General features: G+C 52.7%; 41 protein-coding genes and 3 tRNA genes. 3 read left to right on the forward strand and 41 right to left on the reverse strand.

Translation table 11 applies throughout. The annotated features are described in order from the left end of the window. Position 1 precedes the first annotated feature (1 nt). The 6 genes from GF409_08280 to GF409_08305 form a co-directional block, all read right to left on the reverse strand. Positions 2 to 77, reverse strand: a tRNA-Lys gene (locus tag GF409_08280). Position 78: 1 nt separating this feature from the next. Then, the gene (locus tag GF409_08285) at positions 79 to 645 is read right to left on the reverse strand and encodes a ribosome recycling factor (protein ID MBD3427201.1); all 567 of its coding nucleotides are present in this window, start codon (positions 643 to 645) and stop codon (positions 79 to 81) included. An 11-nt stretch (positions 646 to 656) separates the two neighbouring features. Next, positions 657 to 1,373 (reverse strand): UMP kinase, encoded by a 717-nt coding sequence (locus GF409_08290; protein ID MBD3427202.1) that lies wholly within the window; start codon positions 1,371 to 1,373, stop codon positions 657 to 659. Positions 1,374 to 1,402: 29 nt separating this feature from the next. Then, complete coding sequence (gene tsf, locus GF409_08295) at positions 1,403 to 1,993, reverse strand: translation elongation factor Ts (protein ID MBD3427203.1); 591 nt, start codon at positions 1,991 to 1,993, stop codon at positions 1,403 to 1,405. 16 nt (positions 1,994 to 2,009) lie between these two features. Beyond that, positions 2,010 to 2,942 carry a 30S ribosomal protein S2 gene (gene rpsB / locus GF409_08300; protein ID MBD3427204.1) on the reverse strand — a complete coding sequence of 311 codons (933 nt, stop codon included), beginning with the start codon at positions 2,940 to 2,942 and terminating at the stop codon, positions 2,010 to 2,012. A gap of 228 nt (positions 2,943 to 3,170) precedes the next feature. Next, complete coding sequence (locus tag GF409_08305; protein ID MBD3427205.1) at positions 3,171 to 4,997, reverse strand: ATP-binding cassette domain-containing protein; 1,827 nt, start codon at positions 4,995 to 4,997, stop codon at positions 3,171 to 3,173. A 174-nt stretch (positions 4,998 to 5,171) separates the two neighbouring features. Between GF409_08305 and GF409_08310 the strand changes: the two genes are divergently transcribed. Further along, positions 5,172 to 6,119, forward strand: coding sequence for a gfo/Idh/MocA family oxidoreductase (locus tag GF409_08310; GenBank protein ID MBD3427206.1), 948 nt, complete (start codon positions 5,172 to 5,174; stop codon positions 6,117 to 6,119). Positions 6,120 to 6,126: 7 nt separating this feature from the next. Here GF409_08310 and lpxB read toward each other — a convergent pair whose 3' ends face one another. The 25 genes from lpxB to GF409_08435 all read right to left on the reverse strand — a co-directional run bounded on the left by lpxB (position 6,127) and on the right by GF409_08435 (position 28,388). Continuing rightward, on the reverse strand, positions 6,127 to 7,248 hold the full coding sequence (gene lpxB, locus GF409_08315) for a lipid-A-disaccharide synthase (GenBank protein ID MBD3427207.1): 1,122 nt from the start codon (positions 7,246 to 7,248) through the stop codon (positions 6,127 to 6,129). A gap of 23 nt (positions 7,249 to 7,271) precedes the next feature. Beyond that, complete coding sequence (locus GF409_08320; protein ID MBD3427208.1) at positions 7,272 to 8,072, reverse strand: DUF1009 domain-containing protein; 801 nt, start codon at positions 8,070 to 8,072, stop codon at positions 7,272 to 7,274. Then, positions 8,069 to 8,527: a 3-hydroxyacyl-ACP dehydratase FabZ gene (gene fabZ / locus GF409_08325; GenBank protein MBD3427209.1), complete on the reverse strand. Its 459-nt coding sequence runs from the start codon at positions 8,525 to 8,527 to the stop codon at positions 8,069 to 8,071. Before fabZ ends, GF409_08320 begins: the two co-directional genes overlap by 4 nt. Positions 8,528 to 8,542: 15 nt before the next feature. Beyond that, on the reverse strand, positions 8,543 to 9,388 hold the full coding sequence (gene lpxC / locus GF409_08330) for a UDP-3-O-[3-hydroxymyristoyl] N-acetylglucosamine deacetylase (GenBank protein MBD3427210.1): 846 nt from the start codon (positions 9,386 to 9,388) through the stop codon (positions 8,543 to 8,545). Positions 9,389 to 9,469: 81 nt separating this feature from the next. Further along, a complete protein-coding gene (locus GF409_08335) occupies positions 9,470 to 9,970 on the reverse strand; it encodes a hypothetical protein (GenBank protein ID MBD3427211.1) in 501 nt (166 codons plus the stop codon). Positions 9,971 to 9,987: 17 nt separating this feature from the next. Then, positions 9,988 to 12,300: an outer membrane protein assembly factor BamA gene (bamA, locus tag GF409_08340; protein ID MBD3427212.1), complete on the reverse strand. Its 2,313-nt coding sequence runs from the start codon at positions 12,298 to 12,300 to the stop codon at positions 9,988 to 9,990. Beyond that, the gene (gene dnaB / locus GF409_08345) at positions 12,300 to 13,655 is read right to left on the reverse strand and encodes a replicative DNA helicase (protein MBD3427213.1); all 1,356 of its coding nucleotides are present in this window, start codon (positions 13,653 to 13,655) and stop codon (positions 12,300 to 12,302) included. The genes bamA and dnaB overlap by 1 nt, the downstream gene beginning before the upstream one ends. A gap of 26 nt (positions 13,656 to 13,681) precedes the next feature. Continuing rightward, on the reverse strand, positions 13,682 to 14,125 hold the full coding sequence (locus GF409_08350) for a 50S ribosomal protein L9 (GenBank protein MBD3427214.1): 444 nt from the start codon (positions 14,123 to 14,125) through the stop codon (positions 13,682 to 13,684). 2 nt (positions 14,126 to 14,127) lie between these two features. After that, positions 14,128 to 14,388 (reverse strand): 30S ribosomal protein S18, encoded by a 261-nt coding sequence (gene rpsR / locus GF409_08355; protein ID MBD3427215.1) that lies wholly within the window; start codon positions 14,386 to 14,388, stop codon positions 14,128 to 14,130. Positions 14,389 to 14,426: 38 nt separating this feature from the next. Beyond that, positions 14,427 to 14,876 (reverse strand): single-stranded DNA-binding protein, encoded by a 450-nt coding sequence (ssb, locus tag GF409_08360; protein ID MBD3427216.1) that lies wholly within the window; start codon positions 14,874 to 14,876, stop codon positions 14,427 to 14,429. 51 nt (positions 14,877 to 14,927) lie between these two features. Beyond that, complete coding sequence (rpsF, locus tag GF409_08365; protein MBD3427217.1) at positions 14,928 to 15,218, reverse strand: 30S ribosomal protein S6; 291 nt, start codon at positions 15,216 to 15,218, stop codon at positions 14,928 to 14,930. Between the two features lie 125 nt (positions 15,219 to 15,343). Continuing rightward, the gene (locus GF409_08370; GenBank protein MBD3427218.1) at positions 15,344 to 15,907 is read right to left on the reverse strand and encodes an aminoacyl-tRNA hydrolase; all 564 of its coding nucleotides are present in this window, start codon (positions 15,905 to 15,907) and stop codon (positions 15,344 to 15,346) included. A gap of 50 nt (positions 15,908 to 15,957) precedes the next feature. Beyond that, positions 15,958 to 16,671 (reverse strand): 50S ribosomal protein L25, encoded by a 714-nt coding sequence (locus tag GF409_08375; protein ID MBD3427219.1) that lies wholly within the window; start codon positions 16,669 to 16,671, stop codon positions 15,958 to 15,960. 32 nt (positions 16,672 to 16,703) lie between these two features. Beyond that, positions 16,704 to 17,639: a ribose-phosphate diphosphokinase gene (prs, locus tag GF409_08380; protein MBD3427220.1), complete on the reverse strand. Its 936-nt coding sequence runs from the start codon at positions 17,637 to 17,639 to the stop codon at positions 16,704 to 16,706. Positions 17,640 to 17,644: 5 nt separating this feature from the next. Beyond that, entirely contained in the window at positions 17,645 to 18,904 is a 1,260-nt protein-coding gene (locus GF409_08385; GenBank protein MBD3427221.1) for an NTP transferase domain-containing protein, read from the reverse strand. Between the two features lie 57 nt (positions 18,905 to 18,961). Continuing rightward, positions 18,962 to 19,035 (reverse strand) — tRNA-Gln (locus GF409_08390). Between the two features lie 35 nt (positions 19,036 to 19,070). Continuing rightward, a complete protein-coding gene (locus tag GF409_08395; protein ID MBD3427222.1) occupies positions 19,071 to 19,667 on the reverse strand; it encodes a hypothetical protein in 597 nt (198 codons plus the stop codon). Continuing rightward, complete coding sequence (gene ispE, locus GF409_08400; GenBank protein MBD3427223.1) at positions 19,637 to 20,494, reverse strand: 4-(cytidine 5'-diphospho)-2-C-methyl-D-erythritol kinase; 858 nt, start codon at positions 20,492 to 20,494, stop codon at positions 19,637 to 19,639. The genes GF409_08395 and ispE overlap by 31 nt, the downstream gene beginning before the upstream one ends. 24 nt (positions 20,495 to 20,518) lie before the next feature. Then, a complete protein-coding gene (locus tag GF409_08405; GenBank protein ID MBD3427224.1) occupies positions 20,519 to 21,469 on the reverse strand; it encodes a transketolase family protein in 951 nt (316 codons plus the stop codon). Between the two features lie 27 nt (positions 21,470 to 21,496). Continuing rightward, positions 21,497 to 22,525, reverse strand: coding sequence for a hypothetical protein (locus tag GF409_08410; GenBank protein MBD3427225.1), 1,029 nt, complete (start codon positions 22,523 to 22,525; stop codon positions 21,497 to 21,499). Beyond that, the gene (locus GF409_08415) at positions 22,506 to 24,158 is read right to left on the reverse strand and encodes an AAA family ATPase (protein ID MBD3427226.1); all 1,653 of its coding nucleotides are present in this window, start codon (positions 24,156 to 24,158) and stop codon (positions 22,506 to 22,508) included. Before GF409_08415 ends, GF409_08410 begins: the two co-directional genes overlap by 20 nt. 42 nt (positions 24,159 to 24,200) lie before the next feature. Further along, entirely contained in the window at positions 24,201 to 25,040 is an 840-nt protein-coding gene (locus tag GF409_08420) for a transketolase (GenBank protein MBD3427227.1), read from the reverse strand. A gap of 20 nt (positions 25,041 to 25,060) precedes the next feature. Next, on the reverse strand, positions 25,061 to 26,602 hold the full coding sequence (locus GF409_08425) for a tetratricopeptide repeat protein (protein MBD3427228.1): 1,542 nt from the start codon (positions 26,600 to 26,602) through the stop codon (positions 25,061 to 25,063). 126 nt (positions 26,603 to 26,728) lie between these two features. Beyond that, positions 26,729 to 27,607 carry an ATP phosphoribosyltransferase gene (locus tag GF409_08430; protein ID MBD3427229.1) on the reverse strand — a complete coding sequence of 293 codons (879 nt, stop codon included), beginning with the start codon at positions 27,605 to 27,607 and terminating at the stop codon, positions 26,729 to 26,731. 202 nt (positions 27,608 to 27,809) lie between these two features. Next, positions 27,810 to 28,388, reverse strand: coding sequence for a hypothetical protein (locus tag GF409_08435; GenBank protein ID MBD3427230.1), 579 nt, complete (start codon positions 28,386 to 28,388; stop codon positions 27,810 to 27,812). Positions 28,389 to 28,504: 116 nt separating this feature from the next. Here GF409_08435 and GF409_08440 point away from each other — a divergent pair, with 116 nt between their 5' ends. Further along, complete coding sequence (locus tag GF409_08440) at positions 28,505 to 29,995, forward strand: hypothetical protein (GenBank protein ID MBD3427231.1); 1,491 nt, start codon at positions 28,505 to 28,507, stop codon at positions 29,993 to 29,995. Between the two features lie 72 nt (positions 29,996 to 30,067). Here the strand turns inward: GF409_08440 and nrdR are convergent, their stop codons facing one another. Genes nrdR through GF409_08485 form a run of 9 tightly spaced genes read right to left on the reverse strand, consistent with a single transcriptional unit; the run spans position 30,068 to position 37,316 of the window. Further along, positions 30,068 to 30,517 carry a transcriptional repressor NrdR gene (nrdR, locus tag GF409_08445; GenBank protein ID MBD3427232.1) on the reverse strand — a complete coding sequence of 150 codons (450 nt, stop codon included), beginning with the start codon at positions 30,515 to 30,517 and terminating at the stop codon, positions 30,068 to 30,070. Then, the gene (locus tag GF409_08450; GenBank protein MBD3427233.1) at positions 30,514 to 30,993 is read right to left on the reverse strand and encodes a cytidine deaminase; all 480 of its coding nucleotides are present in this window, start codon (positions 30,991 to 30,993) and stop codon (positions 30,514 to 30,516) included. Before GF409_08450 ends, nrdR begins: the two co-directional genes overlap by 4 nt. A 1-nt stretch (position 30,994) precedes the next feature. Further along, positions 30,995 to 32,266 carry a serine hydroxymethyltransferase gene (locus GF409_08455; GenBank protein MBD3427234.1) on the reverse strand — a complete coding sequence of 424 codons (1,272 nt, stop codon included), beginning with the start codon at positions 32,264 to 32,266 and terminating at the stop codon, positions 30,995 to 30,997. A gap of 23 nt (positions 32,267 to 32,289) precedes the next feature. After that, on the reverse strand, positions 32,290 to 32,751 hold the full coding sequence (rpiB, locus tag GF409_08460; GenBank protein ID MBD3427235.1) for a ribose 5-phosphate isomerase B: 462 nt from the start codon (positions 32,749 to 32,751) through the stop codon (positions 32,290 to 32,292). After that, entirely contained in the window at positions 32,736 to 33,197 is a 462-nt protein-coding gene (locus GF409_08465) for a low molecular weight protein arginine phosphatase (GenBank protein ID MBD3427236.1), read from the reverse strand. Before GF409_08465 ends, rpiB begins: the two co-directional genes overlap by 16 nt. Further along, positions 33,197 to 33,691 carry a 5-(carboxyamino)imidazole ribonucleotide mutase gene (gene purE / locus GF409_08470; GenBank protein MBD3427237.1) on the reverse strand — a complete coding sequence of 165 codons (495 nt, stop codon included), beginning with the start codon at positions 33,689 to 33,691 and terminating at the stop codon, positions 33,197 to 33,199. The genes GF409_08465 and purE overlap by 1 nt, the downstream gene beginning before the upstream one ends. A 22-nt stretch (positions 33,692 to 33,713) precedes the next feature. Further along, on the reverse strand, positions 33,714 to 34,991 hold the full coding sequence (purD, locus tag GF409_08475; protein MBD3427238.1) for a phosphoribosylamine--glycine ligase: 1,278 nt from the start codon (positions 34,989 to 34,991) through the stop codon (positions 33,714 to 33,716). A 20-nt stretch (positions 34,992 to 35,011) separates the two neighbouring features. Next, positions 35,012 to 36,019, reverse strand: coding sequence for a phosphoribosylformylglycinamidine cyclo-ligase (locus tag GF409_08480; protein ID MBD3427239.1), 1,008 nt, complete (start codon positions 36,017 to 36,019; stop codon positions 35,012 to 35,014). A 4-nt stretch (positions 36,020 to 36,023) separates the two neighbouring features. Then, complete coding sequence (locus GF409_08485) at positions 36,024 to 37,316, reverse strand: adenylosuccinate lyase (GenBank protein ID MBD3427240.1); 1,293 nt, start codon at positions 37,314 to 37,316, stop codon at positions 36,024 to 36,026. 202 nt (positions 37,317 to 37,518) lie between these two features. Between GF409_08485 and GF409_08490 the strand changes: the two genes are divergently transcribed. Then, positions 37,519 to 37,593 (forward strand) — tRNA-Met (locus tag GF409_08490). Positions 37,594 to 37,640: 47 nt separating this feature from the next. On the opposite strand, the gene GF409_08495 is transcribed toward GF409_08490, so the two are convergent. Continuing rightward, the coding region (locus GF409_08495) for a GNAT family N-acetyltransferase (GenBank protein MBD3427241.1) at positions 37,641 to 49,242 on the reverse strand (11,602 nt) is incomplete at its 5' end.

Here is a 49,242-nt window from a genome sequence, read left to right on the forward strand (position 1 = left end):
ATGGTGACCCGCCTTGGACTCGAACCAAGCGCCCACGGCTTAAAAGGCCGTTGCTCTACCGGATGAGCTAGCGGGTCATTAGCCTTTTATTTCGGACTCTTTTTCTTTAAGAGCGGTATCTATCTTTTTGATGTATTCGTCGGTCAGTTTCTGGACCTTGTCCTTGGTGTCGAACTTGTCATCCTCGGTCATCTTATTCTGTTTCTCGAGTTTAACCGCCTCGTCTATCGCCTGATGCCTTGAATTCCTTATCGATATCTTTCCTTCTTCAGCGATCTTGTGCAGAACCTTCGCCAGCTCTTCCCTTCTTTCGTGGGTCAGCTGGGGCATGGAAAGACGAATGACCTTCCCGTCATTGACCGGGGTTATACCTACATCCGAGGACATTATCGCTTTCTCTATCATGTCCATGGAATTTTTGTCCCACGGCTGTATTACTATAAGCCGCGGTTCGGGCGTCGTGATATTAGCAAGCTGCTTGAGCGGGGTCTTCGTGCCGTAATAATCCACTCGTATCGCTTCCACTAAACGAGGATGCGCTCTTCCCGTACGTATGGTCGAGAACTGTTTCTGTACGGCTTCCACCGTGGTATCCATCCTTGATCTGGTCTCTTTCAATATTCTGCCAAGTTCAGTGTCATGCATAAGTTCACCTCTCAACTTATTGTGGTGCCTATCTTCTTGCCTTCAATGGCTTTCTTGATATTACCCTTTTTCTTTATGTTAAAGACAACTATTGGCATATCGTTATCCATGCAAAGGCTTACAGCAGTGGCATCCATCACTTTAAGCTTCTTGCGAAGAACCTCCATGTAGGAAAGTTCATCGAACCTCTTTGCTTTCTTGTGCTTTACGGGATCTTTTGAATAGACCCCGTCGACCTTGGTCGCCTTGAGTATCATGTCCGCGCCTATCTCGGTGGCCCTGAGGGCCGCGGCTGTATCGGTCGTAAAATACGGATTTCCCGTGCCGCAAACGAATATTACCACTCTTCCTCTTTCAAGATGGCGCACCGCTCGGCGCCTTATGTAAGGCTCGGCAAGTTCCCTCATCTCGATGGCGGTCATGACCCTTGTTTCGACCCCTATCCTTTCAAGGGCGTCCTGCAAGGCGAGACCGTTCAGCATGGTGGCAAGCATACCCATGTAATCGGCGTTGGACCTGTCCATCCCGCTGCTGGCCGCGGCAAGACCCCGGAAGATGTTCCCTCCTCCTATTACAAGAGCTATCTCGACACCCTGCCTGCGGATCTCCTTGATCTGGGCGGCTATGGAATTATTGACATCCGGGTCTATACCGAAACCCAGGTCTCCCATGAGCGCTTCACCGCTTATCTTGAGAACAACTCTTTTGGCTTGTTTCTTTTTTGCCATTAAAGCTCCTGCCCTTCGTTCAATAAAAACTAGCTCTCTTCGCCAACCTCGAACCTGACAAAGCGTTTGACCTTTATGTTCTCGCCCAGGGTCGCGATGCTCTGGGTAAGAAGGTCCTTGATCCTGATGTTCGGGTCCTTAATGAAAGGCTGTTCGAGAAGGCATACTTCGGAAAAATATTTCTCCATCTTCCCGTCAACTATCTTCTCGACCACGTTATCCGGTTTATCCTTGACCTGGGTACGGAAGATCTCCCGTTCTTTTTCTTTGGCTTCTTCGGGGACTTCTTCCTTCGAAACGTAAATGGGATTGGCCGCCGCGATCTGCATAGAGAGATCCTTGGTCATTTTCCTGAAATCATGGTTCCTGGCCACGAAATCGGTCTCGCAGTTGACTTCGATGAGAACGCCTATCTTGTCACCCATGTGCACATAGCTTTCAATGACACCCTGCTCGGCAGTCCGGGTGGATTTTTTAGCGGCCTTTGCTATGCCTTTTTTTCTGAGTATTTCAACGGCTTTGTCGATATCACCGTTGGCTTCCTTAAGGGCGGTCTTGCATTCCATCATACCCGCCGATGTCTTGAACCTCAATTTTTTAACAGCATCCATCAAGTTCATTTATGTTCTCCTCCGTTTATTCGTCGTTAAGTTTAATGTCCCCTTCTATGGTATCCTCTATCCCGGTGGTCTGCTTTTCTTTTTCCTTCTCTTCTTCTTCATAGTCCGCAGGTTCTTCTTCGGAAGGCGCCTCTTCTTCCTCGCCGGAAGAGGATGTCTCCTCTTCAGCCTTTTCGGTTATGGTCTTTTCCGCTTCGGGCTTTTCTTCACCGACAGGTTCTTCCTGTTCGATTTTCTGCTCGCCCACGGGAGTGCCCATGAACTCGCTGCGCCCCTTCGCGGCCGCGTCAGCTAACGTCGTGACGATATACCTTATCGACCTTATGGCGTCATCATTGCCGGGTATGGGCAAATCGATCAGGTCAGGGTCGCAGTTGGTGTCTATAAGGCCTATGACGGGAATCCCTATCTTCCTGGCCTCGGCCACGGCGATATGCTCGGCCTCGGCATCGATTATCACCAGGCAATCGGGAAGCTCTTTCATCTCCCGTATCCCCTCCAGGTTCTTGAGAAGCTTGTGCTCCTCCCTGTCCATCTGCGCTTTTTCCTTTTTGGTAAGGGCGGAATAGGTCTCGCTTTCCTTCATCTGCTGGAGGTTATCAAGCTTTTTCACGCTCTTCATGACGGTGCTGAAGTTGGTAAGACATCCCCCCAGCCAACGCTCATCGACGAAAAACATATCACACCTCTGGGCCTGTTCCCTTATGATGTGTTTTGCCTGTTTTTTCGTGCCCGCGAAAAGTATCCTCTTACCTGATGCGGCAAGTTCGTAGACGAAATCAGCGGCTTTTTTAAGGGCCTGTTCCGTCTTGGTGAGATCAATTATATAGATACCGCTTTTGGCCCCGAAAATGTATTTCTCCATTTTCGGGTTCCATTTGTTGGTCTGGTGCCCGAAATGCACACCGTTCTCGAGAAGTTCTCTGATAACTTTGGATCCGACTGGCATTGTTCTTTCTCCTTCTGTTTCCCGGCCAAACCGTGCTTTGCGCAATTTAAGAACCTTCCAAAGGTCATTACGCGCATCGCGTTTAACCTCGTTTAAATAAAATACATACTGAACGATTATTATATAGAAATCATATATAAATTCAAGTGTTTTATGATATTTTTTGCAAAATCTTTAAAAAAGGGGCTTTTCCCGGGGAAAATGCTCACTTGAAGGGACCGGGCAGACTCAGGTCTGGCTTATGAACTGCATTTCATAAAGCCTTTTATACAAGGGACTTATCTCGAGAAGTTCCTCGTGCCTGCCGGTTTCGACGATCTTTCCCTTATCGATCACAACTATCTTGTCGGCGTGGGTTATGGTGCTGAGCCTGTGGGCTATAACCACAACTGTACGCCCTTTCATGAGGTTGTTAATGGCCTCCTGAACGAGTTTTTCACTTTCAGTATCAAGCTGGGAGGTAGCCTCATCGAAGATAAGTATGGGCGGGTTCTTGTATACCGCTCTTGCTATGGCTATCCTCTGCCTCTGACCTCCGGATATCTTAAGCCCCCTTTCACCGATAACGGTATCATATCCCCTGGGGAAATCCTTGATGAACCTGTGGGCGTTGGCGGCTTTGGCCACTCGAACGAGTTTCTGCTCGTCTACATCTTCATGTCCGTAGCAGATATTGTTCTTGACCGTATCGTTGAATAGCAGCGTCTCCTGCGTTACCAAGCCTATCTGCCTTCTGAGCGAACGTATCTTCACCTGCCTGAGGTCCTTGCCATCTATTTCCACGCTGCCCTCAACCGGGTCATAGAATCTGGGGATCAGGTTGGCGAGGGTGCTTTTTCCGCCGCCGGAAGGCCCGACCAGGGCGACGACCTGGCCTTTTTCGATGGTAAGATCTATCCCTTTAAGGACCTCTTCCTCGGCTTCCTTGTCATACTTGAAGTGGACGTTATCGAACCTTATCCTGCTATTGAAAGGCTCCAGCTCGACCGCTCCGGGAGAGTCTTTTATCGATACCGGCTCATCCAATAGATCGAATATCCTGTCCGCCGCGGCCAGCGCCTGCTGGTTGATGCCGTAAACGTTGCTGAGTTTCTTCATGGGTTTCATCATGCTGAATATAGCCGCAAGGAACGCCGTAAAAACGCCCGCTGAAAGCTCGCCGGTTATTATGCTCTTACCGGCTATCCACATGATAACGGCGACGCATAGAACCCCCATCGCCTCGGTGAGAGGGCTGACCACCTTCATGCGTTTTATGGATTTCATGTTGAGCTTATAGAAACCCCTGTTATGCTCCTTGAACCTGTTCCATTCATAATCCTGCATGCAGAAGGACTTGACCAGTTTCATGCCCACTATGGTCTCAAGCAGCATGTTGTTTATATCGCCTATCTTCTCCTGCGAGCTCTGGCTGATCTTGCGAAGCCTTTTGCCGATCTTCACCACCGGGAACAGTATCAGCGGGAAAATTATAAGGCTGACCAGTATAAGGCTCCAGGGAATACCGAAATATACCTTGATGCTGATAAGAAGAGCCGCGTACACCGTAAGCTGTATGGGCTGGTAAAAAGTATCCGCTATACCGCTGCTTATCGCGTCGCGTATCACGGCCGCGTCATAGGTTATGCGCGACATGAGATGCCCGGTGGGGTTCTTGCTGTAAAAATCCATCGAAAGGTCCTGCAGTTTCCTGTAGATGGTATTCTTGAGGTCTCTTATCACTCTCTGGCTGACCGCGCTCATCAGGTATGTCTGGAGGAACTCGAAGAGGCCTTTGAACAGGAAGAAAATGACCACCAGTACCGTCATGATGTTAAGAAGCTTTAAGCTTGGAAGTGAATTCACCTTATTAACGGTCTGAACGAGTATATCGGGAGCGTTTATCCCGGGGGGCATGACTATGTCCTTGCCGCTTATTATCTTATCTACAAGCGGTATGATCAGCCCCAGGGGAGAGGCGCTGAACGCCGTAGCCAGGACCATGCAGACCACCGCCAGGGCAAAAATACCCCCGTGCGGCAGCATGATCTTGATAAATCTGAAGTAATTTTTCATTAATTTAAGCCTTTCTTAGCCATTCATAAATGATGATTTTAACACATGTTACCCCCTTTGTCGAGGTATTCAGTCTGCCCGGAAGCTCCCGAAATACTTGCTCTCGAGGCACGATAGTGTTATAATTTCCAGAAGAATTTACTGGCGAATAAACTGTTAGCACCTTTAGATACTATGGAAAAACTGCGAGTAGCTGTTGTAGGAACGGGCCACCTCGGCTCTTTTCACGCCAAAGTTTATTCGACGATCTCCAGAAGGTCGCCGATAGAACTTGTTGGAGTATGCGACAAGAATAAAAAAGCCGCCAAAGAGGTCGGCAAAAGGTATAACGTTCCTTATTGCACCGATTACCACGAGCTCCTGGATAAAACGGACGCCGTCAGTATAGTCGTCCCCACCACTCTGCATTACCAGGTGGCAAAGGATTTCCTGAAAGCGGGCAAACACGTCCTTATAGAAAAACCCATTACCAAGACGCTTGAGGAAGCGGATGAGCTTATAAAGCTCGCCGAAGAAAAGAACCTGGTCCTCCAGGTGGGGCACATCGAAAGGTTCAATTCAGCGGTGCGGGCGATAGAACCGCTGATCCTGCAGCCCAAATTCATCGAATGCCAGAGACTGGGGTCCATCAAAAGAAAAAAACGCATAAAGGATGTCGGCGTGGTTCTGGACTTGATGATACACGATATTGACATCATACTCGGTCTGGTAAACTCAAAGGTCAAGGATATCGAAGCGGTCGGGATAAGCACTGTTTCCGATCACGAGGACCTGGCCAACGTGCGTCTTACCTTCCAGAACAACATGATAGCCGACATCACCGCAAGCCGCGTGACCAAGGAAGAGACCCGCAAGATACGCATCTTCCAGGAACAATCCTACATCCTCCTGGATTTCAAGCACCAGGAAGCGTTCCTTTTCTTGAAATCGGACGAAGAGCTGGAAAAGCAGAAGATCCGCATAAGGAAAAAGGACGCGCTCAAAGTCGAACTGAAATCCTTTATAGACTGCGTGCGCAAGGACAAAAAACCGGTGGTCTCCGGCCAGGAAGGCCGCCAGGCCCTGCAGGTGGCGCTGGATATACTCGAGAAGATAAACAGCAACCAGGCCTCACTGCTATAAACCCCGGTCAACTTATATTTTCGTCGATAAACCGCTTGATCTCTTCGGCGGCGCGGCGCGAAGCGCCTTTTTCTCCGAGATGGCGCTTGACTTCGGCGAGGTCTTTTCTGATACTTTCCATCCTAGTATTATCTGATAGTATCTCAAGTGTCTTCGCGGAAAGATTACCGGCAGTGGCCTCTGCCTGAAGCAATTCCGGCACGACCTGGCGCCCTGCGATTATGTTGACCAGCCCCAGAAACGGGACCCGCCTGAGGATCTTGTAGAATAGCTCTGTTATGACGGAAGCTTTATAAGTTATGATCATGGGTTTTTCCATGATCGCCGTCTCCAGCGTGGCGGTTCCGGAAGTTACGATCGCGAAGTCGCTCCTCGCCAGGCACCCGAAAGTATCGTTCCTCACCCTTTCCAAGTCCAGCGAACCGTGAACTGAGGTCATCTCACTGTATGTACTTTCGGGGATATTCGCGCTTTCGGCCAGGATGAACCTTGTATCATCGCACGATGAATTTATCTTTTCCGCCGCATCAAGCATAACGGGCAGCATGCTGTGGACCTCGTTCTCCCTGGACCCGGGAAGAAGAGCGACAGTTTTGCCTTTGCTCTCACCAGATCCTTCTCTGGGAGCCTCGTCCACCAGTGGGTGCCCCACAAAAACCGCGTCTATCCCGTTATCCTCAAGAAGTTTCTGCTCGAAATCGAACAGGACAAGTGCTTTCGATACATGTTCTTTGATAGCACCAAGCCGCCAGGCTCCCCAGGCCCATACTTGGGGTATTATGTAATAGATGACAGGTATCCCTTGGCGGTGCAAGAATTTCGCTGTTTTCAGGTTGAACCCGGGATAGTCTATGAGTATGGCAAGGTCCGGCTTCCTTTCAAGGACCTGCGTGGTGATCTTGCGGTAATGGGCGTGCACGCTCGGCAGCTTCCTGAGAACCTCCACGAGGCCTACCATGGAAAGGTCCCGGACATGTTCGATGATCTCGACCCCGCACGCGGACATATTATCCCCGCCAAACCCCCAGAAACGCGCCTTCTCCAGAAGAGGCCCAAGTTCAGATAGAAGCTCCCCTCCTCTTACGTCACCGGAAGCTTCTCCGGCTATTATCAAGATGTTCTTTTCCATGGATCTAAAAGCAAACAGGCCCGTCAAAGGGCCTGGATGGTTATTCCGGAGGCATCCGCCGTTTCTATGAATTCATCCCTGTCCAACAGGTACATACGAGCGCTTTCTATGGCCAGCGCGGTGTAGCCGTTCTCGGCAAGCATTTCAGCGGTGCGGATGCCGACGGTGGGGACGTCCCATCTCATGTCCTGCTGGGGCCGGCTGACCTTGACCATAACGCAACCCTTGCCGGCGATACTGCTGGCTCTTTCTATGGTGGCATCCGTACCTTCCATGGCCTCGACGGCTACCACGGCTCCGTCTTTGACGATAACCGTCTGTCCTATGTCCGCCTCGGCCAGTTTTTTTGCCATGCCGAAGCCAAACTCTATATCCTTCTGGACGTTTCCAGCCGGAGTCACCGCGCCCAGAACGCCTTTACCCGGCAGCAGATGCGAAAGGTACCTCTTGCAGTCTATAACTTCAACCCCTACTTGAGCGAGGCGCCTGGTGGCTTCCTCCAGGATGGAATAATCGCTCCTGTCTCCCAGTGACTCTAGACCCTCCCTTGAATCATTGTCAAGCTGACCGTCCTTATATATAACGCTTTTATCGACCTTCCCGACCAGAGCGATCTGTCGCAGCCTCTCTTTTACCAGCAGGAACATGAATTTGGCATACTGCCCGAAATCAAGCCAGTATATCCTGTCGGCCTCTCTCTCGACCTCTGGCAGCGCCATCTGGTTCAGGGCGAACACCACCACCTGGTCCCCCTGTTTTTTCGCGGACTTGATGAATTCAAGGGGCAATGTTCCCCCTCCAGCTATGAGACCTACCTTGTTCATTTCTGCGATTTTCCCTTGTCCACCAGACTGAACATGAGGTCCGCTTCGCAGACGAGGTCGCCGTCGACCCTGGCTTCCCCATGAGTCTGGACAATGCTCTTTCTGGATATTTTCTCGACCCTGACATCAAAGACCAGCTGATCCCCCGGCTGAACGGGTTTGCGGAATTTGGCGTTGTTAATGGTCATGAAGAAAGCGAGTTTGTCGCCGGCCTCTTCTCCCATCATAGCGAGTATCCCCCCGGCCTGGGCCAGAGCTTCTATCTGCAGCACGCCGGGCATGATCGGTTCTCCCGGGAAATGCCCCTGAAAGAATAATTCGTTCATGGTGACGTTCTTGATGGCCTTTATCCACTCCTTTTCCTTGTAATCGATGACCCGGTCTACCAGAAGAAAAGGATACCTGTGTGGCAGATACTCCATAATTTTTTTGATGTCGATCGTTTTCCCGCCCATTACTCTTCCTTTCTTTTATACTGCCTTTATGTAGCTTTCGTATATCCTTTTGACAAGGCGCCCGTTAAGGCTGTGGCCTGACTTTTTGGCGACGACCTTGCCGATAACGGGTACACCCATCATGTAAAGGTCCCCTACCAGGTCCAGCACCTTGTGCCTGACAGGCTCATTGGGGAACCTGAACTCGGTCCAGAGGGGGCCTCTGTTGCCCAGGACCAGGGTATTGTTCAGGTTGGCTCCCCGCCCCATCCCGGAGAACAAAAGAAAAAACGCCTCACGCTTAAGGCAGAAGGTCCTTGCCGGAGCTATTTCCTTTTCGAACGAATCCGCGTCAAGCTCTATCTCGAAATTCTCCCGTTCTATGCAGGGAACATCATAATCAATGAGATACGAAACACTTAACTTGTCTGCGGGCGATATCTCAAGTGAGCTTTCGCCTTCCTCCACGCTGATGGTCCTGTCGATCTTGATTTCCCTGCGCAGTTCGGTCTGTTCGATGACACCGGCTTCCTTAAGCGGAGAAAGAAACCCCAGAGCGCTGCCGTCCATAACCGGAAGTTCCGGACCCTTGACCTCTATCTCCATATTATCAATGCCCAGAGCCCATAACGAAGCAAGAAAATGTTCGACCGTCTGAAGGGCGAAAGCACCTTTGCCGAGGGTCGTTCTTCTTTTGGCTCCGTCCTTGAGAATGTCGTCCTTAAGGCGCAGCCTCGACCCTTCGGGCGCGTCTTTTCTGCTGAAAGCAACGCCGTTACCGATATCGGCCGGTATACAGACCATCTCGACCGGCCGCCCGGTCTGAAGACCCTTACCCAGGAAGCGCACCCTTTCCTTGATAGTTCTCTGGTTAGACACCATTTTGCGTTTCCTTTAACGCTTGCAGGCCGGGATATGACCCGGCCTACAAGTTTTCGGCGATCGCGACTTACCGATCAGATATCAGTCGTTAAGCTGTTCTATTACCTTATCGGTAAGGTCGTAATCGGGCTTCGCGTACATTATGTTCCTGGAATCGAGTATATAATCATACCCCTGCTGGTCCCCTATAGAGGTAACGACCGTTTGAATGTCCTCGATGACCTCGCGGAACATGTCATTCTTCTTGTTGAGCAGCGTCTGCCTTGTCTGCCTGTCGAACTCCTGCAGCTCGGCGAGCTCGCTGTCTATCTCCGCCTGCTTGGCGGTCTTGGCCTTGCCGCTCAAAAGTTCCGCCTCGTCGCGAAGCTTGTTTATTTTTTCTATTATCTGCGTGCGCTCTTGCTGCCTGCTTTCTGTCTCGTCGTTAAGCTGTTCCTCCATGGTCTTTGTCTTCTCGTATTCGTAAAAAGCCTTTCTGAGGTCGACATAACCCAGCTTTGCTTCCTGAGAATAGGCCGCCGGCACTGAAATCGCAACCGCGACAAAAAGCGCTGCTATGACCATAACTGTTCTTTTAAGCATGTTAGCTCCCTTCCTTTTTAGAACCCGTGGCTCACGCTGAAATAGAACTGGCCTTCCTTCTTATCGTCATAGTTGTCGCTCAGAGGAAAACCGTAATCGAGCTTAACCGGTCCGATGGGGGTCTTTACCCTTACACCCACACCTGTACCGGACTTGAACCCCGTGTCATCCTTTGTTCCTGAAAAATCGAACTTTTCCCAGACGTTACCTATATCGTAGAAAACGGCTCCCTTGACAAGGTTCTTCCATATCGGGAAAGTGACCTCGGCGTTACCTATAAGAAGCGCCCTGCCGCCGAGGGCCGCATTGGTTCCCTTATCCCTCGGGCCGACTCCCCTCTGCTTGTATCCGCGTATCGTCGTGGCGCCGCCGGCGAAGAACCTCTCGTAGATCGGCACTTCATCGGAATCGCCGTAAGGCTCGACCCCGCCCCCGCGTAGTCTGAGTTCCAGGACCACCTGCTCAATTATGCTGTGGTACCAGCTAATGCTGCCGTATCCCTTAACGAAATCCTTGTCGCCTCCGAGGAAACCTCCTGCGTTCTCCAGTGAAAGCGTGGCTACCAAACCTTTCGTGGGAGAATACTTATTGTCCCTGATGTCGTAGGAAGTATTCCAGGTAAGTCTGCTCAGCCAGTTCTCCCCAAGCTCTCTCCTCAGGGCGTTGGTGGCGTTGCTGTCAACATTGGATATCTTGACCTCCTCAAGATTGTAAATAAGCCCCGTGCTGAGCTCATCGGTTATCTCCTTGCCCAGCCGGAGAGAGCCGCCCATCCTTCTTTCGTCATAACCCCAGCCGGTCTTGTTATACCTGTCGCGCTCCTCCCTGTAAACATCGAACCCGAACAGATACGGCATGTCAAAGATCCAGGGATCCGTCCAGCTGAGGAAATAATTGGTCCGGGCGCTTCCCATCTCAGCTCTTATTACGAGGTCCTGTCCTCCGCCGGTGAATGTGGGAAAATTAAGAAGATCGAAGTTCCTCTGCCTGATCTGGGCGAAGCCTAGGAAGGCGTCCACGGAACTGTACCCGCCGCCGAAGGAAAGCTCCCCGGTCTTGGTCTCCTTGACCGTCACGTTGAGGTTCTTGACATCCTGTTCTTTTGTCTGGAGGGTGTCGAAATACACGTCCTCAAAGAACCCGAGGTTGTATATCCTCTCTTTACTCTTTTTGAGCTTCTTCCCGTCATATTTCTCGCCGGGGTAGACCCTGAGCTCCCTGCGTATGACCTTGTCCTTGGTGCGGGTATTGCCGATTATGTTTATCCTGCCGACAAAAACCTCATCGTGGGCGATTATCCTGTATTTAAGGTCCATCCTCCCCGTGGAAGGGTTGAACCTGTGCTGCAGGTCCACTTCGGCGTTCATGTAACCCCTGTCGTAATAAAAGGAGCGGATGCGTTCTATGTCCTCTTTTATCCTTTCATAATCGAACGGATCGCCGGGTCTTACCTTTACCCGCTCGTTTATCTCCATCTCCGGGAAGGCGAGCTGGCCGTCTACGGAGACATCCCCCACCATGTACTGTTTGCCTTCCTCAATGACCACTGTCAGGTACAGGTCCTTGCCGTCCTCCGACAGGGTCTGTTTGTACGTGACCCGTGCGTCCAGAAACCCCTTGTTCCTGTAGATTGCCCTGATGCGATCGAGGTCCGCCTCGAACTTCTGCTGGTCAAAGGCACCTTTGCGTATGAACCACCATGCCGTCTTGGTGGCCATGTACTTCTGGAGCTCGCCGGAAGGTATGCTTTTATTGCCTTCGAAATAGATCGCCTTTATCCTCTGCGCCATGCCCTCGTTAATGGTGAAGACAACAACGGCCTTGCCCGTTTTGGGGTCTTTTTCGATCTTGTAATCGACGGACACGCGGCTATACCCCTGTTCTATGTAATATTTCTGTATGTCGGCAACGTCCTGCGAAAGAAGGTTGAAGTCAAGAAGGACCCCTTCCTTGGTGGCTATCTCCTTGCTGAGGCGTCTGGTGCTTATCTTTGAATTTCCCCTGAACTCTATTTTCTCGACCACCGGTTTTTCGACAACGGTAAAGATGACCACCATTCCTTCCGGACGCTCTTCGGTCTCCACGAAAACATCACTGAAATAACCCGTCGCGTAAAGGCGCTTGAGCTCCTTGTTCAGCGCGGTCTCGTCGAAAACGTCCCCGGGCTTGATCTTAAGTCTGTTGATTATAGTGGCCTTGCTGATGGCATAGTTACCCCTGACCTTGATATCACTTATGCGCTTGGATCCGGATTGCGCCCACGTGGACACGCAGCCCAGACTGAAAGCAAAGGTAATAATAAGCAGTGTCACGAGTATTTTTCTTTTCATCAGAACCCTTCTTCCTCTTCTATTCTGGATAAATTGCTGAATTTGGTGAACTCCGATATGAACGCGAGTTTTATGCTGCCCACGGGACCGTGGCGCTGCTTGGCCACGATGACTTCCGCCTGCCCCTTGTTCTCCTCGGTGGGATTATAGTATTCCTCGCGCAGGAGCAGTACGACCAGGTCCGCGTCCTGTTCTATGGCACCCGACTCCCTGAGGTCCGAAAGCTGGGGCCTGTGGTCCTGCCGCTGCTCGACCGCCCTGGAAAGCTGGCTTATCCCTATAACCGGCACATCCAGCTCCCTGGCCAGCGCCTTCATCGATCTTGAGATCTCCGATATCTCCTGCTGGCGGTTCTCCGATTTGAAAGAGCCCCGCATGAGCTGCATGTAGTCTATGATGAGCATCTTAATATCGTGCTTGGACTTGAGCCTCCTGGCCTTGGCGCGGAGCTCAAGAGCGCTTATCCCGGGAGTATCGTCGATGTAGATGGGCGCCTCGGAGAGTTTCTGGGCGGCCTTGACCAGTTCCGGCCAGTCGTTCTGCGAAAGGAACCCGGTTCTCACCTTGTGGGCGTTGACCCCGGCTATCGAACAGAGCATCCTCTGAGCCAGCTGATCCTTGGACATCTCCAGGCTGAAATACGCGCAGGGGATCTTCTCGACCACGCCCGCGTATTCCATCATGGATATCGCCAGAGCGCTTTTACCCATGGAGGGGCGTCCCGCAAGTACGATGAAATCGGATCTCTGCAGGCCCGCCGTCATCACGTCAAAATCATGGAAACCGGTAGGGATACCGGTAATGTTCTCTTTTCTCTGGTAGAGGTGATCTATCGTCTCGATGCTCTCCTTGACGATATCCTTCATCGCCGAGACATGCATCTCGCGCTTCCTGCTGCTGGTTATGTCGAAGATAAGCCTCTCGGCCCTGTCAAGAAGCTCCTCCGCCTCGCAGGAGGACTCATACCCTTCGGAAACTATCTTCGTGGCGGTGTTTATAAGGGACCTGAGCAGGAATTTTTCCCGTACTATCTTTGCGTAATGTTCTATGTTGGCGGCGGTAGGTATGCTATTGGCTAGTTCAGCGACATAAGAAGGCCCACCCACCTCATCGAGAAGATCCTGTTTCTTAAGCTGCTCGATGAGCGTGACCATATCGACCGCTTCGTTATTGTCGTAAAGAGCTACTATGGACGAGAATATCTTCCTGTTGGCTTGCGAATAGAACGCCGCTTCTTCAAGAAGCTCGATGCCCCTTGCGATAGCCTCGCTGTCCAGGAGCATTGAGCCCAGAACAGCGCTTTCGGCCTCCGCGTTCTGAGGAGGTACTTTTTCGATAAGGGACTTAGGAATCATATCAAAAACACAGGAGAATACAGTGCTTACTTCTTAACCACCCATACCCTTGCCTGGGCGGTGACTTCGGGATGTAAACGCACGTCGACGTTATATACACCCAGAGCTTTAAGGGGCTGGTCCAGGAGTATCTGTTTCTTGTCCACCTCAACGCCTTCGGACCTGAGGGTCTCGGCGATCATATCGGAAGTGACAGCTCCGAAAAGCTTGTCTTCCTCCCCCGCTTCCATCGATATGGTGCAGGAGAGGGATTTGATCTTCTCGGCCATCTGCTCGCTCTCCTGCCTGAGGCGCTCCTGCCTGAGAGCCTTTTCCTTCTTCTTTTTTTCGATCACCTGCAAGGCGCCCTTGCTGGACTCCATGGCGATCTTTCTGGGGATAAGGTAGTTGCGGGCGTATCCGTCCTTGACCTGTACTTCGTCACCGACCTCGCCGAGCTTATCCATGTCTTTGAGCAGTATTACTTTCACGATTATCTCCTTCTTCGTCCTCTCGCAAGACCTTCCTTGACCTTAACGAAGGGCAGAAGAGCCGCCAGGCGCGCTTTTTTGATGGCATTTGATATCATCCGCTGGTGTTTCGCGCAACTGCCGGTCAGTCTTGGGGGTATTATCTTGCCTCTGTCGGAAATGAACTTCTTTAAAAGTTCCACGTCCTTGTAATCGAGCTTCTCGACCTTGTCCTTGCATAACCTGCAGGGCTTCTTCTTGAAAACCCTTCTGGTTTTTTTCACTATTCTCTTTTTACCCATGTCTTTATCTCACCTGTTCTTTAAAATGGAGCCTCGTCGGCTCCCGGTTCATCAACGTCTATCGATTCTATGTTGTTATCATGCCTTCCGGAGGTTTCAGCCTGCTGGGGAGCGCCTTCATTTCTCTGGGCGCCGCTTCTGGAACCCAGGAACTGAACGTTCACGGCGACAACATCCAGCGCGCTTCTCTTCTGCCCCGACTGGTCCTCCCATGAACGGGACTTGAGCCTGCCCTCCACCAGGACCGGCCTGCCTTTGCTGAGATATTCACCGCATATCTCGGCCATCTTGCCCCAGACCACGACGCGAATAAAGGAGACATCCTCCTTCTTCTCTCCGGAACTATCCTTGTAAGGGCGGTTTACCGCCACTGTGAAGTTCGCAACAGCCGTGCCGCTGGGTACGTAACGAAGTTCGGGATCCCTTGTAAGGTTCCCCATAAGAAATACCTTGTTCAAGCTAGCAGCCATATCCAATGCTCCCGGTTTTTTAGCGGAAAAGCTCTATTTCCCGCCGCTTAATTAAGTGTTCTTGTCTATCAGCGTCCTGAGGATATCGGTATTTATCCTGAACAGTTTCATCATCTGTGCGATGGATTCAGGAGCGGCATCGAATGTTACCTCGTAATATATGCCTTCCTCTTTCTTCTTGATAGGATAGGCCAAGGTTCTCTTGCCCATCATGTTCTCTTTTACGATATTGCCGGCGTTCTCCGTGATGACGGAATTGATCACCTGCTTCATTTCGTCCAGAGAATCCTGTTTTTCGGGGATGATTATGAACAATCCCGAATAAGATCTAGTGTTTTCCATTGATTATCACCGGATTTCCTTGCATTTTAATTTTGAGTTGATAGATACTAACATATATACTAAGTAATTTCAATCTTTATTAGGTGTCTCACGGGACCGGAAAGATGCCATTTGTCTAACTCGACCTACGAAGGGGAGTTATGCCTATTCATGGTCTCAGTTATGTCCTTCTCCACCCATGTTTCCACAGCATCGGCCGCCTTCTCGATAAGCTCGGCAAGTTGCTGCCTTTTTTTTCGGGGAAAAGGTGACAGAACATATTGAGCCAGATCCTCGACTTCTTCCTCCGGGGCTATACCTATCCTCAGCCTGGCGAAATCCGCGCCGATGTGCTCTATTACCGACCGAAGCCCGTTATGCCCTCCGGCGGAACCCTTGCCTCTTATGCGAATTGTCCCGAAGGGTATATTGACATCGTCACTCAACACAAGAAGGTCTTCCTTCTCCTCAAGATGAGCGGAGCATACCGATTTCACCGCTTCGCCGGAGCGGTTCATTAACGTTAACGGCTCAAAGAGCATGACCTGGCGTCCCTTGATACGGCCAGTGCCGTAAACCCCGCCAAATCCTTTTTTGCGCACGGGCAGCCGGTGTCGTTTCGCCAGGGTCTTCACCACCATGAAACCGGCGTTATGCCTGGTGTTCCTGTAGCGTAATCCCGGATTGCCTAGTCCTGCGATTATTTTCATTGCATCCTGGCCCGTTTTGCCGGTATTGCCGGATAACGGGCGGCAAAAACCTATTCTTCGCCTTCGGAGGGCTTCTCTTCGGGCTCTGCGCCTTCGGCTTCCTCGGCTTCTTCCTCTTCCTTCTTACCCTTCTTGATGACCTCGGGCTCCTCGGCGCCTTCTTCGGCCAGGGCCTCTTCTTCTTCAAGTTCCTCTTCGGCCATCGGCGGGTTGACCGTCACAACGACATCCTCGGGCTCACCGAGTATCTTAACTCCCTGAGGAGGCGTTATATCCTTCAGGTATATCGCATCGCCGATATTGAGTTCGCCTACATGGACTTCTATGTTCTCGGGTATGTCCGTGGGAAGGCACTCCACTTCCATTTCCCAGAGCACCTGGCTGAGTATACCCTCTTCTTCGGTAACCCCCGGCGCTTCGCCCTTTAAGTGAACGGGCACATTGACCTTGAGGACCTCCTTGAGGGATATCTCGTGAAAATCCACATGCAGGAAATTATCGTTTATCGGATCCTGCTGGGTCTCTTTCACGATAACCGTCTTCTTCTTGGCTTTATCTCCGGATATATCCATTGTAATAATGGCGTTTTCGCCGGCATCGGTGTGCAGAGCATGCCACAGGTCGTTACCGTCCACCTTCACGCTGAGAGCCTTCTTGCCCTCCTTGTAGACCACTGCCGGGATCAGGCCTTCACGCCTTAAATGCTTGCAGGCGGCCTTTCCCAGCCCGTCCCTCATCTGCGCTTTAAGTATTATCTTTTCCATTTATCGTGCTCCTTTTCCTGTTGTTTTAACCTTTATTCGAAGAGCGCGCTCACCGTCTCTTCATTGTGTATGCGCCTTATGGCCTCGCCCAATAGGGGCGCGACCGAAAGCTGTACTATTTTCTCGTTCTGTTTCTGCTTATCAAGGGGTATCGTGTCGGTGACCACAAGCTCTTTGATCTGCGAGTTCTCCAGCCTCTCGATCGCGGGCCCGCAAAGGACCGGGTGGGTTATCGCCGCGTAAATATCGCGCGCGCCGTGTTTTTTCAGTGCCGATGCCGCCTCGGTGAGGCTGCCGGCCGTGGCGACCATGTCATCAACTATAATCACGTTCTTGCCCTTGACATCTCCCAAAAGATGCACGGCCTCGGCCTTGACGTCGCTTATGCGCCTTTTGTCGACTATGGCCAGCCCCGCACCGAACCTTTTCGCATAGGCCCTGGCCATCTTTATGCCACCCACGTCCGGGGATACAATGGCGATATCCTCCAGGCTGATCCTCTTGAAATAATCTATGAATATGTTCACCGCGAACAGATGATCCAGCGGGATATCGAAAAATCCCTGTATCTGTCCCGCGTGCAGGTCGATCGTGAGTACCCTGTTGGACCCGGCCCGGGTAAGCAGGTTCGCCACCAGCTTTGCGGTTATCGGAACCCTGGGCTGGTCTTTTCTGTCCTGCCGGGCGTAACCGTAGTAGGGCAATACAGCGGTTATCCTTTTCGCCGAGGACCTTTTCAGGGCGTCTATCATGATCAAAAGCTCCATGAGGTTCTCGTTTGCCGGATGCGATGTGGACTGTATCACGAAAACGTCCTTGCCCCTTACGTTCTGCTGGATCTTGGCGCGCACCTCGCCGTCGCTGAACCTTGTAACGTCGCATTCTCCCAGGGGCACCCCGAGGGTTTCACATATGTTCTCGGCAAGAGCCCTGTTACTGTTACCGCTGAATATGGTCAACTTGTCCATGTATCTTACCCTTTCCTTTTAGGTTCGAAAGGTCTGGCCGGAACTCCCACGACCGTTCCGCCGGCGGGGACATCCCTGTTCTTTGTGACTACGCTGCCCGCGCCGACCCTGGCCCCTTTACCTATAGTGACCGGCGCTATTAAAACCGCGCCCACGCCTATAAAAGCCTCATCCTCTATGATCGTACGGTACTTGTCCTTCCCGTCGTAATTCGCCGTAATGGTCCCGGCACCGATGTTCGCGTTCTCCCCGACCACCGTATCTCCCAGATACGTGTGGTGTTTGACTTTGGTGTTCCTTCCCACTTCTGTCCGGCAGAGTTCAACGAAATTGCCTATTTCAGCGTGCTCTCTGATGCTGGTTCCCGGACGCAGTCTGGCAAAAGGCCCTATTCGGCAATCACCTGCTATCTTAACGTCGTTCTCGATGACCGTGTTGGGGAAAATAACGGTATCCGGTCCGACTTCGGCGCTCTCATCGACATAAGTGTTCGCCGGGTCCACCACCGTCACTCCCGAGTCCATAAGTTCCTGGATCTTTCTGCTGTTAGCCACCATGTACGCCTCCGCCAGGTCTTTCCTGGTATTTATCCCGATAGCTTCCTCGGCGGGGCAGCTGACAGAGATCACCTCCTCGCCGCTTTCAGCGAGTATCTCAACGATATCGGTAAGATAGAACTCCTTTTTCTTGGGGTTCATTCCTATCGTTCCGATATGGTCGGCGATCTTGCGCCTGGAAAAACAATAGGTCCCGACGTTTATCTCGTCAATCCTCTTCTCATCATCCGAAGCGTCTTTTTCTTCGACTATCCGGATAACGTTACCCCCGCTGCCCCTGACGATCCTGCCGTAGGAGGCCGGTTCGGGCATCCTGCAGGTAAGAAGCCCGCAGGCGGCTTTTCTTTTCCGTTTCTCATCAAAGATCTTTCTGTAGGTCTCGCTCTCTATAAGAGGCGTGTCCCCACAGGTCACCAAAAGGTCCCCGTCCCCGTCTCCGGCTACTTTAAGAGCGCATTTAACCGCGTCAGCGCTTCCCAACAGTTCCTTCTGCTCAGCGAACCTGATGCGGCCGCGGAACTCTTCCTTCACCTGATCCGCGCCGTGCCCGACCACGGCGACCACATCTTTTACTCCGGCCTTCTCCAGCCGGTCGATGACCCTGGCAAGTATCGTCCGGTTGCCGAGTCGGTGCAGGACCTTGGGGACTTTCGACTTCATCCTGGTCCCCAGACCCGCAGCAAGGATCACCGCTGTAACTTTTTCCATTTCTCCGTTCCCGGGCCGCGACAGGATCGTATTCGCTGAAGCGGCGCTCTCTTAAGCTGGCTGGCGGACAAGGATTCGAACCTTGACAAGCAGCTCCAAAAGCTGCGGTGCTACCATTACACTATCCGCCAACTGCTGCTCATCCCAAAAAACAACCAAACGACTATCAGAGTTCTATGTCCTTCGCATCATCGACATCGGCGACCTGAGCCTGCTCCGAAGAACCCGTCTGGCCCGGAACGTTACCGGAGCTCATACCGATCTCATCATCAGAAACTGTCCCGTAAGAAGCGCTATCGTCTCCCTGCTTTCCCTTTTCCTGTTTATACGCCGTAAGGATGCTGTCCTGTATATATACCCGGCACTCCTGCGTTATTGGGTGCGCGATATCCATATGACCCCCGGAGATCTTGCCTGCTTGAAAATCGGCCTCTGCCGGCTGTGAAAGTTTCGTTCCGCACTGGTTGCAGTAATTCGATCCCCTTACGTTCTTGAAATTACACTTGGGGCAAGCGTCCATGGCCTTCCTGGAAGGCATGGCAACGAAAAGCCCGTTGTTACCCTGTATGACTTTGACGTTGCGGACCACGAACCAGTCGTCAAAGGTCATTGTAGCAAAAGCTTTAAGCTTTCCATCCTTGCTTTCCGTTGGAAAGATCCTGACTTCCGTGATTTTCATTTTTATTGCTCCTTTCTGTGGGCGCGTCTCTCCCCCCGTATAATGCCGCGCATTTAATACGTTCGGGCGGTTTGGATCCGCCATTTATCTTCCGGGAACTCTCCCCGGATATACCGGGCGGCATCATCCGCCTTTTCCCGGTCAAATATACCAAAAACAGTAGGTCCGCTTCCGGACAAAAGCACCCCTCTGGCGCCCGCGGACCGTAATGCCGTAAACACCCTTTTTAATGAAGGAAATTCCCGTAATACTATATCCTGTAAATCGTTACGAAAATTTTCCGGGATTCCTTTTATATTATTACTTCTTAAAAAAGCGGTGAACATTTTATCAACGAGCCTATTTTTTGTCAAGGTAAAAGCGGGTATCTTGCCGTATACCTCCTTTGTGGATACACCGAACGGCGGGGTCACCACGACATGCCATAACTGCCGGTCATCCTCCACCTTTTCGATCACGTCCCCGCGTCCGGTCCCTCTTGCATAGCTGTATCCCGATAAAAAGAAAGGGATATCCGCCCCGAGAGACGCGCCTATTTCAGCAAGTTCCAGCGCGCCAAGGGGAGCGCCCGCCAGCTGGTTGAGAAGAATAAGAACGGCAGCGGCATCACTGGAACCCCCGCCCATGCCTGCACTTACGGGAATATTCTTCTCGATATGCACACGAAAATCTTCCTGAAGGGAAGCCCTCTGCCGGAAAGATCTTACGGTCCTGCCCAGAAGGCTTTCCTCACCCGTGGGTATATTTTCATCACTGCAGCTGATCGATGTCCCGGAAGAGGAAAGCTCTGCCTTCACCCGGTCAAGTATGGATATCCTCTCGAAAATGGTCTCTATCTGGTGATATCCGTCTTCGAGTTTTTTTATAACTCTCAGATAAAGGTTTATCTTGGCAGGTGCAGCTATCTCCATGATGTCCGTTCCTGGCGCGGCAAGTTACCGCTTCCTCGCGATCAAAGCTTCCGCTTCCCGCTCTATATCGTCCTCGGTAAGGCCGAAAAGCTCGAAAAGCTTCGCGGGTTCTCCGCTGACACCGAAAACCCCTTTTATGCCCATCATTTTCATCAATACCGGGCATTCCTCGACGAGGACCTCGGCCACGGCGCTGCCCATACCCCCGTATACGGTATGTTCTTCAACGGTAAGCACCGCTCCGGTCTCGTGGGCCGCCTTGACCAGGGTTCCCCTGTCTATTGGGTTGGGCGTATGAAGGTTGATGACCCTCGCCTGGATGTTCTTGTTCCTAAGGCGGTAAGCCGCTTCCAGGGCCTTGAACACCATGTGCCCGCAGGCTACGATGGTGATATCATCTCCCTCCGTGAGAACAGGCGCTTCGCCTATTTTGAAGGGTACTGTCTTTTCCAGGAAGGGTACTTTCTCCCTGCCCAGTCTGATATATACCGGCCCGGGCACATCAACCGCCTGTACCGTCGCCTGATAGGCTTCTTCCGAATCGGCGGGTACGACCACCGTCATGTTGGGTATGATCCGCATAAGGGCTATCTCTTCCAGAGCCTGGTGTGTCGCCCCGTCCCCTCCAACGGATATACCTCCGTGGCTTCCTGCAATGTTCACGTTAAGGTTCATGTAAGCTACCGATACCCTCACCTGGTCCCAGGCCCTTCCGCTCGCGAAAGCGCCGAACGTACAGGCGAAAGGCACTTTGCCCGAAAGGGCAAGACCCGCGGCGGCACTTATCATGTCCTGTTCGGCGACACCATGACTTACGAACCTTTCAGGATACTTGTCCCTGAACCAGTGAGCCCTGCAGGATTCTGTCAAGTCCGCAGACAACACGACAATGTCCTTGTTCTTCTCCGCCAGGTCCATTAAAGCCTTACCGAAACCGTCCCTGGTAGCCTCTCTTTTCACTTTCTCTTCTGCCATGGATCTTTCCCTTTCTGGTATTCTGTGTTAATTAACGGCGTTGAAATATCCCGCGGGTGCGTTCACCAGTTCTTCTATAGGAACCCTCTTTCTGTTAAGGTTGTATATATCTTCCTCGCTTATGCTGAGATTGGCGTTCTCCAACTGGTCTTCCAGCACAAGAGTGTCGAAATCCTGGAACTTGTAGCCGTAGAAGACCCTGTTGGCTATTTTCAATATCTCCTCGATCTTCTTGACGCGGGGGTTCATGATCCTGTCACCGGGGGTCTGGTCGGCGATCTTGAACTTGACAAGAAAGGACCGTCTCTGCTCCCCGGCCACGTAAAGGCCTTCGGAAGCCTTGAAGCTGAATAGTTCCGCCAGTTTCTCATCCTGCCTGAAATCTATCTTGATCCTGTTCGCTATCTGGCTGGCCAGAAACTCCTCAAGAGTTATATCCTTCAGGTAAAAATTATCCCGCCAGTAACCTATGTCGCTCAGCCTGGTGGGCGGGCTCCTGAAGAACTCCTCAAGAACCTTCTGACGCGTATCCTCTCCCACGCCCAGCTTGTTGAAGACCTTCTCTATGGACCTTTCCTTTTTGGCCTGGGGGGTAAGATTTATACTGAAAAGTGTCCTCTTGAACGATTCGCTCCTTGAGATATTCCTTACCATGCCGCGCTTTACGTCCTCCACGTACTTGATTATGACGACCTGCAGTTCCGGCAGGCGCACGTCCTGGGTTATAACGCAATAGAATTTGACGTCCGCGTCGGTACTGAGAACGACTCTGGAAGCGATGAGGATGAGATTGCTTATGTTGTCCCAGGCATCCTCGCTTATCCCCATGCCCGCGTCAAGAAGACCCTTCATGGGATAGTATATACCCATGGTGGAGCCCTTGAGGGTAACGTCCACGTCCATGTCGTACTCCTGCTTGCAGACGGATTTGACCGCCTGGGGCAGTTTTTCTTTCGGATAAGTGGGTGTGCAGGCCGGTACCGCCACTAAAAACGCCGCCAGAACGAACACCGCCGATGCCGGAATAAGAGCCTTTTTAAAGGTTGCCTTTGTCATCGGGTCCCCACGTCCCTTCTTCGGTGCCTACCTGTCCTTCCTTGTAGCCATACTCTTCAAGTATGGCTATGATCTCATCGTACTCCAGCTCTTCCCTTTCAAGGAGCTCCTTGGCGAACCTGTCCAGGATCTCCTTTTTTTCGGTAAGTATGTCTTGTACCTGTTTCAGGCAGGACTTCATTATTGACTGAGTATCCTTGTTGAGCTTGAGCCTTAAGTCCTCGGAAAGCTGCTCTTTAGGAATGACCGTAAAATCGCCTATGAGACCCGTTTCACCCATCCCCAGGTTCCACACCATGCTGTGAGCTATACCCATGGCTTTCTGGAAATCACTGCTCACGCCGCTGGTCGTCGTACCGTACTTGATCTTTTCGGCTACATAACCGCCTATCGAGGTCATGATCTCGGACATAAGGTGTTCGCGGCTCCTGGAATGAAGCTCTTCCTTTTCCGGGGACCAGACGACTCCCAGCGCGCCCTTGCGCGGTATAATGCTCGCCTTGAAGATGCTTTTGGACGGGGCCTTGAAGAACGTCGTCAGAAGGTGGCCGGATTCATGGTAGGCGGTCATCTCCTTCTCCTTGGGAGTCACGGTAAGCCTGTACTTTATTCCCAGATCCACGCGCTCGAAAGCTTCGCTTATCTCCTTGAGGCCGATCTCGGTCTTCTTGTTCCTGGTGGCTATAAGGGCCGACTCCTTGACGATATTGGCTATGTCGGCGGGGCTTTTACCCACCGCGCGGCGCGCCAGACGCCCCAGGTCGAGGTCCTCCTCGGCCCTCACCTTGTTCAGGTAGAACTTGAAAAGGTCTTCCCTGTCGTCCTGGGAGGGCTTGGTTATCATTATCTTCCTGTCGAACCTCCCCGGACGCAAAAGCGCCTGGTCGAGATGACCTTCCATGGCGTTGGTCGCGCCTATCACGACGATGTTCTCTTCCTTGCCCTTAAGGCCATCCATTTCGGCCAGGACCTGGTTAAGCGTGCTGTTGGTCTCCTGTCCGCCCATGAAGCTGAAGGTCCTGGACCGGCCGATGGCATCGATCTCGTCTATGAATATTATGCAGCCCCCGTAACCGAAGGCGAGGTCCCTCGCCTTCTTGAAAAGCTTCCGGACACGGGAAGCGCCGACCCCCACAAAGACCTCGACAAACTCACTTCCTGACATGGAAATAAAAGGCATGTCGGCTTCAGTGGCTATAGCCTTGGCCAGATAGGTCTTACCGCATCCCGGGGGTCCCAGCATAAGCAGTCCCTTCACGACGCTGCCGCCCATTTTCTGGACGCTCGCTCGGTCCTTGATAAGCTGGACCACCTCGGAAGCCTCCTGCTTGGCGTCCTGCATGCCTATAACGTCATTCCACTTGATGGAAACGTCACGGCCTTTTATCGGAGCCTTGTCGAGCTTGGCGAACCCGCCCCTCATGAACGTGAGATACATGAACACGAAGATACCCGCGTGTATGCCGGCCATGATGAACTGCACCGGCATGGTCGCCAGGGTCATCTTCCTGTAGAACGACTCCAGCGACATCAGGCCGATTATCGAAAGTATTACAAGAATGATCACTACAGCGGCAAGGATTATCTTGACCTTGTGCTGCCTGATCAGCATTATCAGTTTTCTGTTTAACATATTCCTCCCTCAAAGCTTAAGCGAAATACCGGTATTGATCTGTCAAGAAAGTGCTTTTTCCGCTTCGTTCAGTTCGGCAAGTGCTTTTTCCAGTTCTTCCGGTTTGGGCGCGATACCGTGCCATGCGACCTTGTTCTCTATGAAGGATACTCCTTTACCCTTCACAGTGTGGGCGATCACAAGCTGGGGCTTACCTTTCACCTGGGAGACTTCCTCGAACGCCTTTTGCAGCTGACCGAAATCATGCCCGTCTATCTCCACGGTATACCACCCGAAATGCTCCCATTTATTCCTGTACTCGACCATGTCCTTGACCTCGCAGCAGAGACCGTCGATCTGAAGCTTGTTGTAATCGACTATGCCGCACAGGTTATCAAGCTTGTAGTGCGCCGCCGTCATCGCGGCCTCCCAGACCTGACCCTCGTTGGTCTCGCCGTCACCCATGAGGCAGTATACCTTGGCGTCTATGCCGTCCATCCTGTCACCGAGCGCTATCCCCATGGCCACTGAAAGCCCCTGCCCCAGAGAGCCGCTCGATATCTCAAGACCCGGCAGACCGAACTGCGGGTGGCCCTGAAGCCGGGAACCTATCTGCCTGAGGGTCGCAAGTTCCTGCTTCGGGAAAAATCCCCGGTCGGCGAGGACAGCGTAAAGGGCCGGGCATCCATGCCCCTTTGAAAGAACGAACTTGTCCCGGTCCCTGTTCTTCGGTCGTTTAGGGTCAATGTTCATCCTGCAGTAATACAGATAGACCAGTATCTCGACTATGGACAATGACCCCCCCGTGTGTCCGCTTCCGGCTTTCTCGAGCATTATGAGCACGTCGCGCCTGATATCAATGGCCTTTTTCTGGAGCTCTCTGGTATCTTCGATCCTTTCCATCTACTTTTTTTCCTCTCTGTTTACTTGCCTCTTTCTATTTTTCTTTCAAGCGCCCTTATCTTGTTCAAAAGCTTGAGGTCTGCCGGGTACAGTTCGTACGAAAGCTTCCACTGGACCAGGGCCTTTTCCCACTCTCCCAACCTGTAATACACTTCACCGAGATGATTCCTTATGACCGGGTCCTCCGGAAGATAGTGCGCGGCCTGCTGCAGCTTCTCGAGGGCCTTGCCCAGCTCGTCCTTCTTATAATAGGCCCATCCAAGGCTGTCAAGGTAAGCGCCGTTCTCCGGGTCCTTGCTGATAGCCTTTTCAATGAGGGCTATCGCGCGGTCAAGCCGCTTTCCCTTCTCGGCGTACATGTACCCGAGGTAATTATATATCTCCGGAAGGTCCGCCCCTTCGGCTATGCTTCTCTCCAGAAGGCGCTCAGCTTCCTTGGTGTCGCCCGAACGGTCCAGGGCTACAGCCAGGTAGAACTTGTAACTGTAATTGGCCGGGTCCTTCTCCGCCGCCACCTCGTAGTAATCCACCGCCTTGCGGTACTCGCCCTGTTCGGTGGCAAGATAGCCCAGACTGGCGTAGATCACCGGATCGGAAATACCGTTCCTCAGAGCCTCCCTCAGGACCCCCTCGGCTTTGCCGAATTTCTTTTCCGCCAGATAAATACTGAAATTGCGCAGGTACGGCTCCGGCGAATAGATATCTATTCGCATGAGCACCCGGTTCTGCTCTACGGCTTTCTCTGTCTGGCCCATCCTGTAATAAAGCTGGCTGAGGCGGGCGTATGCTTCCCTGTTCAGCGAATCTATGCTGGTTACCTTCTTGTACTGCTCGATGGCCTCTGAATACTTCCCCTCGATCTCATAGACAAAACCGAGCACCATCTGAGCCTCAAGATAGTTCTGGTCGACCTCTATGGCCTTTTTAAGGTTCTCCTCCGCCTTTTCCAGAAGACTGAGCTTGCTGTAGATGATACCCAGGTTGAAATAAATAAAAGCATCATCCTGTTTTATCTGGAGTATCTTCTCATAGACCCCGGCAGCTTTCTCGAGCTTCTGCTGAACTATGTAAAGGTCCGAAAGAAAGGTGAGGACCTTCAGGTTCTCCGGGTCGTATTTGAGAGCGCGCATGTACTGCTCTTCGGCGGCGTCATATTCACCTCTGGCGGTATATATTATCGCCATGAGCATGTACGCCTTGACCTCTTCCGGGGCCATCTCAATGGCCTTTTCCAGGTTACTGACAGCCTGTTCAAGTTTTCCAAGGAGCAGATAGTTCGAGCCGAGTTTAAGATAAATATCGCTTACGTCACCCTTGCTCCGGAGCGCCTGGCCGTATTCTCCGACAGCCGTCTCCAGATCACCGTAATTGTCGTATATCGCCCCCATTATATAATGGGCCAGGGCGCCGGAAAGTTCCTGTATCTCGGGATCGGCGGAACGGGATTCGTCCACGGGCGCTTCAACCGCAGCACCGTGTGCGTCTTCTCCCGTCAAAAGTACGGAAATAGCGATAAAAGATATATATATAAGGGTAAGGACGAACAACCGTATGGACGTCATACCTTCCTCTTTTTATGCCTGTCCCTTCTCATCCTCTTTTTTCTCTTGTGCCGCTTTACTTTTTTAAGCTTTCTTTTTCTGCCGCAGGGCATATTCTCTTTTCACCTCCATCTATGATCTAATGGTTCAGTATATCACCTTGTTGAGCGGGTATTCGATTATCCCGGTAGCTCCCGCATTCCTCAGGTCAGGGATAAGTCTTTTGACCTCTTCTTCATCTATCACCGTATCTATGTCCACCCAGTCCTTGTCAAAAAGCTGGGAGACCGTCGGCGTGTTTATCGCCGGAAGTATGGCGATTATCTTGTCCACTGATTCTTTTTTTGCGTTCATCTTGAGACCTACCTTGCCTTCGGCGAGTATGGCCCCCTCGAGCAGCATGGCGATCCGTCCCATTTTCTCTTTTTTCCAGCTATCCTGCCAGGCCTTGCGGTTGGCGATGAACTGGGTGGTCGATTCGCAGACAGTATCTATTATCTTGAGGTCGTTCGCGCGCAGGCTTGAACCGGTCTCGGTAACCTCGACTATGGCATCTATGCCCATCTTGCATTTGACCTCGGTAGCGCCCCAGCTGAACTCGACTTCGGCGCTTACACCGTTCTCATTGAGGTATTTCTCGGTTACGCTGACAAGTTCGGTTGCCACTTTCCTGCCTTGCAGGTCCTTCACCCCGGCGATGTCGGAAGAGTTCGGTACGGCCAGAACCCATCTGACAGGTCTCATGCTTGCCTTGGCGTAAACGAGTTCAGCGACCCTCTCCACGCTGGAAGAATTCTCTTCGATCCAGTCGTTCCCGGTTATCCCGCAATCGATTATCCCGTCCTCCACGTAACGCGACATCTCCTGCGCGCGGAAAAGCACCACTTCGATCTCATCGTCGTCTATACTGGGGAAATAAGATCTGGTGGAGACCTTTATCTTGTATCCCGCTTTTTCGAAAAGCCTCAACGTTGTCTCCTGAAGGCTTCCCTTGGGAATACCGAGTTTCAGTTTCTTTTCAGCCATTATCTACCTCTCCAAGAATTGCTCTTTAAAAAAAAATACCCCCCTCTTAGCGCTTGTTTTAACGCAAGATCAAACCCCGCATATGTTTAGCCGCAAGCGGAACATTTCATATAGTAGCGAGTTATTATAATATATGGTATATATCGTGTCAATTATATATTCGGTATCCTGCCGCGGATCGCCTTGGCGGGGTATCTAATGGCTAACTGTTGAGGTAGGTTATGGAAGCCCTCTCAAGGGCCAGCACCCGGAGAAATGCTTCCTCCAGGCAAGCCCCCACCGCAATGGCTCCGTGCTTTCTGAGCATTACCGCCCCGGCCCCTTTTGCCAGCTCACCGGCCACCGCCCTGGCCAGTTCAAGCGAACCGGGCTCAAGGTAGCCTATAACGGGCACTTCTCCGCCGAGAATACATTCGAATTCGTAGGAGATATCCTGCAAAGAGCTCATTTTACCCGCCACCGCTATGGTGTAGGGAGGGTGGACATGCACGACGGCGCCGGTATCCCCGCTCTGGCTGTAACAGGCCGCGTGAAGCGGCACTTCCGAACTGAGCCCGGGAAAAGCTTCTTTGTTTTTTCCGCCCTCCCGGAGATATGCCTCCAGTTCGGTAAACGGCACCCTAACGTAATCAGACCCCGAGGCGCGAGACATGTCGGCGCCTTTTTTCTTGATGAAGAGGTGTTCACCTTCACGACAGCTGATATTTCCTCCGGCGCCTATTACAAGGCCGTGCTCATGGCATAACCTGCCGTATCTTATCAAGTCTTCGGTATGGTCCATTGCTCACCCTGAGGCCAGTTTAACACAGCGCAACTGGGTAGTCAACGCGCAAAACACGCTTCTATAATTTACTTTTTTTATTTCCTGATTTCCCTTATAATATATGTTCCCATGACATGTTAACCACCAAAACAAGGAGCCGGTTTACCATGGTAATGCAGATACTCAGAAGCAGAAAATTCGCGAAAAGGGTCCTTATCGGGCTGCTCATCCTCATAATCCCGGCCTTCGTCCTCTGGGGTGTGGGCAACCTCTCCAAAAGACCGGGGCCCGTGGGCAAGATAGAAGGCAGAAAGATCTCCCTCGAGGAATTCGCTAAAAGCCGCCAGGGGATAAAGGTGCAGATCCTTTTCTCGTATTTCGGGGACATGGAAGCTCTGGGCAACATACTGCAGAACAGGCCCCTGATGAACTTCATGGCCTGGGAGAGACTCATGCTCCTTAATGAGGCGCGCGAGAAAGACATAAAAATAACCAATGACCAGCTCCTTGCCTTCATAACGCGCCATCCTCTCTTCCAGAGAAAAGGCGTCTTTGACAAGAACATATACGCTTACGTGCTGAAGAACAACCTTTCGATGGACCCCCGCCAGTTCGAAGAGCTGGTCCGCCAGAACCTCAGGATACAGGCTTTGCGCCAGGACCTGCTCCAGGATGTCACGGTTTCCGAGGACGAACTTCTGCGGGTCTACAAAAAACGTAACGACAAGGTAAGATTATCCTATATCTTCCTGGACAAGGATTCTTTCGGGGAAGATGTCACCGTCACAGAAGAAGAGATCCTCTCAAGCTACCAGGAGAACAAAGGCAACTTCCTTGAACCGGCGAAGACGGTAGTCGAATACATTGAATTCCCTTACGAGGATACCTCTGAAAGGGATTCGGCCATGCGCAAGATAGAAAAGGTCTATGAGGAACTTGCAAGGGACCCGGAGGGCCTTCGCCGTGTCGCGGGAAAATACGGCCTTGAATACGGCAAGACGCCTCCTTTCTCGAGAGAGGAGGTCGTTCCGGGGGTAGTTTTTTTCACGGGTTTCAGCGAAATGGCCTTTTCCCTGAAAGAAGGCGAGATAAGCACTCCCGTTTTCTCCTCGCCGGATAAAGGTGCCGGGTACATACTGCGGAAAACCGATCAGATCCCGCCCCGGCCGATGAAGTTCGAAGAGGTCCGCGGGAAAATACGGCAGCAGCTTGTTGACGAAAAAAAGATACAGGCGGCGGAAAACGTCGCAGACAGGCTCTATCTGGAACTCGCATCGGGAGAAGCGACCCTGACCGAAGAAGCCAAGGCCATGAACACCGAGGTCAGGACCACAGGCGATATCGCGATAAACGATTACATCGAGAACATAGGCCCGGCGAAGAAAATAGTCGCGATCGCGCTTGAGACCCCTGAAGGAAAAGTGATGCAGCCGGTAACGGTCAAAAAAGGCATCTTCCTCGGACGCGTGGAGAAGGTCATCCCCGCGGACGAGAAAACTTTCGAGAAGGAAAAGAAGCAGCTCAGACGGGAACTGCGGACGACCAAACAGATGCAGGCCATGGACGACTGGTTCAAAAAAGAGCGACGCAAGACCAGGCTTTACGAACAGTTGGACCAGCTCTGAGCGCCCACCACTTGATAAGAAAAGCCGGGGATCGATCCCCGGCTTTTCTTTTTTCGGACATTAAAGAATCCGTCATTCAAGGAATTTTTCCAGCTCCTCCTTGAAATGCGAGATATCCTTGAACCTCCTGTAGACGGAAGCGAACCTTACATAAGCCACCTCATCAAGCTGATAGAGCGCTTCCATGACCCTGTTGCCGATATCGGTGGACTTAACCTCCTTATCGGCTTTTTTCTGTATGTTGCGCTCTATGGAATCGACTATCTGGTCAATCTTTTCCATGCTCACGGGACGTTTTTCACAGGCCTTCATTATACCGCTCTTGATCTTTTCCCTGTCGAACTTCTTGCGCGTACCGTCCCGTTTAACGACCATAAGCTGGGCCCTTTCCACGTACTCATAGGTAGTGAACCTCTTGCCGCAGTTAAGGCATTCTCTTCTTCTTCTTATGCTCAGGCCCTCCCCGCTCATGCGGGAATCAATGACCTTGTCCTCGATATTATTGCAGTAAGGGCACCTCATCTTTTCTTTACCTCCATTTTGATACCTGCCTCGTTCAGGAACGTAAGTGCCGCTTCATCCGGATAGTCCCCTTCTATTATAAGCTTGCTTATCCCGACGTTTATTATCATTTTCGCGCATATACTGCACGGCTGGGTGGTGACGTAAAGCGTAGCGCCCGCGAGGCTCACGCCGTGTCTGGCGGCCTGAAGAAAGGCGTTCTGCTCGGCGTGAAGCGCCCGGCAGAGTTCATGCCTTTCCCCGGAAGGCACTTTGAGCTGTTCCCTGAGACACCCCACTTCATCACAGTGGATTATCCCCGTGGGGGCCCCGTTATATCCGGTGGCCAGCACCTGTTTGTTCTTGACCACAACCGCGCCCACCTTGCGGCGCAGGCAGGTGCTCCGGGTAGCTACAAGATGAGCGATGCTCATGAAATACTCGTCCCATGAAGGCCTTTTTGTTTTTACGATGTTCTTTCCCCTCTCGCGCTCCATGTTATTTCCCTTCTAGGCTTTCCATTTCTTCTATCCATCCCTGATAAAGCGGAAAGTCCCTCAAGAATTCCTTGACCTCTCCGCGAATGAAAGATAGCTCTTTTTCGTTACCGCAGGAACTTATAGCCGAATCTATGAACTCGGCGACCCTTATCATGGCAGATTCCTGCATACCCCTGGTCGTGACCGCCGGAGTGCCTATCCTTATGCCGCTTGTAACGAACGGGCTCTTTTCATCGAACGGTATAAGGTTCTTGTTGACCGTTATCCCCGCCATGTCCAGGCAGGCCTCGGCCTCTTTACCGGTAATTGCCTTGTTGGAGAGGTCCACCAGCATGAGGTGGTTGTCCGTTCCCCCGGACACTACCCGGTATCCTCTTGATATAAGCTCTTCTGAAAGCTTCGAGGCGTTGTTAACGACCTGTTCCTGATATTTCCTGAAGCCGGGCTGGAGAGCTTCCTTGAATGCCACCGCTTTACCGGCTATAACGTGCATCAGAGGCCCGCCCTGTATGCCCGGGAAGACCTCAGAATTGATCTTCTTGGCGTACTCTTTCCTGCACATTATCATTCCCGAGCGGGGACCCCTAAGAGTCTTGTGCGTCGTGGTAGTAACGAACTCCGAGACCGGAACGGGGTTGGGATGCATGCCCGCTGCCACCAGGCCGGCTATGTGCGCCATGTCAACCATCAGCATCGCATCCACCTCGTCGCATATCTGACGGAACTTGTTGAAATCTATCGTCCTCGGATAAGCCGAAGCCCCGGCGATTATCATTTTCGGCCTGTGTTCCCTGGCTTTCCTGCTGATCTCGTCGAAATCAAGCTTTTCCGTCTTTTTGTCAACGCCGTAAAAGACCATGTCATAATACTTACCTGAAAAGTTCTTGAAGTGGCCGTGCGTGAGATGACCCCCGCAGGCCAGGTCCATGGCCATTACCTTCTCTCCCATGCCCACCATCGCGAAATACACGGCCATGTTGGCCTGTGATCCCGAATGTGGCTGGACGTTAACATGTTCGGCGCCGAAGAGCTCCTTCGCCCTTTCTATGGCGATATCCTCCGCCTGGTCAACGAACTCGCATCCTCCGTAGTACCTGGCATGGGGATAACCCTCGGCGTATTTATTGGTCATCGAGCATGAAACAGCGTCCATTACCGCGCGGCTGGCGAAATTCTCGCTGGCTATGAGCTCTATGCCGTCGTTCTGCCTCCTGGTCTCCCCCAGTACGGCCTTGAAAATAACCGGGTCACTTTCTTTAAGGAACCTCATCTTCCGTATCCTTTCCTCTGGAATTATAACTTCTTGAACACTTTCTTCTCGAGCTTCTTTATCTGGTCGACCCGCCTGGCATGCCTGCCGCTGAGCGCCCTGGTCCCGAGCCAAAGTTTTGTAAGGCGTTCGGCCCGGCGCGCGCCCGTCTTTGTCGCGGACAGGACCAGAACATTAGCGTCATTGTGCTTTCGCGATGAGACCGCGTCCTCCTCAGTATGGCACAGCGCAGCTCTCACCCCGGGCAGCTTGTTGGCTATTATCGACATGCCTATCCCGGATTTACATATCACTATGCCCCTGTCCGCCTTGCCGGTGGAGACCTTTTTCGCGGCGTCGAACCCGAAAACCGGGTAATCGCTGGACTCGGGCGAATAAGTGCCCACGTCCTCGACGCGGTGCCCCGACCTCTTAAGGAGCTTTATGATCTTTTCCTTGAGATCGTATCCGCCGTGATCGGCTCCTATCGCTATTTTTTTAGCCATTTCATCAGCTCCTCTATTGCCCCTTTTATAAGTGAAAAAGAAGTCCTGTAAAAAGCCACAGGCCTTCCTATGGGGTCAGGAATGACCACATCGTTCTTATCCGGGTCGAAGGTTGCCAGGTACTGGACCCTGCCCTCAGCTTCAGGGACCTCCTCCAGGATCCTTACCTTGTGCATGGGTTCCATGACCAGTATGAGGTCGGCCCATTCTATCAAGTCCCTGGTAAGACCCGTGGATTTGAGGTCTTCGGCGTCCATCCCTTCGTCGGAGAGGACCTTTACCGCCTGCGGGGAGGGCGACATACCGTTGATGCCCATCGTGCCGGCTGACCTTACTTCCACGGGAAGGCCTTCTTCAGATACGCGCTTTCGCATGTAGGCTTCGGCCATTATGCTCCGGCAGCTGTTCCCGGTACATACGAACAGTATTTTCCGTATATCCTTCATCACTGGCCGATCTTGCGGTTTTTAGCGTCTATTTTGCGTACGAGCTGTTTCTTGTGGTCTCGGATCTTCCTTGCTACGGCGGAATTGGATAACCCGATTATCTCCGCCGCCAGTATCCCCGCGTTGATCGCCCCGGCCTTGCCGATGGCAACGGTCGCCACCGGAACCCCCGAAGGCATCTGTACCGTCGAAAGCAGCGAGTCCAGACCGTCGAGCTTGCTTTCCATTGGAACGCCTATTACTGGCAATGTCGTGTGAGCGGCGACCACTCCCGCCAGATGCGCCGCGCCTCCGGCGCCGGCTATGATAACCTTGATGCCGTTTTTCTTGGCGGACTTCGCGAAAGAGGCCGTCTTGTCCGGCGAACGATGCGCCGAGAGTATCTTCACTTCATGGCCGATGGCGAATTTCTCCAGAACACCGGAAGCCTCGCTCATGACCGGGAGGTCAGAATCACTCCCCATGATTATACTTACCAGTGGTTTCTTTTTCATATGGTTTCCTTTCTGTTCGTCTTCAGGCATTGACCCGCGAAATCGCCCTGTGGCCTATATCCCCGCGGTAATGCATCCTGTCAAAATGGATCCTCTCAACGGCCCTGTAGGTATTGGCCACCGCCTGCTTTATACCCGAACCCTTTCCTGCCACCCCAAGCACCCTTCCCCCGGAGGTTACAAGATCCTCTCCCTCCCTGCGGGTACCCGCGTGGAAAATGACCGCTCCTTCACCGCGAGCTTCATCCAGCCCCGTTATTTTCTTGCCTTTCTGGTACTCTCCCGGATATCCCCCCGAGGCCAGTACGACGCAAACGCAGTCATCATCTTCCCACTCGACGCTCTTATCCGCAAGCTCGCCCATCGCGGAAGAAGCCAGAAGCTCAGCGAGATCCGACTTCATCCTGGGCAGGATGGCCTGTGTCTCCGGGTCCCCGAAACGCACGTTATACTCCAGGACCTTCGGGCCGTCTTCTGTTATCATAAGCCCCGCGTATAGCACGCCCTTGTAAACGATGCCTTCTTTTTTCAGGGCTTCGATCGTAGGAAGTATGATGATCTCCATCACCTTTTCGAAAAGCGCATCGTCTATCACCGGTGCCGGTGAATACGCCCCCATCCCGCCCGTATTGGGTCCAGTATCCCCGTCATTCGCCCGTTTATGGTCCTGGCTTGTGGCAAGAGGCACTATGTTCTCCCCGTCGGTGAGCACCAGTATGGACGCCTCCTCCCCGCGCAGGCACTCTTCGACTATGATCCTGCTCCCGGCGGAATCGAACTTTTTCTCCACAAGCATCTCACGCGCGGCATTTACCGCCGTGTTAACGTCTTCGGCGACGATCACGCCTTTGCCGGCGGCAAGCCCGTAGGCCTTGACCACTATGGGCGCTCCCACAGAACGGATGTGTTCCTCGGCCTTCTCGAAATCATCGAATATACGGAAAGAAGCGGTAGGTATATTATATCTGCCCATCAGTTCCTTGGCGAAGATCTTGCTGGATTCGAGCCTTGCCGCGGCGTAGGAGGGTCCGAAAACACTGATGTCCTCCTTCTCGAGATTATCCACTATCCCGACCGCAAGAGGCGCTTCGGGCCCCACGACCACGAGGTCTATATTCTTTTCTTTACAGAAATCCGCCACTTTCTGGTGTTCGGTGAGGTTGATGTCCACGTTGACACCTTCCAGGGCGGTACCCCCGTTCCCCGGTGAGGCGTAAATCTCTTTGACCAGAGGGCTCTGCCTGAGTTTCCAGCATAAAGCGTGTTCCCTTCCACCCGAACCTATTACCAGTATGTTCATTTATCTTTCCTCCTGTAGGACTAATGTATCTCTACTTCGCGGTCGCCTTTTACGATATCGCCTATGATCCAGCTCTTCAGACCATGCTTCTTGATAAGCCTCTGAGCCTTTGCCACTTCCTTTTGCGAAAGTATGAGCGTCATTCCTATACCCATGTTGAAAGTGCGGTAAAGCTCCTTCTCCGGGATGTCCGCGTTATCACGCAATAGATCATACACCCGGGGAGCTTTCCAGCTTCCTCTGTCAATAACCGCCTTGGCGCCTTCGGGAAGCACCCGGGGTATATTGTCATAGAAGCCCCCTCCTGTTATATGGACTATGCCGTTCACCGAAGAGCGCCGCACCAGCTCCAGGACCGGCTTAACGTAAATGGTAGTGGGCTTAAGAAGCATTCTGGCGTGCTTGCGCAGCTGCGCCTTGTTAAACGCTTTCCTTACGAGGGAATAACCGTTGGAATGAAAACCGCTGGATGCTATGCCCAAAACCACATTGCCGGGTTTTATCCTCTTTCCGTCAATGATCTTTTTCCTGTCGACCGCGCCCACACAGAAGCCGGCCAGGTCATATTCACCTTTGGGATAGACCCCGGGCATCTCGGCGGTCTCTCCCCCGAGGAGGGCGCACCCGGCCTCGCGGCAGCCTTTTACCACACCCCGGATGATGTCCGCAAGCTGCCTGTCCTGGAGTTTGCCCGTTGAGAAATAGTCCAGAAAAAAAAGAGGTCTGGCCCCCATGCAGATTACATCGTTAACGCACATGGCGACAAGATCGATCCCGATGGTCGAATGCACCCCGGCAAGCTGCGCCACCTTGAGCTTGGTGCCCACCCCGTCGGTGGAGGAGACGAGGACCGGATTCTTTATCCCGGTCTTTTTGGGATCGAACAGACCCGCGAAACCCCCGACACTTCCCATGCATCCGGGAACCTGGGTCGAATTGACCATTTTCCCTATCGTACCGACAAGGCGGTTTGCCCTGTCGATATCGACACCGGATCGTTTATACGTGAGCTTGCGTTTTGCTGGCATATATTTACAGACCTATGTTCTTGAAGATCTTGTCGATCTGGTCGAGATGATATTCCAGACTGAAACAGCCCTCTATCTCTTCCGGCGACATGTACTCGTTCATCTTCCCGTCATCAAGTATAAGCTGCTTGAAATCCCTGCCGGTATTGTGGGCTTCCAGCGCGCACTTCTGGACGATCTCGTAGGCTTCCATGCGCGTGGCGCCGTGCCTGATGAGCTCGAGCATGATGTGCTGTGAATGTATGAGACCCTGGGTATGGCCGATATTCTCCATCATTTTTTCTTCGTTGACCACCAGTTTCTCGATAAGGGGGATGGCCTTGGAAAGCATGTAATCGAGAAGTATCGTCGAATCGGGTATTATCACCCTTTCCACCGAGGAATGTGATATATCCCTCTCGTGCCACAGCGCAACGTTCTCAAGCGCTGCCATGGCGTTGCCCCTGAGGAGCCTTGCCATCCCAACTATCCGTTCGCATATTATGGGGTTCTTCTTGTGTGGCATGCTGGAAGAACCGGTCTGGCCCTTCGCGAAATATTCCTGGACCTCGCCTATCTCGGTCTTCTGCAGGCCTCTGATCTCGAGGGCTATCTTCTCCAGGGTCGCGCCTGTTATCGCCAGAACGTTCAGGTAGTATGCGTGCCTGTCGCGCTGTATGACCTGGCTGGATACACCGGCCGGTTTCAGGCCGAGTTTCTTGCAGACGTATTCCTCGACGTAGGGGTCGACGTTCGCGAAAGTGCCCACCGCTCCGGACATCTGTCCTACGGCTATGGTCTCCCTTGCACTGCGCACCCTCTGGAGATTACGCTGCATTTCCTTGTAGTACACGGCGAGTTTCAGCCCGAAGGAAATGGGCTCGGCATGGACCCCGTGTGACCTGCCCATCATGGGCGTCATCTTGTGCTCCAAAGCTTTTTCCCTGAGAACGTCAATGAACGTTCCCAGGTTCTTTTCGATGATATCGATCGCTTCGACCATCATCACCGAAAGAGACGTGTCAAGCACGTCGCTGGAAGTAAGGCCGTAGTGGAAATACTTCGCTTCTTCCCCGACGTTCTCGGAAACGTTCTTAATAAAGGCGACCACGTCATGGTTGGTCACCTCTTCTATCTCCTTGATGCGCTTGGGGTCTATATCGGCCTTCTCCCTTATGACCTTGACCGCGTCCCTGGGTATCTCGCCGAGTTTCGCGAACGCTTCGCAGGCGAGTATCTCGACTTCCAGCATCTTGCGGAATTTGTTCTCGTCGGTCCATATCCTGGACATTTCCGGACGCGAATATCTTTCTATCATGTTCTTCTCCTGCTTTTATGTGAAAATGATAAAGGGCTGAATCCAGAGATATTTTTTATAGCATATATAATACCCCCTGTCAATTGTTATACCATATGCGGAAATAGCGCCCTGTAAGCTGACGGGTCCGGTACTATCAGTAAAAAAATCTTGCCTGCCAAGGGTTTATCTGTTATAATCACTCACTCTATTGAATTAACGACGCGGGGTGGAGCAGGGGTAGCTCGTGAGGCTCATAACCTCAAGGTCGGCGGTTCGATTCCGTCCCCCGCAACCAAATATAACCCAAAGGCCCGGCTTTCAGTAAGCCGGGCCTTTTCATGATTAGGCCGCGATAAGCGCCTGTAACTGGGCGTGGTAAACGGCTTTTTGCATTTCAAAGTCCATGGGCTTTGCCTTGGGTATGAAGATCCACGTCCTGGGACCTATGCGCTCGGCTCCCATCACCGACCGGTCGGATGAGACCGTCTCCCCGAAAGCCAGCTTTACGGCCAGCGTGAGCATTTCCAGAAGAGCCACATAGCTCGATCCTGTAAGTTCCCGGGCGTCCACACCCGCCAGGAACGCCTTTTTGCTGGAAGAGGTGCTCCTCAATGGATCGAACTCTTCCGAGCGTATGGCCTGTTCGGGAGCCAGTATTATCACGTTTGACAGGGATGTGGAACTCTTCTCGGCTTCCAGGACCACACGTCCGGCCAGTTCACTGGACCTCTCCCTTACGAATATTATGTTCTCAAGGCCCTCCCTGCGCGATAACCTGCACACTTCGCTAACAAGGGGCTGGATTCCCTGCTCGAGCGGTATCCAGCTGGTGTCGATACCTATAATGATCTTTTGCCCCCGCCGGGAAGCTTCAAAGGCTTTGGCGATGATCTGTTCGGTGAATTCCCCGGCCGGAGAAGTCCATTCGGAGCCAGTGCGCCTCTGTTCGGGAAAAGCCTTGTCCGCGGCCTTTTCAAGTTCACGTTCAGCCCGCAGAAGCGCCGATGCCGGATAAGGGCCTCTTACCAGCACATCCACCGAACAGGTCCCGTCAGAGGAGGTGTGAGACTGGAGGATGTCGAGCATCTCTATGGATGTAACATGGGTATTGACGGTTCTGTCGCCGCCCTCTCCAATGATCACCATCTCCGCTTCCGGGAGTGACCTGAGAATCCCCTTGCAGGCCCGTTGGATGTGCTTGACCGGCCAGTAAGAAGCTGCCGGTATTTTACCGCGCATATTCACGGAAACTTCGTTGAACTCATCGGGAACGATGACGTCCCCGGATTCTATCTTCTTTTTCCCTATGGTCCTGTATTCCTGCTCCCTGGCCAGGTCATACACAAGAGTGTACCTTGTACCGTATCTGACATCGCTTCTTCCCTCATCCATGAACCAGCGGCCTGATCCGCCCGGTTCGGCACGCCTCACCCATCTGGTGTTGCTGCATTCTATCACTGCTTCGTCGGGCTCCAGCGCTATTTTGGGAAAGCCCATGCCCCTGCCGGCACTCTCGCGCCTGAGGAGGCTTTTTTCCAAAAGATCATCCGGTTTATCCGGAAGACCCTCGCCCCTGTCTTTTGATAAGATCTTGACGCTTTTGATATCATCCTTATCATCCCGCTCAGCATACAGCTTTATATAGCCTCCGCGCGTGTATTCGGTCATGTTGAGCAATATCTCGTTAAGGACGTCCTCGATACTCTTGGCCCTGCCGCCGAAGGCCTTTTTCATCCGGGCCATTACGCGGCTGAGGTCCAGACCCGCGGCATAGACCTCTTTCTCCAGCCGGGGATCGGCGATCTCGGTTTTCCAGAGAAGTTCTTCGGCGGCAAGTTCCAGCCTGTACTCTATGGCATTGGACCTGGACTGGCGGCCGCCGGCCCACCTGAACCCGAACTTCTTGAAAAGAGAAAAAGACCTATCTCCAGTTATTTTTATCTGCGTAAGATATGTGCGTATCCCCGAACGAAGCCCCTGGCTTATGACATCGGCCAGTAAATGAGAAGCTATTCCCCTTCCTTCGGCCGCCTGGCTGACGGCTATCTCCTCTATCTGCATCTTTTGCTTATCATCGGAATGGCTGAACCAGATATATCCGAGAACTTTACCGTCCTCTTCGTATACTTTGACCAGGCAAGGTCCTTTACCGGAAATGCACGAAGCGGCTCCATCGGAATAACCGGGCGGGTTGATGCGCCTTGAAAGGTCTTTTACCGCTTCACGGTCGGCATCACTCGCCGGGCGGATATTCCCGGCCGGCTCCTCACCAAGAACCTCTTCTTCAAGCCACTCGCCGTATTCGGCGAGGTTCGAGTATTCCGGAGGCGGCGAGATCTTCACCCGGTCAATTCCCATTACCGAGGAGATCTTTCTGCCGGGCATATACACGAACGCGTAGGGGTTCAACGCCATGGAGCTGTCACCTTGCGGCCAGTCCAGGGTGTCGGAGAACCTTACCAGTTCAAAATCCGAAAGAATCGACCAGACCTGGTCGGCATCTACCGCACCGTATACCTTGTCCCCCTTGATCAGGTCCATCATGTCCTGTTCGCCCAGGGCGATTATGATGATACCATCCTTGGAAATGGCCCATTTAGCCGCATCGATGAATTCAGCCAAAACAGGGGGATACACGCTGAACATCGTTACTATATCCTTGCCGCTTTTAAACAGCCCCGACCGCATATATTCCTCGACGCTGAGAGGCACCACTGGTATCCCCCGGGAGATGGCGACCTTGGCGCGGATATCGGAACTGTCCACTCCCGTGAAACTCACCTTTGGGTATAGGCTTTCCAGAAGCTGCATTACATCCCGTGTCTTATCGCCGGAGCCGGCTCCGAAATCTATGCCGTCTATCTTTTCCCTGTTGCCCATGACCCTCTTGAGGAGCTCCCTGAAAGAAGAGACCCGTATAACAGGATGCTTCTTTTCGTCCAGAAACTCTTCCGCTGCTCTTAACAGGTATCCTCCCTCGGATGACTTGAGCTTTCTGTGCTTCTCCCGGGCAAGTTCGTTTATCCTTTCTTCAATGCGTTCCCGGCCGCGCTTTTCTCTCCAGTCGGGATCGAACTTGTCCATACCTTTAATAACATAAGCCCTTTCATCGATCTCATGGCATATTACCCGTTTGAGCGGCCTGGGCTTTTTAAGTAACCGGGCATTTATGTATATCTGCTCGCGCGAGAGCGAATAGTGGCCCACTCTCTCTCCTTCAAAGAAAACTATATCCAGATGTTTTAATAGTTCCTGGTGCGGTTTGATCAACCGGGGATATAGCTGGTCGAGTATCGCCAGCTCTTCGCCACTGGCCTCGGGCATTTGGGAAATTCCCCCCTTAAGGGCAGTCTCAGCAAACTCGAACCTGCCTTCTCGATAACGCACCGCGAAAAACCTTCCAGTTCGGAAAGCCTCTTTTATCTCGGGCGTATAGATCTCATTCGGCAGACCTTCCCATCCGCGGCCGGGGTCTTCTTTTGCAAGGAACTTTTCAAGAGCCCGCTCATCTTCGACAAGATGACGGACAAGGAACCTGTTAACCTCACCCGTTCCGGAACGGTATTTCACGCCATCTCCTTCCCCCTCAAAATTTATACGGCTGTATATGCCCGAGTTTTCAAGACCCCTGAAGAATTTCTCGCCGTATTCCGGGTTCATCCTCTCGTGATACACCTCGTCCACATCGTAAAGCTGAACAAGGTAAAGGTGCATGAGCGACATGAGCCTCCCCCGCCTTAGCCCCTCGTCAAGCTGTTCGCCGATCACCAGGAGCCTCTTTCTGCCGCTCTCAAGGTCCTTGACAACGTCAAAAGTGATAACGCCGCTGTCTTTCCCGATACTGAAAGAGAGCGTCCGGTCGGCTGACGTTCTCGAAAGGCGTCTTAGCCCCACTTCATCTGGCACGCCTTGGACCCTTTTCCATATCTCAAGCCACCGGGTGAGTTTCCTCCTGTCAATGGGGCCCCATATCCTCATGGACCTTTCCCTGGCGATCTCATCGCGCACAAGCTCATCCTGAGCCCTGGAGATGGCCCTATACAATCCTAAAGCGGCGTGATATTCCTTCCCGCCCGACGGCGCGCACAGGACATTGTCGGGCAGGCTGCAGTTTTCCTCGGAACCGACATATACCGGTATGATCTCTACTGGCCAGTCGACCCCGGCCTCCTTAAGATCCCTCTTCGTCAAGGTCAGGAGGCTCCTGTCGTTGCCCGGCTCAGCGGAGGTCCCCACCGAATCCCCCACTATCACGACTTTCTCGAGCCTGAGAAGCTTTATCATCTGTATCGCGCTTAGCCCTTTTGACGTGGCTGTTATATCTACCGCACCGGCCGACACGGAAACCTCTATGGCCGTCGGAAAACCCTCGTGGAGAAGACGTTTCCGAATAAGGCCCGCTATCCTGTTGCGAAGAGCGTTGACCCGGGCATCTTTCCTCGTTGAGATGGTGACTTGTTCGGGACGCGTCCATATCTCGATATCGTCTGCCGCTTCTCTTGCGAGCCCTTCCTCCAGGCAGGCAGAAAGAAGTGCTTCTGCCGCGATACGCTCAAGTTCTCCCGCGGTCGCATCATCGCCCAGGCGAGCTTTGCTGAATCCTTCCAGGGGCCTTATCCGACCGTCCTTCGACACGAGATGGCCGGTGGCACCCGAGCAGTTAAGCACGATATATTCGGAGGCTTCGCTCATCCTCCCGGCCCTTCCGGACCCTCCGATTCGCTCAAACAGCCTTTTCCTGTCAAGACCGGTTATGGTAATACTGCGCACGCCCCTTTTTGACATCTCCCTTTTGGCTTCGATCACATCATCGGTCACCACTTCCCGGGAGTGGTCCCTGTCGACACCGTCAAAATCCGTTATTACCGCGTCCACTCCCTGTAATGATGCGGGAGAGATCCCCGGCGTGTTCTCGACCCAGTCAAGCCGCGCTTTATCACTTTCGCTCACGGCACTCGCGCGCTTATAAAATGTATTGAAATAGACCTGTTCGAAACGGTCAAGGTCATCCGGCTCCTCCCGCAGGGATTTGAACTGTCCGCGCATTGTTTCCGCCGGACCGGTATCATAGCAAAGCCTCAGGTAAGCATCGGGTATCCATATCCTGGGTTTTTCGCCTTCCCCATGCGCAAGATCAAGATATACCCTGTTTTCCGGTAACGGATCCACCGCTACAAAACCGAGATAATTCTTGGCAAGATGGATCAGCACCGGGTTCATGACCTCGTCAAGAAGAAGGTCCACCGCCCCGAACACCCCGAAATAGGATTCTATCATTTTCTTTGCCAGGCCCATGCCCCTGTATTCGGGTTTCACGTATATGCCCCGTATGCCGCGGGAAGAACCAAAAAGGGTATCGTCCTCACGGCCGGTCATAACATAAAAGAAACCTATTCGTTCTCCCCGGTCATTGGTAAGTTCAATGGAGCTGTAATCGTCCCCTATCATGGTGGACTGTATCATTATCTTCTCTCCGGCTACTCTCACCTGACCGATAAGTCTCCGCTGACTTCTCGCCGGAAGAGTCCGCTCAGAGATCGCGACAACACCTTTTTCCTTCAGTTTGCCCAGCGCCCTGGCTTCGAGCAACCATGGCTCGGCCTCGGCGTCAAGAGTAAGAACCTGCCCTTTTTCGCGCCATCTGGCGATCTGCGGCAGCGCGAACTCCCGGTGCATCCGGAGCCTTCCTGCCCGCACGTATTTCTTTTTATCCCAGGGCCTTGCCTCTTTGTCGGACCTATGCAATACCCTGCTATCGGCGGTTTTAGCGCTCACCGAAAGCTCTATTATCGCCTCAAGCCCCAGGCCCGCTTCCGCGAGCACCTTTTTTAAAGCATCCACAGAATCCGCCGTTCTGGGGGAATCGTCTATCACAAGCCCCCCGTCAACATAATGCATTTTAAGCTCCTCGGCGAGAAGCTTGCCGTAAACATAACCGTTATCTGAAAGCTTTTCGCGGCCAAGCCTGTGCCCAAGCGACCTCTGGCGGTTTATCAGGCTCCCGAGGGAAACATGGGGCACTCTCAGCTCTTTCGCCAGGGACCTGCCCAGCGTGGTCTTTCCGGAACCAGCGCGACCCAAAAGAAGGATCACCGGGGGTCTGCCGTCCCTGCTGCGGGGGGAGTACCTTGCCCTGTCCTCGCCGGAAAGGAGCGGCTCTATCCTGTTGTTATGAACTTCATCCAGTAGAGACGCCCTGGGCCTGAGCCAGCTGCCGGTAAAGGCGGCCAGTACGGGCAGGATCAGTTCGCGTTTATTCCTCACCCTCTCCGGCACATAATATGCGGCCTTCCTGCCGGTCTTTTTAGCGTCGACTTTCTCGATAAGACGAAGGTGATAATAAAGTGCCCTGAGGTCATACTCCACGGTCGAAAACTTAAGATCCATACTGTCGGCGATCTCTTCCCCTTCCAGAGCGGTATCCGGACCGGTAATGCCCTTATCGCATAAATAACTGAAAAGGCCGCGTATGGACCCCTTCGGAGGTCTATTCGCGTTCTCCCTTCCGCGGTTTTCCACAATATGTTTCATGATTATCTGCAGTATCTCTTCTGCGGCTATGTCATTGGGTATGAACGTGATCCGCCTGTGCTCGCGCTTTGCGTCCTCATCTTTGGTGGGAAAGAGAGACATGATGCTCCTTGTAAAGTTCCTCCCGTCAAGACGCTTGAGAGCTTCGCTATCATCCGCCGCGACAGGTCTTGCGCTGATGAGCTCTGCCCATATCCTGGCAAGCTCCTTCTGAATCTCGCCCGCCTCGGTCCGGTCGGTAAAATCCTCCCTCACGCCTGTCTCCTCGACTACACCTTCGGCGTTCAGGTTCTCAAGCCGCCTGGCGTCCATGGCTATCTTCGTGTTCAGCAGGCTCCTGGCGAAATCCAGCCCCATGTAATTCCTGTCGTACCATTCCAAGGACGACCTTCCCAGATCGAAAAGCACGACCTCGCCGTTATCGCGAATACCGAAATTGGTGAGCTTGACATTGGTGATTATCGCCCCGCGCTTCGCCACCTCGCGCATACAGCAAATGTATTTTTCCAGAACGTCCCAGCCGATCTTCACCTTGTTGGCGAAGGACTTGTCCCTGAGGTCCTCGAACTCGCCCGTTCCCCCGATTAGATGCTGAAGGTACACCGTAAGGGGCGTGACCCTCTCCTGGTATATGCGTCCGTCTATTATAGTAAAATCAGCAATAAGCCCTCCCAGGCGCTCCTGCGCGGTAAGGTAACTGCCCAGAAGGCCCAGCTGTTCAACATAATCCAACACCATCCCGGCGACTACATCCGTCTCGGGCCTTGACCTGTCCACCTCGATACCTTCGTACGATAACATCGCCCTGTAGGCGAATTCTATCGCCGGCGTTAACTTCTCATCATAGAGGATATCTTCCCCGTGTTCTGTGTAAAGAGTTATAAAAAGGTCCATGCACGCGGGGCCGTGTTCCGTCTTCATGAAGACATCCCAGATGAATTCGGCGTATTTGTTCTTAAGCAACTTGCGAACGATATATTTGGATCTGTCGATCTCGACATCCGTCTCACTGGTCTCGGTTATGACCGTATCGGCGGAAAAGCCTTCCACCGCGTTCATTACGTGTTTTTTCTCTTCCTCTTCAATCCTCTTGTTCAGGCGCTCGTGATCTACCCCTGCGTTGTCGCAAAGCTGGCGGAAAGCGTCAACATCCCCGTGCCGGTAGACCCGTAAAAGGTGATGCGCGAGGCGCTGCACGTCATCCGGGTATTTCTCGCGGGGAAGAACGCTTTTGGCGTACTGGTAAAAATCCTTTTCGTACTGTTTCTGGCGCTCCTGCGCCGGCTCGGGCCTTTCCTCGTCCAGCATGAGCATGATATGCTCTCGCCCGTTCTCGGTAAGGGCCAGGTTGTCCAGTGCCCATTTATGGTAAGCGCTTAACTTCTGTCCCCGGGGAATAAAGTGGCGTGCATGTAAAGCCGCCAAATGGTGGCGCTTCTGTTCGGGATAGGCAAGGACCTCCGCCGAATTCTCGTATATTTCGTGATCTAGTATCTCCGCCAGCCTTATGACCCTCAGGGCCCTTTTGCTCTGGGTCTCTCTCACATGGGCTAGTTCCAGATAATCCTCGTAAAAGGCGCTGGTCATGAAAATATGCAGTTTCCCGTCCTTTTCAGCGATATAGGAGACAACCGGCAGAAGTTCGGCGAACTGTTCACAGCCCGGCTCCAGGGGGAACCCGAAAAGTCCTCTGCCCTCAGCGGAGGCGACATCCAGAACATGCACGAGGGGCCTGTCCTCTCTTGCGCATACCGGAAGCTCTCTCTGCCTGAGGTAGGCGTTCACCGCGGGCCAGTTGATCTCTTTCTCTGGTATGACCGTCGAGGCATCATCTTCGTGCGCCCGGCAAAACTTGTCGATGAGCCTGCTCAACTTCTCCTCTATTCCCTGAACGTGCCCGTAAGGAGCGGGAAATCTCAGCATGCCGATAGCGCCTTGTCCTTTCGGCTCGCGGGTAATTATGAACGCTTTGGAAGAACCGGGTACTCCAAAGAAGTCCGAGGTCACCGACAGATCCTCTCTCTGGGCAACAAGATCCTCCACGCGGGAGAACTCGCTGTTGACCAGCACGGCTTTCCCTTTCGGAGCAAGGTGCCCGGGAAGGGTGTTAATTATCTCCTTCAACAGAGCCCCGCCGAAATCAGTTACATTACTGTGCTCGTAAGGGGATGGGCTCTTGTCCCATAGGGGACCGGAAACATGGGGCATGTTGAATATGATAAGGTCATACTCGCCCAGCCCCGTCAAAAGATGGTTTTTGAACGCGTGTACCTGCTGGTAACCCGCGTTGCGGCAGGTTAATTTCGTATCTTCAACCGCAAGTTCAAGCATATCCACCGCGTCCACCCGGGCCCCTTTAGAAGCGGCTATGCGCGCTTCAAGGCCTTTACCGCATCCGACCACAAGAACCTTCTTTCCTTTTTCCGCGAAATTCCCGGTAGCTCTTGCGCTTATTTCGCTGGAGGGGTGAACGCCGTTATAAACGCCGGGCAGCAATGCGATGCGTTCTATCCTGACAGGCACCAGGTATTTGTCCGATGAAGGTATGACCGGGCAGATCTCGATAAGCCCGCCCCAGTTGTTGAAAACCGCGTATGAATAAGTGCATTTCCGCATCTTTTCAGAACCGGGGAATTTCTCTCTCAGGAGATGATCGATCTGGCCGTGGGTTTCCCCGGAAAGGTCTTCCCGGTATGCCGCAAGGTCCAAAATCTTTGACCGCCCTTGCTGATCCGTCCACACCAGACCGGCATAAATGCCTTTATACCTCACAAGCGAAACCCGGCCGCGGAACTCCTCCTCGCCTGAAAGATCATAGACCACCCTTGCTTCCCTTTCAGCAAGTTCATGCGCGGGCAGGGTATAGATACTGACCCCGTCTTCCGTGCGCCAGTCGGATGCTTTCGGCTGGACATCAAGCGCCCTTAAAGTCGCGGATACAGCCTCATCGGCCAGATCAGGATCGCTCAGGACGGGTCCGCCGCGTTCGGATATTTCTCCGTGTTTGCCGCCTCCGGTGCTTTCTCCGGATCTTTCCTCTTTCAGGGAGACCTTCGTCTTGCATAAGAACAGCATATCCTCTCCCTCGGGCTTCTTAAAGCAATAGACCCTGGCAAGGTCCCTAACCGGTATCTTCACAATAAGTTCGATCTGGCCGGCTACATAATATATATCCAGGACAAAAGAAAAAGCCTGTCCGCTGGCTTCGTCCTCGCACTCGGCGTACACTTCCTTGCGGTAGCCTCTTTCGGCTTCTCTCTTGATCTCGCCAACGGAAAAAGCAGTCTTTTCGATAATCCGCCTGAGGTTACGCCGGCTCACCAGAAGTTCCCATCCGCTGATGCCGAAATCGGTCTGGTTCCCCCGGATATCCAGCCTGCTTTCTATCTTCCGTATAAGCGCGGCATCCTCAAGAACGTGTCCGGCCATCTCCCGCAGTTTTTCCTTTTCCGCCGAACCGGTAAGGATATCTTCTATGCTCCTGTAAGCTCCCTTATCCTGGATCTCATCCGGGGGTTTAAGACGCATCTTCTCCAGAGAATCGGCGTAATCCCCCACGAATATATTTCCGGAATGGATCGCATCATACTGGCCCCTGGCCGGATCTATCAGCAGAGCTCTTTTCCCCTTGCGCCAGAGAGCTATCCACGCGTGCGTGGAAGGCACCTCCGCGGCTATCCCTTTAAGAAGGTCAAGCTGAGGCCCCTCTCCCACTTCTATCTCGATCCTGTCAGGCGAATCCCCGCCCAGGGGAAGTCCGGTCTCTTCGGCAAGGACCCGTGAAAGAACATAACAGCCGGCAAAACAGGAGCCGAGATCCCTTCTGTACTCTTTACGGATATGGTGGTAAAAAGCCCCGTTGAGTTCCGTGCATTTCCTCTTTATGCCCTCGGCCCATTCCGCTCTTCGGAGCGGATTGTCCGCGGTAAAGCTAACCCCGTCTTTTGAGGGGTCCGGCAGGCAGCTTACTTCTATTCTCCCTTTACCGGAGGGGAGAGTATCGAACTGCTCCAATACCGCTGCCAGAAATTCCCACCTGAGACGATACCCATCGGCTATTACCCTCTCTTCGGCGCCCCCGGAGTTGAAGACGATCTCTGTGTTCTCGAACGCTTTCATCGACTTGAGCATGCTCATCGCTTCCCCGGCGAGGCTCTCCAGGTCCACGTTCTCGTAAAGCCCTCTTTCATCATCAATCACGCCAAGGAACCTTCGCGCCTGGTCAAGGTTCTTCCTCATAAAACCCAAAAGGTCCTCGAACTCATCTGACCGGACAACATCCTCCGGCAACTCTTCTTTAAGCTGCTCCATAAAATTAATTTTTGAGCGCGTCTGGGCGATATTGAACCTCACAAGGGTTTTTATCTCACGGAGCACTGTCTCCTGTCCCCCGAAAGAACCCGCCGGTCTTTCAAGAATGACCCGGCATATCCTGGCAAGATCCCGCGCCTCCTGCGCTTCCTTTCTCAGTTTCGCTTCGGTCCGCGCGGAGGCGAGCCCTCTTAAACTGGAGTCTATGAAATATTCTATGATGGAAGAGGTGATATGCCACGTCTCCGATATGCTCCGTGCAGCCGGTTCGGCCAGACGCATCTGATTTAACATGAACTTGTCGATTACATACCGGCTGAGCGTGGGGTCAGTGTATCTGTGGGGATCGCTCTTCCACCGGCCCTCCAGTTTGGCGCTGGCGTGCGAGTATTCTTGCTCAAGCAATCTTTCCAGGAAGGCGCGGCGCTTTGGATACATGTTGACATTGTGCGTCAGCAGATGAAAAGCCTCTTCGGTCAGGTAAACGAACTTGCCCTTGCCGCCTCTGGTGCCCGCGTGTGAAAAGATCCATTTGTCAGCAAACCTGTCAAGATAGAGGAACCTCTGCTGGATGGAACCTGTAACGCCATGATCGTGTTTTATCAGGATGAGATTACAGTCTTCAGGAAGCCTTATGCCGCTGTCCAGGAGCCTTGTGTGATAATAGTCCGAATATACGGCTCCCCGAACGGACTCACCCCATACCTGGTACTGCCGGGCGTCTTTAAGGTGTTCCCTCAATAGTTCGTGGGACGCCAGGTCGTATGAATTGGCCGATCCGAGGTTGGGGGTATCTTCCTCCCTCCTGTCATCTTTTTCGGAGAAGGCGCTTTTAACCATCTCATGAACAGCGAAGGCCGCAAAACACGCGCCCACGCTGCAAAGAAGAGGAGAAGCAAAATACGCCGCCGCGCTCGGTAGAACCGAGCCGAACCCCAGGTCCAGACCCGTGCCTATCAAGACCCCGCCCAGGGCCAGCTCTGCGATCACGCGATGACGGGGTCTCATTGTGATCATGACGGCCGCGCCCAGACGGAGCGCATGATATAAAAGCAACGGCACGCCTACGAGCAGGGAGACGCCGAGGATCGCATCAATGACG

This window comes from Candidatus Omnitrophota bacterium (genome assembly GCA_014728045.1).
In the GTDB taxonomy this organism is placed as follows: Bacteria; Omnitrophota; Gorgyraeia; order Tantalellales; family Tantalellaceae; genus WJMH01.

Bases quoted from the DNA above. Each gene is read 5' to 3' on its own strand.
- GF409_08285 (MBD3427201.1), bottom strand. From the start codon at position 645: ATGCATGACACTGAACTTGGCAGAATATTGAAAGAGACCAGATCAAGG.
- GF409_08290 (MBD3427202.1), bottom strand. From the start codon at position 1,373: ATGGCAAAAAAGAAACAAGCCAAAAGAGTTGTTCTCAAGATAAGCGGT.
- tsf (MBD3427203.1), bottom strand. From the start codon at position 1,993: ATGAACTTGATGGATGCTGTTAAAAAATTGAGGTTCAAGACATCGGCG.
- rpsB (MBD3427204.1), bottom strand. From the start codon at position 2,942: ATGCCAGTCGGATCCAAAGTTATCAGAGAACTTCTCGAGAACGGTGTG.
- GF409_08305 (MBD3427205.1), bottom strand. From the start codon at position 4,997: ATGAAAAATTACTTCAGATTTATCAAGATCATGCTGCCGCACGGGGGT.
- GF409_08310 (MBD3427206.1), top strand. From the start codon at position 5,172: ATGGAAAAACTGCGAGTAGCTGTTGTAGGAACGGGCCACCTCGGCTCT.
- lpxB (MBD3427207.1), bottom strand. From the start codon at position 7,248: ATGGAAAAGAACATCTTGATAATAGCCGGAGAAGCTTCCGGTGACGTA.
- GF409_08320 (MBD3427208.1), bottom strand. From the start codon at position 8,072: ATGAACAAGGTAGGTCTCATAGCTGGAGGGGGAACATTGCCCCTTGAA.
- fabZ (MBD3427209.1), bottom strand. From the start codon at position 8,527: ATGGGCGGGAAAACGATCGACATCAAAAAAATTATGGAGTATCTGCCA.
- lpxC (MBD3427210.1), bottom strand. From the start codon at position 9,388: ATGGTGTCTAACCAGAGAACTATCAAGGAAAGGGTGCGCTTCCTGGGT.
- GF409_08335 (MBD3427211.1), bottom strand. From the start codon at position 9,970: ATGCTTAAAAGAACAGTTATGGTCATAGCAGCGCTTTTTGTCGCGGTT.
- bamA (MBD3427212.1), bottom strand. From the start codon at position 12,300: ATGAAAAGAAAAATACTCGTGACACTGCTTATTATTACCTTTGCTTTC.
- dnaB (MBD3427213.1), bottom strand. From the start codon at position 13,655: ATGATTCCTAAGTCCCTTATCGAAAAAGTACCTCCTCAGAACGCGGAG.
- ssb (MBD3427216.1), bottom strand. From the start codon at position 14,876: ATGGCTGCTAGCTTGAACAAGGTATTTCTTATGGGGAACCTTACAAGG.
- rpsF (MBD3427217.1), bottom strand. From the start codon at position 15,218: ATGGAAAACACTAGATCTTATTCGGGATTGTTCATAATCATCCCCGAA.
- GF409_08370 (MBD3427218.1), bottom strand. From the start codon at position 15,907: ATGAAAATAATCGCAGGACTAGGCAATCCGGGATTACGCTACAGGAAC.
- GF409_08375 (MBD3427219.1), bottom strand. From the start codon at position 16,671: ATGGAAAAGATAATACTTAAAGCGCAGATGAGGGACGGGCTGGGAAAG.
- prs (MBD3427220.1), bottom strand. From the start codon at position 17,639: ATGGACAAGTTGACCATATTCAGCGGTAACAGTAACAGGGCTCTTGCC.
- GF409_08385 (MBD3427221.1), bottom strand. From the start codon at position 18,904: ATGGAAAAAGTTACAGCGGTGATCCTTGCTGCGGGTCTGGGGACCAGG.
- GF409_08395 (MBD3427222.1), bottom strand. From the start codon at position 19,667: ATGGCGGATCCAAACCGCCCGAACGTATTAAATGCGCGGCATTATACG.
- ispE (MBD3427223.1), bottom strand. From the start codon at position 20,494: ATGGAGATAGCTGCACCTGCCAAGATAAACCTTTATCTGAGAGTTATA.
- GF409_08405 (MBD3427224.1), bottom strand. From the start codon at position 21,469: ATGGCAGAAGAGAAAGTGAAAAGAGAGGCTACCAGGGACGGTTTCGGT.
- GF409_08410 (MBD3427225.1), bottom strand. From the start codon at position 22,525: ATGACAAAGGCAACCTTTAAAAAGGCTCTTATTCCGGCATCGGCGGTG.
- GF409_08415 (MBD3427226.1), bottom strand. From the start codon at position 24,158: ATGTTAAACAGAAAACTGATAATGCTGATCAGGCAGCACAAGGTCAAG.
- GF409_08420 (MBD3427227.1), bottom strand. From the start codon at position 25,040: ATGGAAAGGATCGAAGATACCAGAGAGCTCCAGAAAAAGGCCATTGAT.
- GF409_08425 (MBD3427228.1), bottom strand. From the start codon at position 26,602: ATGACGTCCATACGGTTGTTCGTCCTTACCCTTATATATATATCTTTT.
- GF409_08430 (MBD3427229.1), bottom strand. From the start codon at position 27,607: ATGGCTGAAAAGAAACTGAAACTCGGTATTCCCAAGGGAAGCCTTCAG.
- GF409_08435 (MBD3427230.1), bottom strand. From the start codon at position 28,388: ATGGACCATACCGAAGACTTGATAAGATACGGCAGGTTATGCCATGAG.
- GF409_08440 (MBD3427231.1), top strand. From the start codon at position 28,505: ATGTTAACCACCAAAACAAGGAGCCGGTTTACCATGGTAATGCAGATA.
- nrdR (MBD3427232.1), bottom strand. From the start codon at position 30,517: ATGAGGTGCCCTTACTGCAATAATATCGAGGACAAGGTCATTGATTCC.
- GF409_08450 (MBD3427233.1), bottom strand. From the start codon at position 30,993: ATGGAGCGCGAGAGGGGAAAGAACATCGTAAAAACAAAAAGGCCTTCA.
- GF409_08455 (MBD3427234.1), bottom strand. From the start codon at position 32,266: ATGAGGTTCCTTAAAGAAAGTGACCCGGTTATTTTCAAGGCCGTACTG.
- rpiB (MBD3427235.1), bottom strand. From the start codon at position 32,751: ATGGCTAAAAAAATAGCGATAGGAGCCGATCACGGCGGATACGATCTC.
- GF409_08465 (MBD3427236.1), bottom strand. From the start codon at position 33,197: ATGAAGGATATACGGAAAATACTGTTCGTATGTACCGGGAACAGCTGC.
- purE (MBD3427237.1), bottom strand. From the start codon at position 33,691: ATGAAAAAGAAACCACTGGTAAGTATAATCATGGGGAGTGATTCTGAC.
- purD (MBD3427238.1), bottom strand. From the start codon at position 34,991: ATGAACATACTGGTAATAGGTTCGGGTGGAAGGGAACACGCTTTATGC.
- GF409_08480 (MBD3427239.1), bottom strand. From the start codon at position 36,019: ATGCCAGCAAAACGCAAGCTCACGTATAAACGATCCGGTGTCGATATC.
- GF409_08485 (MBD3427240.1), bottom strand. From the start codon at position 37,316: ATGATAGAAAGATATTCGCGTCCGGAAATGTCCAGGATATGGACCGAC.